The sequence below is a fragment of the Paramesorhizobium salinisoli genome (genome assembly GCF_003335045.1).
Classification (GTDB): Bacteria; Pseudomonadota; Alphaproteobacteria; order Rhizobiales; family Rhizobiaceae; genus Paramesorhizobium; species Paramesorhizobium salinisoli.
On sequence record NZ_QOZG01000001.1, the window covers coordinates 1 to 57,671 of the forward strand.

General features: G+C 59.4%; 51 protein-coding genes and 1 tRNA gene (1 of these 52 running past the window's edge). 22 read left to right on the plus strand and 30 right to left on the minus strand.

Annotated features, from left to right (window positions below):
• Positions 1-310: 310 nt before the first annotated feature.
• A complete protein-coding gene (locus DUT91_RS00005; protein WP_114438346.1) occupies positions 311-1,084 on the plus strand; it encodes a hypothetical protein in 774 nt (257 codons plus the stop codon).
• Between the two features lie 34 nt (positions 1,085-1,118).
• Here DUT91_RS00005 and DUT91_RS00010 read toward each other — a convergent pair whose 3' ends face one another.
• Together DUT91_RS00010 and DUT91_RS00015 are read right to left on the minus strand one after the other, a co-directional pair.
• Positions 1,119-1,739, minus strand: a complete 621-nt coding sequence (locus DUT91_RS00010) for a type VI secretion system-associated protein TagO (RefSeq protein WP_114438347.1) — start codon at positions 1,737-1,739, stop codon at positions 1,119-1,121.
• Positions 1,740-1,893: 154 nt separating this feature from the next.
• Positions 1,894-2,121, minus strand: a complete 228-nt coding sequence (locus DUT91_RS00015; RefSeq protein ID WP_114438348.1) for a helix-turn-helix domain-containing protein — start codon at positions 2,119-2,121, stop codon at positions 1,894-1,896.
• Between the two features lie 151 nt (positions 2,122-2,272).
• Here DUT91_RS00015 and DUT91_RS00020 point away from each other — a divergent pair, with 151 nt between their 5' ends.
• The 3 genes from DUT91_RS00020 to DUT91_RS00030 all read left to right on the plus strand — a co-directional run bounded on the left by DUT91_RS00020 (position 2,273) and on the right by DUT91_RS00030 (position 3,620).
• Entirely contained in the window at positions 2,273-2,560 is a 288-nt protein-coding gene (locus tag DUT91_RS00020) for a hypothetical protein (protein WP_114438349.1), read from the plus strand.
• A 142-nt stretch (positions 2,561-2,702) separates the two neighbouring features.
• Positions 2,703-2,999: an HNH endonuclease gene (locus DUT91_RS00025; protein WP_114438942.1), complete on the plus strand. Its 297-nt coding sequence runs from the start codon at positions 2,703-2,705 to the stop codon at positions 2,997-2,999.
• 267 nt (positions 3,000-3,266) lie between these two features.
• A complete protein-coding gene (locus tag DUT91_RS00030) occupies positions 3,267-3,620 on the plus strand; it encodes a hypothetical protein (RefSeq protein WP_114438350.1) in 354 nt (117 codons plus the stop codon).
• Positions 3,621-4,552: 932 nt separating this feature from the next.
• On the opposite strand, the gene DUT91_RS00040 is transcribed toward DUT91_RS00030, so the two are convergent.
• Together DUT91_RS00040 and DUT91_RS00045 are read right to left on the minus strand one after the other, a co-directional pair.
• A tRNA-Arg gene (locus DUT91_RS00040) sits at positions 4,553-4,629 on the minus strand.
• Between the two features lie 180 nt (positions 4,630-4,809).
• The gene (locus tag DUT91_RS00045) at positions 4,810-7,197 is read right to left on the minus strand and encodes an EAL domain-containing protein (RefSeq protein WP_114438352.1); all 2,388 of its coding nucleotides are present in this window, start codon (positions 7,195-7,197) and stop codon (positions 4,810-4,812) included.
• Positions 7,198-7,602: 405 nt separating this feature from the next.
• Between DUT91_RS00045 and DUT91_RS00050 the strand changes: the two genes are divergently transcribed.
• From DUT91_RS00050 to groL, 3 genes are all read left to right on the plus strand, one after another.
• On the plus strand, positions 7,603-7,827 hold the full coding sequence (locus DUT91_RS00050; RefSeq protein WP_114438943.1) for a hypothetical protein: 225 nt from the start codon (positions 7,603-7,605) through the stop codon (positions 7,825-7,827).
• Positions 7,828-8,070: 243 nt separating this feature from the next.
• The gene (gene groES, locus DUT91_RS00055; RefSeq protein WP_114438353.1) at positions 8,071-8,385 is read left to right on the plus strand and encodes a co-chaperone GroES; all 315 of its coding nucleotides are present in this window, start codon (positions 8,071-8,073) and stop codon (positions 8,383-8,385) included.
• An 84-nt stretch (positions 8,386-8,469) separates the two neighbouring features.
• On the plus strand, positions 8,470-10,098 hold the full coding sequence (gene groL, locus DUT91_RS00060; RefSeq protein WP_114438354.1) for a chaperonin GroEL: 1,629 nt from the start codon (positions 8,470-8,472) through the stop codon (positions 10,096-10,098).
• Positions 10,099-10,226: 128 nt separating this feature from the next.
• Here groL and DUT91_RS00065 read toward each other — a convergent pair whose 3' ends face one another.
• Positions 10,227-11,333, minus strand: coding sequence for a branched-chain amino acid ABC transporter substrate-binding protein (locus tag DUT91_RS00065; RefSeq protein WP_114438944.1), 1,107 nt, complete (start codon positions 11,331-11,333; stop codon positions 10,227-10,229).
• Between the two features lie 142 nt (positions 11,334-11,475).
• Positions 11,476-14,091: a cell cycle histidine kinase CckA gene (gene cckA / locus DUT91_RS00070; protein ID WP_114438355.1), complete on the minus strand. Its 2,616-nt coding sequence runs from the start codon at positions 14,089-14,091 to the stop codon at positions 11,476-11,478.
• A 344-nt stretch (positions 14,092-14,435) separates the two neighbouring features.
• On the opposite strand from cckA, the gene DUT91_RS00075 reads away from it, so the two are divergent.
• Complete coding sequence (locus tag DUT91_RS00075) at positions 14,436-15,710, plus strand: flagellar biosynthetic protein FliO (RefSeq protein WP_114438356.1); 1,275 nt, start codon at positions 14,436-14,438, stop codon at positions 15,708-15,710.
• Positions 15,711-15,872: 162 nt separating this feature from the next.
• Here the strand turns inward: DUT91_RS00075 and dksA are convergent, their stop codons facing one another.
• Positions 15,873-16,289, minus strand: coding sequence for an RNA polymerase-binding protein DksA (dksA, locus tag DUT91_RS00080; protein WP_114438357.1), 417 nt, complete (start codon positions 16,287-16,289; stop codon positions 15,873-15,875).
• 442 nt (positions 16,290-16,731) lie between these two features.
• Between dksA and DUT91_RS00085 the strand changes: the two genes are divergently transcribed.
• From DUT91_RS00085 to DUT91_RS00100, 4 genes are all read left to right on the plus strand, one after another.
• Complete coding sequence (locus DUT91_RS00085; RefSeq protein WP_114438358.1) at positions 16,732-17,238, plus strand: SixA phosphatase family protein; 507 nt, start codon at positions 16,732-16,734, stop codon at positions 17,236-17,238.
• 105 nt (positions 17,239-17,343) lie between these two features.
• Entirely contained in the window at positions 17,344-18,813 is a 1,470-nt protein-coding gene (locus DUT91_RS00090) for a YcjX family GTP-binding protein (protein ID WP_114438359.1), read from the plus strand.
• On the plus strand, positions 18,810-19,943 hold the full coding sequence (locus DUT91_RS00095) for a YcjF family protein (RefSeq protein ID WP_114438360.1): 1,134 nt from the start codon (positions 18,810-18,812) through the stop codon (positions 19,941-19,943). Before DUT91_RS00090 ends, DUT91_RS00095 begins: the two co-directional genes overlap by 4 nt.
• A gap of 86 nt (positions 19,944-20,029) precedes the next feature.
• Positions 20,030-20,563 carry a hypothetical protein gene (locus DUT91_RS00100; protein WP_114438361.1) on the plus strand — a complete coding sequence of 178 codons (534 nt, stop codon included), beginning with the start codon at positions 20,030-20,032 and terminating at the stop codon, positions 20,561-20,563.
• Between the two features lie 6 nt (positions 20,564-20,569).
• On the opposite strand, the gene folK is transcribed toward DUT91_RS00100, so the two are convergent.
• Both folK and DUT91_RS27350 read right to left on the minus strand, forming a co-directional pair.
• Complete coding sequence (gene folK / locus DUT91_RS00105) at positions 20,570-21,100, minus strand: 2-amino-4-hydroxy-6-hydroxymethyldihydropteridine diphosphokinase (protein ID WP_114438362.1); 531 nt, start codon at positions 21,098-21,100, stop codon at positions 20,570-20,572.
• Complete coding sequence (locus DUT91_RS27350; RefSeq protein WP_114438363.1) at positions 21,097-22,035, minus strand: dihydropteroate synthase; 939 nt, start codon at positions 22,033-22,035, stop codon at positions 21,097-21,099. Before DUT91_RS27350 ends, folK begins: the two co-directional genes overlap by 4 nt.
• Positions 22,036-22,256: 221 nt before the next feature.
• Here DUT91_RS27350 and DUT91_RS00115 point away from each other — a divergent pair, with 221 nt between their 5' ends.
• The gene (locus DUT91_RS00115) at positions 22,257-22,877 is read left to right on the plus strand and encodes a DUF922 domain-containing Zn-dependent protease (RefSeq protein ID WP_245419471.1); all 621 of its coding nucleotides are present in this window, start codon (positions 22,257-22,259) and stop codon (positions 22,875-22,877) included.
• Positions 22,878-22,896: 19 nt separating this feature from the next.
• Here DUT91_RS00115 and DUT91_RS00120 read toward each other — a convergent pair whose 3' ends face one another.
• The 3 genes from DUT91_RS00120 to DUT91_RS00130 form a co-directional block, all read right to left on the minus strand.
• Positions 22,897-23,922, minus strand: coding sequence for an NAD(P)/FAD-dependent oxidoreductase (locus tag DUT91_RS00120; RefSeq protein WP_114438364.1), 1,026 nt, complete (start codon positions 23,920-23,922; stop codon positions 22,897-22,899).
• Positions 23,923-24,067: 145 nt separating this feature from the next.
• Positions 24,068-24,391 carry a 2Fe-2S iron-sulfur cluster-binding protein gene (locus DUT91_RS00125; RefSeq protein WP_114438365.1) on the minus strand — a complete coding sequence of 108 codons (324 nt, stop codon included), beginning with the start codon at positions 24,389-24,391 and terminating at the stop codon, positions 24,068-24,070.
• A 198-nt stretch (positions 24,392-24,589) separates the two neighbouring features.
• On the minus strand, positions 24,590-24,991 hold the full coding sequence (locus DUT91_RS00130; protein WP_114438366.1) for an Hpt domain-containing protein: 402 nt from the start codon (positions 24,989-24,991) through the stop codon (positions 24,590-24,592).
• Between the two features lie 336 nt (positions 24,992-25,327).
• Between DUT91_RS00130 and DUT91_RS00135 the strand changes: the two genes are divergently transcribed.
• Positions 25,328-29,893 carry an apolipoprotein A-IV repeat region-like domain-containing protein gene (locus DUT91_RS00135; protein ID WP_114438367.1) on the plus strand — a complete coding sequence of 1,522 codons (4,566 nt, stop codon included), beginning with the start codon at positions 25,328-25,330 and terminating at the stop codon, positions 29,891-29,893.
• A 98-nt stretch (positions 29,894-29,991) separates the two neighbouring features.
• On the opposite strand, the gene DUT91_RS00140 is transcribed toward DUT91_RS00135, so the two are convergent.
• The 4 genes from DUT91_RS00140 to DUT91_RS00155 form a co-directional block, all read right to left on the minus strand.
• On the minus strand, positions 29,992-30,534 hold the full coding sequence (locus DUT91_RS00140; RefSeq protein ID WP_245419473.1) for an ABC-type transport auxiliary lipoprotein family protein: 543 nt from the start codon (positions 30,532-30,534) through the stop codon (positions 29,992-29,994).
• Between the two features lie 110 nt (positions 30,535-30,644).
• A complete protein-coding gene (locus tag DUT91_RS00145; RefSeq protein ID WP_114438369.1) occupies positions 30,645-31,640 on the minus strand; it encodes an MlaD family protein in 996 nt (331 codons plus the stop codon).
• Between the two features lie 24 nt (positions 31,641-31,664).
• Positions 31,665-32,513, minus strand: coding sequence for an ABC transporter ATP-binding protein (locus DUT91_RS00150; protein ID WP_114438370.1), 849 nt, complete (start codon positions 32,511-32,513; stop codon positions 31,665-31,667).
• Between the two features lie 8 nt (positions 32,514-32,521).
• Positions 32,522-33,697, minus strand: coding sequence for an ABC transporter permease (locus DUT91_RS00155; protein ID WP_114438371.1), 1,176 nt, complete (start codon positions 33,695-33,697; stop codon positions 32,522-32,524).
• A gap of 176 nt (positions 33,698-33,873) precedes the next feature.
• On the opposite strand from DUT91_RS00155, the gene dgcA reads away from it, so the two are divergent.
• Both dgcA and DUT91_RS00165 read left to right on the plus strand, forming a co-directional pair.
• A complete protein-coding gene (dgcA, locus tag DUT91_RS00160) occupies positions 33,874-34,857 on the plus strand; it encodes an N-acetyl-D-Glu racemase DgcA (protein WP_114438372.1) in 984 nt (327 codons plus the stop codon).
• A 126-nt stretch (positions 34,858-34,983) separates the two neighbouring features.
• The gene (locus DUT91_RS00165; protein ID WP_200834859.1) at positions 34,984-35,436 is read left to right on the plus strand and encodes a DoxX family protein; all 453 of its coding nucleotides are present in this window, start codon (positions 34,984-34,986) and stop codon (positions 35,434-35,436) included.
• 56 nt (positions 35,437-35,492) lie between these two features.
• Here the strand turns inward: DUT91_RS00165 and DUT91_RS00170 are convergent, their stop codons facing one another.
• Together DUT91_RS00170 and DUT91_RS00175 are read right to left on the minus strand one after the other, a co-directional pair.
• A complete protein-coding gene (locus tag DUT91_RS00170; protein ID WP_114438373.1) occupies positions 35,493-36,509 on the minus strand; it encodes a glycosyltransferase family 4 protein in 1,017 nt (338 codons plus the stop codon).
• A complete protein-coding gene (locus tag DUT91_RS00175; protein WP_114438374.1) occupies positions 36,509-37,360 on the minus strand; it encodes a UDP-2,3-diacylglucosamine diphosphatase in 852 nt (283 codons plus the stop codon). Before DUT91_RS00175 ends, DUT91_RS00170 begins: the two co-directional genes overlap by 1 nt.
• A 205-nt stretch (positions 37,361-37,565) precedes the next feature.
• Here DUT91_RS00175 and DUT91_RS00180 point away from each other — a divergent pair, with 205 nt between their 5' ends.
• From DUT91_RS00180 to DUT91_RS00190, 3 genes are all read left to right on the plus strand, one after another.
• Positions 37,566-38,345: an SDR family oxidoreductase gene (locus DUT91_RS00180; protein ID WP_114438375.1), complete on the plus strand. Its 780-nt coding sequence runs from the start codon at positions 37,566-37,568 to the stop codon at positions 38,343-38,345.
• A gap of 106 nt (positions 38,346-38,451) precedes the next feature.
• Positions 38,452-40,764 carry an NADP-dependent malic enzyme gene (locus tag DUT91_RS00185; RefSeq protein ID WP_114438376.1) on the plus strand — a complete coding sequence of 771 codons (2,313 nt, stop codon included), beginning with the start codon at positions 38,452-38,454 and terminating at the stop codon, positions 40,762-40,764.
• Between the two features lie 195 nt (positions 40,765-40,959).
• Positions 40,960-42,246, plus strand: a complete 1,287-nt coding sequence (locus DUT91_RS00190; protein WP_147272131.1) for a DUF2865 domain-containing protein — start codon at positions 40,960-40,962, stop codon at positions 42,244-42,246.
• Here the strand turns inward: DUT91_RS00190 and gltX are convergent.
• The 8 genes from gltX to rpiA all read right to left on the minus strand — a co-directional run bounded on the left by gltX (position 42,164) and on the right by rpiA (position 50,527).
• Positions 42,164-43,537: a glutamate--tRNA ligase gene (gene gltX / locus DUT91_RS00195; protein ID WP_114438378.1), complete on the minus strand. Its 1,374-nt coding sequence runs from the start codon at positions 43,535-43,537 to the stop codon at positions 42,164-42,166. The genes DUT91_RS00190 and gltX overlap by 83 nt on opposite strands.
• Positions 43,538-43,550: 13 nt before the next feature.
• Positions 43,551-45,230, minus strand: coding sequence for an NAD+ synthase (locus DUT91_RS00200; protein WP_425373734.1), 1,680 nt, complete (start codon positions 45,228-45,230; stop codon positions 43,551-43,553).
• A gap of 66 nt (positions 45,231-45,296) precedes the next feature.
• Positions 45,297-45,647 (minus strand): diacylglycerol kinase, encoded by a 351-nt coding sequence (locus tag DUT91_RS00205; protein ID WP_114438380.1) that lies wholly within the window; start codon positions 45,645-45,647, stop codon positions 45,297-45,299.
• A 70-nt stretch (positions 45,648-45,717) separates the two neighbouring features.
• On the minus strand, positions 45,718-46,107 hold the full coding sequence (locus tag DUT91_RS00210; protein WP_114438381.1) for a GFA family protein: 390 nt from the start codon (positions 46,105-46,107) through the stop codon (positions 45,718-45,720).
• Positions 46,108-46,193: 86 nt separating this feature from the next.
• Positions 46,194-47,573: a class II 3-deoxy-7-phosphoheptulonate synthase gene (locus DUT91_RS00215; protein ID WP_114438382.1), complete on the minus strand. Its 1,380-nt coding sequence runs from the start codon at positions 47,571-47,573 to the stop codon at positions 46,194-46,196.
• A gap of 189 nt (positions 47,574-47,762) precedes the next feature.
• Positions 47,763-49,151 carry a glutathione-disulfide reductase gene (gene gor / locus DUT91_RS00220; protein ID WP_114438383.1) on the minus strand — a complete coding sequence of 463 codons (1,389 nt, stop codon included), beginning with the start codon at positions 49,149-49,151 and terminating at the stop codon, positions 47,763-47,765.
• 115 nt (positions 49,152-49,266) lie between these two features.
• Complete coding sequence (locus tag DUT91_RS00225) at positions 49,267-49,806, minus strand: DUF2059 domain-containing protein (RefSeq protein WP_114438384.1); 540 nt, start codon at positions 49,804-49,806, stop codon at positions 49,267-49,269.
• Positions 49,807-49,813: 7 nt separating this feature from the next.
• Positions 49,814-50,527: a ribose-5-phosphate isomerase RpiA gene (gene rpiA, locus DUT91_RS00230; RefSeq protein ID WP_200834882.1), complete on the minus strand. Its 714-nt coding sequence runs from the start codon at positions 50,525-50,527 to the stop codon at positions 49,814-49,816.
• Positions 50,528-50,719: 192 nt separating this feature from the next.
• On the opposite strand from rpiA, the gene gph reads away from it, so the two are divergent.
• A complete protein-coding gene (gene gph / locus DUT91_RS00235; protein WP_425373726.1) occupies positions 50,720-51,403 on the plus strand; it encodes a phosphoglycolate phosphatase in 684 nt (227 codons plus the stop codon).
• A gap of 49 nt (positions 51,404-51,452) precedes the next feature.
• Complete coding sequence (locus tag DUT91_RS00240; protein WP_245419415.1) at positions 51,453-51,710, plus strand: hypothetical protein; 258 nt, start codon at positions 51,453-51,455, stop codon at positions 51,708-51,710.
• A gap of 82 nt (positions 51,711-51,792) precedes the next feature.
• Here DUT91_RS00240 and DUT91_RS00245 read toward each other — a convergent pair whose 3' ends face one another.
• The 4 genes from DUT91_RS00245 to DUT91_RS00260 form a co-directional block, all read right to left on the minus strand.
• Positions 51,793-52,068, minus strand: coding sequence for an HU family DNA-binding protein (locus DUT91_RS00245; protein ID WP_114438386.1), 276 nt, complete (start codon positions 52,066-52,068; stop codon positions 51,793-51,795).
• Between the two features lie 182 nt (positions 52,069-52,250).
• Entirely contained in the window at positions 52,251-54,680 is a 2,430-nt protein-coding gene (gene lon / locus DUT91_RS00250) for an endopeptidase La (RefSeq protein ID WP_114438949.1), read from the minus strand.
• A gap of 357 nt (positions 54,681-55,037) precedes the next feature.
• Positions 55,038-56,312 (minus strand): ATP-dependent Clp protease ATP-binding subunit ClpX, encoded by a 1,275-nt coding sequence (gene clpX, locus DUT91_RS00255; RefSeq protein WP_114438387.1) that lies wholly within the window; start codon positions 56,310-56,312, stop codon positions 55,038-55,040.
• 349 nt (positions 56,313-56,661) lie between these two features.
• Positions 56,662-57,291 (minus strand): ATP-dependent Clp protease proteolytic subunit, encoded by a 630-nt coding sequence (locus tag DUT91_RS00260; protein ID WP_114438388.1) that lies wholly within the window; start codon positions 57,289-57,291, stop codon positions 56,662-56,664.
• A gap of 283 nt (positions 57,292-57,574) precedes the next feature.
• On the opposite strand from DUT91_RS00260, the gene DUT91_RS00265 reads away from it, so the two are divergent.
• A protein-coding gene (locus tag DUT91_RS00265) for a chloride channel protein (protein WP_114438389.1) crosses the window boundary here: on the plus strand, positions 57,575-57,671 show its start. It continues 1,694 nt past the right edge of the window; 97 of the gene's 1,791 nt are visible here — the first part of the coding sequence; the start codon lies at positions 57,575-57,577; the stop codon falls past the right edge of the window.

Genomic DNA, 57,671 nt, shown 5'->3' on the forward strand with positions numbered 1-57,671 from the left:
TAGCCGACCATGATGGAATGCCTACATACACGGCATTGGCGCCGAGTATTAAAACGACCGCAGCTATTGCGCCGATAATAATCTTTTTCATTTTCTTTGCCCCCTGGCCCACGAATAATTGGAGCCAACGGCGACGGCAAGCTTATTCTATCGGCATCACGAGCGTCACCCCCGTTCCGTTGAAGAACTCTATCCCTGCGAATTCGAGGAGCATCAATGGGCACCCTTGCTGCGGGACGCTGGGTCATTTGACTATCCGGGCTTGCGATCAACTCCGTTAGCCGCCAGATTGAGAAAAAAGGCGACCTACATGCAGATATTCGATTTTATTAATAAAGACGAATTGAACGAGCTTCCAGAAGATGAGAGCACGGCTTTCTTGGAATTCGTTCGGATTGCTCGTCTAAGGCTCCAAACTCGACTTGGCGAGCTCGATCCGCAAGACGAACATGATTCCGATATCGCCCATGACGCCCGGCACGGCTTCGTCAACGTAGTTACCGCGACTGCGCGCCGACTACATATTGAACCCTTCGCCTCAATGGACGTGCCCAGAGTCAAGGACCTGACATACGAGGATTATCGCCAGTTTATTGCCGATGTAGATCACTATATGACGCAAATGCTTTTCGACGGCCGCGGGGCCAGCAGAAGGGAGACTGTCGGCCTGTCCGACGACGCAAAAACAAAAATTCGCTCCAAGTTATTTCACCTCCGCGAAGCTCTCGAAAACTCGGGGTATGATGAGAGGACCCGCGCCCGGCTACGCGTCCGGCTAGATGAGTTCGAGAAAGAATTGGAGAAGAATAGAATCAACATTGGCGCCGTAGCATGGGTCGCGTTAGAAATTCTCGTCGCGCCAGGCGCTTTAATGGGAACTTACGACGCATCCGTCAAACTGATCAATCAGATCATGCGTATCGTCGGCGAGGAGAAGATCAGCGAGGACGAGAGGCGACGATTGCCGCCCGTGGAAAGCCCGGCTGCGCTAATGCCACCTCGTACCGAAGAAAAAAAGAAGAATTTAGAAACAGACTTTGGCCGCGGTTTCAGTCGTGATCTTGACGGCGAGATTCCATTCTAACGCTTCTCCATCGCGATCGACGTAGTGGGCTGCATCACCATTTGCATGCCGCACGTAACGGTTTGATTGCCTCGTCCATTCCCCGCAAGTCAAACGTGGCAGTAATCGGAGACTCATTGTAAGGCGTCGCTCGCACCACCAGCTTCTTTCCCCCGATTAGCTTTTTCACGAACGGAATTGCCGTACCACCGCTCCAGAGACCCAGCGCGGAATGATCAGTGGATTCATCAAAACCGCGCTTTTCAGCTTTCCTCTCATCGACCCTGAACGTGATATCGCCATACCCTTGGATGTCGGCAAGGAAATGGTCGCCAAAGTTAAAGTATATAGTCGATTTGCTTTCCATGCAGCGAATCAGAAGGCGAGCGTTCTGCGGTGAGCGGCCATATTTGCCGGGGAAGGCATCATCCGATTCAAGCGAGATGAAATGGTCCACCGTATCAGTGATCTTGGAAGTCTCCGTACTGACTGCCCATTTACCGGTAGTTCGTGTAGGAGATTGAACGTCTATTGCAGTGCGGAAGACCCCATCATAACAGAGAAGACGCTTTCCCGCGTCCTCAATAGCTGCGCACTCCTTGCCGGAGTCCTGCGCAATCGCAGATTGAGCAAAAAAATAGACCGCAGCCGCAACAGCTGATCTGAACCTTTCCATCCTACGCCCCTCTAATTCCCCAAGTGGAATATGCAAATGAGCGTATCGGTTGTCCAGTATGAAATTACAGGTTGTCACCCTCTGAACCCGTAAGACTGCAGCGCCGCTTTACTTCTGATCGGCCGCACCAGACCAAAAGCAAATTTGTTTCTGGTCATTCCTTCCTCAGTCGGACGCCAGGCCCCTGCCCGTTTTCTTCGATGAATATCACGCCTGCCTGCTCGAGCGCGGCGCGGATGGCCGCAAGGTTGTTGGCGATTGGTGCACGCTTTCCAGATTCAAAATCGCGAAGCGTCGATGGTGATACGGCAGCCCTTTCGGCCAGCTCGGGCTGCGTTAAATCCAACAACGCGCGCGCTGCTCTGCACTGCCTCGGCAGCATGGCCTCTATCTCCTCTAGTGTGGGGCGCGGACGGTGAAGCCGCAGCTAACGTATGTCATATTTTTTTACCAACTTCAATTTTTAATATTGACACATGCCGAGATTGGTGTTTTTTAATGACATAAGATTTTTCATATGAGGAGCCAGCCACATGCTCAATCAACCGAACGACAACTCCACGAAAGCGAACATGTGGGAAAATTACGAGAACGATCCTCGGATGGCCTATTTGGAGTGGCTGTCCATGGAAGCCCGACTACTGCGTCGTGAGCTATTTCCAGAAGGTGACTGCGAGCGCGGATTTGTTCCATGCAACACGTTTTCGCAGGGCTTCCACCTCCCAGTTGATGGTGATTGGCGCGATGTGGCGCCACCATCAACGCGGGCCGAGCGCGTCCTGAAGGCGGCCGGAGTTGTGTTTCCAGAGGCAGCGGCATGAGACGGGATCAGATTGACGTCCTGAAAATGCTGCTTCGATTCACTCCTGGCGAGCGCAAAGTCATCATGACGATATGGACGCTCCCCGGTTGGCCCGGCGGTCAGCGGCTCATGCCGCCCCCATCAGGGGAGAGGACTGGGGCATGAGTAAGATCAAAAAAGAGCGCTTGGTCAATGAACTGCGGATCGTGCTCCGCGAGCGCCAAAAGGGTAAGTGCTGCTATTGCCGCCAGCCGATGACAGCCTATCCTCGGGGGCGAATGCCTCAAGGCGGGTATCGCCACGATGGAGAGACAATCGAGCACCTTCAGCGCAGACGTGACGGCGGCAAAACCACGCGAGACAACGTCGCGCTGGCTTGCTTTCAGTGCAACAGCGATCGCGGCGCGGTCGATTGGTTTACTTACGCTTCGTATCGTTCGGGGGAGTTGTTCGGATGAACTGCCGCTGGCACCCCCCGGCCCAACCCTTGACCGTTGAATTTGATTGACACTGGCATGCAGAATCCGTGATAGTGGGATCGTTCTTCGGAACATCCGCCTTCCTATTGGGAAGGCCTAAATCTCGCACTCGCAGCCTTCGGGCCAGCCCATCTGGCGAGACTTTTCAACGCAACGAATGCACCCTTGCGGGTGAAAATAATCGCTTGTCGTTTGGCAAGCTTGTTGAAACGTACGCCCCGCGTGGGCGGCGAGAGGAGAATTAATATGAGAAGAAAATCCATTTCGAATGAGACCAAGGTACTCATATTTCGTGCAATCCTGCATATGATGTGGAATGATCGTACCTCCTCGCAGGAGGCGACTGTTACTGCGGAGCAAGTTTGTAACGTTGCTGCCCAATGCGGCATCGATCCGCACCTTCTCGGATGGGCATGCGCCATTGAATTCCTCTGGGACGGCGAAGACAGCCGAGTGCTGATTGATGAGCTCGACTCTGCTCTCATTTCCTCATTTGGCGAAGATTATTCCTTCGAATTCCTCCACCACCTTACTGGGGAACGCCACCATATTGAGAAAAAGCTTGGGTATCGGCTCCACGATGGCAACGGTCCCCGGTAAGCGGAACCCAAGCGTCGACCGCTGCACGTTGCCCTTCCGTAAAAAACGGAAGGGCTTCTTGTTGAATATCTGTAGAATCGTAAAATGAGCGCCTAACGGCAACATCCGAGGACGAGTTTTGCGTTGAGAACATGGGGCAGGAATAGCAAAGTCGATCCTCAAGTGGATGCCACTGCAGCGCGCTCGGTTCTGAGGGACGCATATTTGGTGCGGCGTGATCTATGTGACGCCGTCGAGGAGCAGAACATTCAACGCGTGCGAATTGTCTGGGTTACATCCCTGACACTACTTCGCTCTGTGGGGCACGTTCTGGCGAAGGTCGATTCTAAACGCTCCAAATGGATTGGCGATGCGTCGGCTCACCAGTTCGCAGCCTTGAAAGTGGCTCGTTTCGAAAACGTTATCTACTGGGAGTTTATAGAGAATGAGCGGAATCTTGTATTGAAGGAATATGCATCATCGATAATCGATCGATGTGCTCAACAAGATCATGGGCGCAGAGCCGTCCTGAGAGATATTCTAATCGGGATCGACCTGTACACGCCTCAAGCTGCGTGTGATGCGGCCTTCTTGTGGTGGGAGAGGTATCTAGAGCGAGTTGAATCGCTTGCTGCTATGCTGCGGCGTGCGAACCTAACTGGTTGAAGCCTGCTCACGGCAGTGCTGATTGGTGAAATTTTGGGAGCGCAACGCAGGCTGCCGCGACAAGAAATAGCATTGCTATCGTCGCATTCCTGTCGGCACATATGGGGTAAGTTTCTTTGACGAAGGCTGTTTGAACATATGCGCGCGCGTGAACTCGCGTGTCAGCTCGCGACTTTATCAGCCATAATAGCCACTAAAGCACGCCACCCGGATTGGGAGTGATATTAGGAGCGAAAGATTTTCGACCTGATTTTTCGCAAGGAATTCAATGTCTTAAGCCAAATTAATGGCGCACCCGACAGGATTCGAACCTGTGACCTCTGCCTTCGGAGGGCAGCGCTCTATCCAGCTGAGCTACGGGTGCAGACATCGGGAAATCCCGGAGGCGCGTTGCGTTTCTAGCTGAAGCCTTCCGCCGCTTCAATGGCGAATTTGCCTTGATGGTGATGAAGCTGTGCAGATCGCCTGCCACACGGTTAAAAACGTGATATTTAACCATGCCGTCGCGGCTGTCTGAGCAGAGGTTCGACACCCGCCCCATCGTTCACGAAGCGGCGGCCTTCTTCTCGCGAAAATGCGTGCTGGCGCGGACGATATGGTCGAAATGCTCGATCGAAGCGGGCTGGCCGAGATGAAAGCCCTGCCCTGCCGTGCAATATTCCTCGCTGAGGAACTTCAACTCGTCGGAGGTTTCGATACCCTCGGCAAGAACCGGCAGGCCCAGCCCCCTGCCCAGGCCCAGAACAGCCCTGACGATGGCGGCGGCCTGCTTGTTCTTGTCCACCGATTTGATGAACGAGCGGTCGATCTTGATGACGTCGAACGGAAAAGCCCGGATATTCGATAATGAGGAATAGCCCGTACCGAAATCATCCATGGCAATGCGCACGCCGAGCGATTTCACCTGTCGCAATGTCCCCAATGCGCGGTCCATGTCCTTGATCAGCGCCGTCTCGGTGATCTCCAGTTCCAGCCTGTGCGCTTCGAGCCCTGTCTTGAGGAGTAGGTCGCGGACCTTCTGCGGGAAATCCTGGCTGTGCAACTGGACGGCCGAAACATTCACCGCCACCGTCAGGGGCTCTTCCCACGAGGCGGCCTCGCTGCAGGCCTCCAGCAGCGCCCAATCGCCAAGCTGTATGATCAGGCCACTTTCCTCCGCGATGGGGATGAAGACGCTGGGCGGCACATCGCCGCGACGCCGGCTATGCCAGCGCATCAGCGCCTCGAAACCGGTGATTTCGCCGCTATCGATCTGCATTTGCGGTTGGTAGACAAGGCTGAGCTCCCCATCCGAAATGGCTTGGCGCAACTCATGCTCGATCAAGCGGCGCTCTTTCGTCTCTTCACCCATTTTCGCTTCGAAGAAACGATAGGTGTTGCGGCCCTCGGCCTTGGAGCGGTAAAGCGCGGTGTCGGCATGGTTGAGCAATGTCTCGCGATCCGTACCATCGATCGGGTACATCGCAATGCCTATGCTGCTCGATACGATCGACCGCATGGGAGACTTCTCGTTTTCGGACCGGAGAACATCAAGAATTGTTTCCGCCAGTCGGCTGACGGCGGCGGTGCTCGAAACATGGGGCATGATGATGGCGAATTCGTCGCCGCCGAGGCGCGCCAGCATGTCGTCGCTGCTCAGCAGGCGGCTGATCGTCGCCGATACTTTCTGCAATATCGCGTCGCCGGCTGCATGCCCGAAAAGATCGTTCACCTCCTTGAACCGGTCGAGATCGAGACAAAGCAGGGCCACGCGTTTTTCACCCCTGATATCCGTGGCAGCGATCAGTTGGTCGAGTCTCGCCGCAAAGCTGCGTCGGTTGGGAAGTCCTGTCAGCATGTCGTGATGCGCGAGATAGCTGATATGGGCCTCCGCCTCCTTCCGGGCGCGCAGGTCGCGAATGGCAATCGTCCTGTGCCGCTTTCCGCCGAATTCGATAGTCTGGGCAATCAATTCCACGGGTATTAGTTCATCCCCTGCCCGCATATCCGCCTCCAGCACCTCGCTCTGGTCGCTTGCAAGCTTGGAACGAACATGGCCGTCGGGCAGCATCGAACTGATCGGAATTCCTACAAGCGATCGGTTGCTGAGACCTGACAGCGCAGAAAAGCTCTCATTCGCGGTGACGATGATATCTCCATCGCAGATAACGAGCCCTTCGACGGCCGCGTTCACCAGCTTGCGCATGCGGTCCATTTCCATGGCGGTCCGGCGGCGCCCCATGTCAAGGGCGAGCCCCGCCAGCGCCGAACCCAGGATGATGATGCTGGCAAGCGCGATAGCGACCGCAAGCCAGCTTGACGCAATCGCCGTCGCCGGAACCCCGACCGACTGATCAGGCATGATCGACGCCGCGCTCATGGCAACGAAATGATGGCTGCAGATGGCAAGGGTAAGGAGCGCCGCGCCGGCAAGCTTGCTCTTCATGCCGCCGCCGGTAATGAGCGTAGCGCGCATCGCGGCAGCACTCAGGATTGCACCCAGCACGATGGCGGCAAGGATGAACGCGGGATCCCAGGCAATCTGTCCTTCGATCTTGAAAGCCGCCATTCCGGTGAAATGCATGGCTGCAATGCCGCCGCCGACTATGGCTCCGCCAAGAAGATCGCCATAGGCGTGCCGGCTCGTCACCGCCACAAGTCCGCCGAGGCCGGTCGTTGCGACCGCGATCACCAGCGAAAGCACCGTGAGCGTGATGTCGTACCCCAGCGGCAGGTCCGGGGAAAACGCCAGCATTGCGATGAAATGGGTGGCCCATATGCCGAACCCGCAGGCAACTGCCGCGATCGACAGCCATAAGATCCTGGCGCTCGACCGGCGCGCATAGCGCAGCAGATTGACAGCGGAGAAGGAAGCAAGCCCGCAAACGGCTACAGCCAGAAAAACCAGCCTGAGATCATGCTCGTGGACGATACAGTTGTATATAGTCAGCACGCCGTCCTCCCAATCCCGCTTTTTTAAACCCCATTCTGAAAAGTGATACTATTTGGCATTCCCATAAATGGAAACCGATAAAAAGACCTCCTCTCCTGTAGAACACAGAAAACAAATACTTAATATTTCCCGAAAAATACCGACTTGCTTATACCAAAGGATGAATACCGCCGGTGATGCATCGGGCATCAAGCTCCCGATGCTCAGATATGAACAATTTATTTCAGACGTCCAGCCCGTGACAGCAGCCTACGGCACTCGAGGAATGGAGCACCCAGATCTCGTTGGCGGAACAAGCCGGCGCATGGACGTTGATCATTTCCTTCGTGCGCCTATCTGGTCGTGGGAAGGAGTTTGTCTGGGCCGGCTTCCGGGCCGATCTGGTGCATCGAGGAGGATGAGATCATGAGCATCACGCGAGAAGAGGTCATTTCCGTGCTCGGCCCCGTCGACGACGCCCTGATTACCGATATCGTCACGACAGGCGCCACGCTTGAGGAACTCATGCGCGCATGGGGATGGATCAACAATGACGAAGCCCTGGTAAAGGAAGGCATTTCGCCCCCTTCAGGACGCACGGCTGAGCTTGTCGAGCTGCTGTCGCAAGACGATGAGGAAGACGAGCTCTAGATATCGCCCTGCGATTTCCGGCAGTTTGACATGGTGGAAGAAAGCACCGAGGCCGGGATTTCGTGATCCTGGCGCGCGGTCGCGGACCCTCGAAATTTTTCTGCTAACGCCTCTTGAAACGGATTTTCACGGCAACCAGATTTGCCGAACGCGCGATGCCGTCTACCGGGTCGCGCGTCGCGTGTCGGGTGATTCAACCCGGCGCGTGGAGCTTTTCAACCTTGTTTGTCCAGGAGGAGAACAATGAAGTTCCGCCCATTGCATGATCGCATCGTTGTCCGCCGCGTCGAAGCCGAGGAAAAGACGGCAGGCGGCATCATCATTCCCGATACTGCCAAGGAAAAGCCGCAGGAAGGCGAAGTTCTCGCCGTCGGCCCCGGCGCACGCGACGACAGCGGGCAATTGCAGCCGCTCGACGTCCAGGTCGGCGACCGTATCCTCTTCGGCAAATGGTCCGGCACCGAGATCAAGCTCAATGGCGAGGATCTGCTGATCATGAAGGAAGCCGATGTGATGGGTATCGTGGAGTCCGATGCCGCACAGGCCAAAGCCGCCTGAAAACGGCTTACGAGAACTGCTGGAGAACTGGCCGGTCCGTGAAGTGACCTGCCGATGAATACTGCCTCATGAAGGAGTAGAAAAATGGCTGCCAAGGAAGTGAAATTCAATGCGGATGCACGCGAGCGGATGCTGCGCGGCGTCGATATTCTCGCCAATGCCGTCAAGGTGACGCTCGGGCCCAAGGGCCGCAATGTCGTCATCGAAAAGTCGTTCGGCGCCCCGCGCGTGACCAAGGACGGCGTGTCGGTTGCCAAGGAAATCGAACTCGAGGACAAGTTCGAGAACATGGGCGCCCAGATGCTGCGCGAAGTGGCGTCGAAAACCAATGACATCGCCGGCGACGGCACGACGACCGCCACCGTCCTCGCCCAGGCGATCGTGCGTGAAGGCGCGAAAGCCGTCGCCTCTGGCATGAACCCCATGGATTTGAAGCGCGGCATCGATGCCGCCGTCGAGGCTGTGGTGGGCGAACTGAAGAAGAACGCCCGCAAGATCTCCAACAATTCGGAAATCGCCCAGGTCGGTACGATATCCGCCAATGGTGACGCCGATATCGGGCGTTTTCTCGCCGAAGCCGTGGCCAAGGTCGGCAATGAAGGCGTGATCACCGTCGAGGAAGCCAAGACCGCCCAGACCGAACTGGAAGTCGTCGAAGGCATGCAGTTCGACCGCGGTTATCTCTCGCCCTATTTCGTCACCAACCAGGAAAAGATGCGCGTGGAATTCGAGGATCCCTATATCCTCATCCATGAGAAGAAGCTTTCCAATCTCCAGGCACTGCTCCCCGTGCTTGAAGCGGTGGTGCAGTCGGGCAAGCCGCTGCTGATCATTGCCGAGGATGTCGAAGGCGAAGCGCTCGCCACGCTCGTCGTCAACAAGCTGCGCGGCGGCCTCAAGGTCGCGGCCGTCAAGGCGCCTGGCTTCGGCGATCGCCGCAAGGCCATGCTTGAGGACATCGCTATCCTGACCGGCGGCACGGCGGTTTCGGAGGATCTGGGCATCAAGCTTGAAAACGTCACGCTGCAGATGCTCGGCCGCGCCAAGCGCGTCCTGGTCGAGAAGGAGAACACCACCATCGTTGATGGTGTCGGTTCGAAGGACGAGATCCAGGGCCGCGTCAGCCAGATCAAGGCGCAGATCGAGGAAACCACCTCCGACTATGACCGCGAGAAGCTTCAGGAACGCCTGGCGAAGCTCGCCGGCGGCGTTGCCGTCATCCGCATCGGCGGATCGACTGAAGTCGAGGTGAAAGAGAAGAAGGACCGCGTGGACGACGCCCTGCACGCGACCCGCGCAGCCGTCGAGGAAGGCATCCTGCCCGGCGGTGGCGTAGCCCTCCTGCGTACGACAAAGGCCCTGGACAATCTGTCAGTCGCCAATGACGACCAGCGTGTTGGCATCGAGATCGTTCGCCGCGCCATCGAGGCCCCTGCCCGCCAGATTGCCGAGAATGCCGGCGCCGAAGGCTCGATCATTGTCGGCAAGCTGCGCGAAAACCCGGATTTCTCCTTTGGTTGGAACGCACAGACCGGCGAATATGGCGACCTCTACAAGGCAGGCGTGATCGATCCGGCCAAGGTGGTGCGCACCGCGCTCCAGGATGCGGCCTCGGTCGCCGGCCTGCTCGTCACCACGGAGGCGATGATCGCCGAGAAGCCCAAGAAGGAAGCCGCTGCTCCGGCCATGCCCGCAGGCGGAATGGACTTCTAAACGCTTCCATCCGTAAGTCGAAAAAAAGCCGCCACTTCTAGGACCGAAGTGGCGGCTCTCATTTTTTCATTAAAAACAAACGTTTGAAGCAGATTCCGGATTCTGGCCGTCAGCCGCTCCAGAAAGGCTTACTCGACGGCGACGGACTTTCCGTCTTCCCACTTGTAGAGGACGAAGCTGGGCGAGCTGAGATCGCCACTCTTGCCATAGGTGAGCTTTCCGATCACGGTATCGACCGGATCGCCTGATTGCAGCGCGGTAGCGACAGCCTTGGCATCGTCAGCCGAACCCACCTTTTCGATGCCGGCCTTGAGCACCTGAACAGCGGCATAGGCATTGAGCGTGAATGCCTCAGCCGGAATATTCTTTGCCTGCAGAGCCTTGATCACGTCTGCAGCTGCGGGATTCTTGGTGGCGTCCGAAGCATTGGTGAAAATCGTTCCGGCAGCGGCATCGCCGCCGATCGCCCAATATTCCGTATTGGACAGGCCTTCGCCGCCAATGATCGTGGCGGTGACGTTCTGGTCCTTCAACTGACGGGCCAGGAGACCGCCTTCGGGATGGTAACCGCCGAAATAGATCACATCGACCTTCTGATCCTTGAGGCGGGTGACGAGCGCGCCGAAATCCTTTTCGCCGACACTGATCGACTCGTGGAGCACTTCGTTGACGCCGCCCTTGTTCAGCGAAGCCTTGAAAGCATCCGCAAGGCCTTTGCCATACGGGCCCTTGTCGTCGACGATGGCGATGCGCTTGTCTTTCAGATTTTTCAGGACGTAGTCTGCGGCGATTTCGGCCTGCTGGTCGTCGCGGCCGCAGGTGCGGAACACGTTCCAGAGGCCACGGTTCGTCAGCGCCGGCGCCGTAGCGGTCGGCGTCACCATCAGGATGCCATTCTCCTCAAAAATGTCAGATACCGGCATCGAGGTGCCCGACAAGACCGGACCGACCACGAAATGAACGCCCTCGCCGACCAGCTGATTGGCCGCCGAAACAGCCTGCTTCGGCTCACCTGCGTCATCGACGAGCTTGAGGACGATCTTCTCGCCATTAATGCCGCCGGCGTTGTTGATGGCTTCGACGGCGCTTTCCGTGCCGTTCTGGACCTGAATGCCATAGGCGGCCACAGGCCCCGTCACCGGCGCAATGAGGCCAATCGTGATATCGGCGTGGGCAAGCGGCACGAACATGATGCTCGCCGCGAATGCGACCCCAGAAAACAACGAAGAACGCATGATTTCCTCCTTCATGAGTAAGCCCCCCCGGGGCATTGACTTAAAATACAAGATACAAGCATGACTTGTATAGAGAACTTAATGCAGTTCTGCCGGTTGGTTGCAAGAGCCAAGCGCCAGGACCGCTGGCGCGACGCATCGTTCAATCATTCGATTCCAGCATTTCCTTTACCGCCGTTGCGAGCTGCTTCAGCGAGAACGGCTTGGGGAGAAAGCCGAACTTGGCGTCCTCCGGCAGGTTTTTGGCGAAGGCGTCCTCGGCATACCCCGAAACGAAGATGAACTTGATATCCGGGTGATCCTTGCGCAACTCGCGCAGAAGCGTCGGACCGTCCATCTCGGGCATGACGACGTCGGAAACGACGATATCGACCTTGCCTCCCAGGCTTTCGAGCACTTCCAGGGCCTCGACGCCGGATGATGCCTCATGCACCGTATAGCCACGCGATTGCAACGCCCTCACGCCGCCCATGCGCACCGCATCCTCGTCCTCGACGAGAAGCACGGTCGCGGAGCCCGAGAGATCCCGCGGCTTCTCGATCTTCTTTTCCCGCGCGGCGGCCTCTTTCCTGGCCTGCTCGCCAGGTGTGCCGTCCGCGGAGGCCACTTCGACATGCCGTGGCAGGAATATCTTGAAGGTGGTTCCCTTGCCCAGCTCAGAATCGCAATAGATGAAGCCGCCCGTCTGCTTGATGATGCCATAGACCATCGACAGGCCAAGTCCCGTACCCTTGCCCACTTCCTTGGTCGTGAAGAATGGCTCGAAAATCTTCTGGATCACATCGGGTGCAATGCCCGTGCCGCTGTCTTCGACCTCAACGAGTACGAAATCGGCGCTCGGAAGTTCGCGATAGCTGAAGGTCGCCGCTTCCGCCTGGTCCACATTGCGGGTGCGGATCGTGATCGTGCCGCCGCCCGGCATGGCATCGCGCGCATTGACGGCAAGATTGACCGCGACCTGCTCGAACTGCCCAAGATCGGCCCGCACCGGCCACAGGTCGCGGCCATGATCGATCTTCAACTGAATATCGTTGCCGACGAGACGGGCGAGCAGCATCCGCAGATCGGCCAATACATCGGTCAGATCGAGCACTTCCGGCCGCAACGTCTGCCGGCGCGAGAAGGCGAGAAGCTGACGCACCAGCGAAGCCGCGCGATTGGCATTCTGCTTGATGTTCATGATATCAAGGAAGGACGGATCGGATGCGCGGTGATTGCTGAGCAACAGATCGGACGACATGATGATCGCCGTCAGCACATTGTTGAAATCATGCGCTATGCCGCCGGCGAGCTGGCCCACGGCCTGCATTTTCTGGCTTTGCGCCATCTGGCCTTCGAGCGCCTTCTGCTCTGTCGTCTCGACGGCTGAAACGATCGCCGCCTCCTCGGCCGTCTCGCCGCCGACATCGGAGACGGGGCTTACATAGAAACGGATATGCCGCTGCTCGTCGCTGGGAAGCACGGTATCGATCGGCGATATCTCCGCCTGGCCGGTAAAGGCCGCCGCCAGCGCCTTGGAAAAGGCTTCGCGGTCGCGCTCGTGCACCACGGTTTCCAGCTTTATGCCGCTGTCCACGGCATCGCTGTCGACGGCGGTAGAGAATATGTCGAGAAAGCGCGCATTGGTCCTGAGGGTCTGCCCCTTGGCATCGACGGCGGCGATCGCCATCGGCGCGGAGTTGAAGAACCGCGTGAAACGGACTTCCGCGGCCCGCAGCGCCGCCGACGCGTCCTGCCCCTCGGCGCGGTTGAGCACGATGGTACGGCTCGTGCCGCGCTTTCCGTCGCGCTGCGCCTGCACCCGATGATAGAAGCGTACGGCAAGGCTCTGCCCGTTCAGCTTCGCCAGGTCGAGATCGATGACCGTGTTGCGGCTCGAGCCTGGATCTGCCTTGACAGAATTGATCAGCGCCATGCCATTGCCGGCCACGATATCGCTCAGCGTCAGCGAACCGGGAACGAACTTGGTAAGATCGACGCCAAGCCATTCCGCCAGCGTCGCATTGAGATAGATGATGCGCCCCGCCGGATCGGTTGAGAAGAACCCCGCCGGCGCATGATCCAGATGATCGATGGCCTCCTGCAAATCCTGGAAGAAGCGCTCCTGCTCGGCGCGCTCTTCCGAAATATCGGCGATCTGCCAAGCAAAAAGCGGCCCCTTGTGATCGGGCGTCGACGCGATCGGCCGCGCCTTGATGCGGTACCAGGCCGGCCCGACCTGCCTCGTCACTTCTGTTCCCGGTGCTACGGCTTGAACCAGCGGATGTGAAAGCCGGACCTCTTCCTGCGCCGGCACGCCGTCGCGTACGGCATTAGCCAGCCGATAGATCGCATCGGACGCCGCGGTCTCTCCGGACAATATGTTGTCCAGTGTTCGGACATCGGTCGCCTCGGTGGCGCCGGTCATTGCGGCATAGGCTTGGTTGGCATAGACGATCCGGCCCTTGGCATCGAGAATGACCGTGCCCTCGGGAAGCGAATCGATAAACGCATGCGCCAGATCGTCGCCCAGCACGCGCGGCGTGAACTGGATGAGGCCAATGGCTCCGCCGAACAGATAGAAGACGCCAACCATCGCGAGAACGCCAAGGAGGCCGAGCAGGAAAGCTTCGCCTAGCTGTTCGCGAAACACGAAATAGAGAAAGGCAGCGCCCGTCAGCACGATGCCGAGGACAAGAAGCCGGATTGCCGCCCCGGGCCCCTTTTTGCTCGAAACGATCGGCTTTGGATAAAGATCGGTCCTTGCCTCTTGAGACATATGCCTCAACCCCTTTTTCTATCGCAAAACCGGCACGAAACACCGTTGCTAAGCGTCGGATTATCCGCGTCGCCGATTGCTTGGATCACACATTCCCGCACGCGAAAACCCCACTAGAGCGATATGCAAACAAATTCCGGCCGTCGAGCCGCATTCTTGCACAATCGGCGGATTTTCTGTTGGCTGCGGGGCAATTTCAATCAAAGCAGGAATATTTCAACTGATAATTGTTTCCTTTAGCCGTCTTCGTCGGTTATGCCTAATGCTGAGGAATTGCGGATGCATAAGCATCCCTGCAAGACCATGGAATGGTGCAGACACAGCTGCATAAGGAGAAAAGCGGTATGAACGAATGGTTGACTGGAATTGTCGGCGAGAATGCCGCGCGTGTAGCGGGTTTCATTCTCCTGTTTCTGCTGATCCTTCTGGCGATCGTCGTCGTATTCGCGATCATTCGCCGTCTGACCGGGGGCACCTTCGTCTCCGGTGGACGCGGGCGTGCTCCACGCCTGTCGGTCATGGATGCCGCCGCCGTGGACAGCCGCCGGCGGCTCGTTCTGGTGCGCCGCGATAATGTCGAACATCTCATTTTGATCGGTGGCCCGACGGATCTCGTCGTCGAGCAGAACATCGTTCATACGGCGCGTGCGCAGAGCCGCCCGCAAGCCTCAAAAGCAGAGCCGGAGCCTGTCGCAAGCACGACCGCGCCTTCTCCAGCTCTTTCCAATCTCCAGGCCCGGGAACAGCAGGTGGCGGAAGTGCCCGAACCCGAGCCGTTCGTGGCCACCGAACCGGCTCCGCCAATAGCGCCGCCCATCAGCAGCCCAAATATCAGCAGCTCGAACACAAGACAGCCATCCGCCCCCGCTGCTTTTGCCTCCGACAGGACACAGGAGCAACCGCGTCCTGCCGCGCCGCCCTCCAGGCCGGCAACTCCACAACCCGTCCCAGCGCCCGCTGCGCCGAAGCCTGCGCCGCAATTCACCCAAAGGGAGCGTCCCGCACCTTCCTACCCTCCGCAGCCGCGCACCGTGCTGCCACCGCAGCCTCCGGCTCAGCCAATCACACATCCTCGCCATCCGGCCCACCCGGCCTATCCGCTCAGCCAGGTTGCCAAGGGCGTGATCTCCGCTACATCAGGCGCCGCCGGGGGCGCAGCCGCGGTATCCGGCGCTGCAGCAAGTCTCGATATCGCGCCGAGCCGGGATATCCCGCCAGCGCGTGAAGCCGAAAAGCCGGCGCCGACGCCATCACCTTCCGGCAGGGATATGCCGGATCGCTCGCCAAATGATTTCGATGAAAGCCCGGCTGCCCCAACCCCTCCGCCGCCGGCAAAAGAAGATATCTCCGCCAAACTCGACACGTTCAGCCTAGAGCTGCACGACGCCATTCTCGACGATTTTGCCATCGACGATGTCGACCCGGCCGGAAAGAAAGACAACTATCCCGCTGGAGGAAATATCCCCGACGCCGAGCTCGTCAGCGTCTTCGAGGACCAGTCCTCCAGCGATCTCAACATCTCGCCCACACAGGACGCATCGGACAAAGCCGAGACAAGCGACCTGGAAGACGAGATGGAAAAGTTGCTCGGCGAACTTTCCAAGTCGAACAGGAACTGATGGATTTCGCATCGTCCATCGATTCCGATAGCGATGTCCCCAATTATTCGATGAAAAAAAAGGCCGCAGAGGAAATCTCCTCTGCGGCCGATTAATAATGAACTGTCAAAACGCTATTTCAGGATATCTGCTGGCCGGCATACCCGGCTTCAGTTTTAAACTTCAGTCGTCGCGATAAACTTTCTCGCGTCGCTCATGCCGTTCCTGCGCCTCAATGGAGAGGGTCGCGATCGGGCGGGCATCCAGCCGCTTGAGGCTGATCGGCTCACCGGTTTCCTCGCAGAAACCGTATGTACCGTCATCGAGGCGTTGCAACGCGGCGTCGATCTTCGAGATCAGCTTGCGCTGACGATCACGAGCACGCAACTCGATAGCGCGGTCGGTTTCCGATGAGGCTCTGTCGGCAATATCGGGATGGTTGGCATTTTCCTGCTGCAAGGCTTCGAGCGTTTCCCGGGCCTCACGAAGGATGTCATTTCTCCAGGCAACTAACTTTGTGCGGAAGTAAGACTTCTGCCGTTCGTTCATGAACGGTTCGTCTTCCGTGGGCCTGTAGTCAAGGTCGATCAATTCACTCATATCTGAATCACCCCACATCTAGGAGACGCGAGGCCTATATATGTCCAGACGAAACGTCGCACAACAAGAAATGACCGGGCCGCACCACTTTTTAGTGCATTGATTTTGCTCAAAATTGCAGCAAATGCGAGTTTATAATTCCGGTTTCTTCGACAATATTGCCAGAGGAATGGACTGATTGATCCTCCGCAGCTGACTGTCATCGCGGTTTTTGCCGAAAATTGCCGGCAAAAAATTACCAGACCTCACAAGCAATGAGTGCATAAATTTTAATCAACACTCGTTTTTAGGCCTCTGTATCCTACAACTCACATTCAAACACAAATACGTGTCTTCTTTGTCTGCTGTTTATGCGGCCACACATGTGGCATCCCGCAGGCGTGCAAAACACCGTCTTTCGTGACAGAAACAGTTCATTGGAACACGAACAAGGAACAGGATTATGAGTCGCGTCTATCTTCTGCGTCATGCGAAAGCGGCTGGTGCGGCTCCCGGAATGAAGGATTTCGACCGGCCGCTGACCAGGGAAGGCGCGGAAGCCGCCAGGAAAATGGGCTCGGCCATGGCCGCTGCCGGGTTCATTCCCGATGTGGCGGTGTGCTCCACAGCCAAGCGCACCCGCGAAACGCTCGATAATCTCCGCCTCACCCTTACCACCTCATTTCCGGGGATGGATAGTGCCGCGCTCTATACAGCCGGCGCCAGCGGCTATCTCGAGGCAATCCACGCAGGTGGAGATGCGCGCTCCCTGCTGGTGATCGGGCATAATCCTTCCATGGAGGATCTGGCGCTGGCGCTCGCAGCCGAAGGTGATCCAGCCTCTGTGAAACGTCTCTCGCAGGGCTTTCCGACTGCAGGGCTCGCCGTCATCGATTTCGACGGTCCGCTCGCCTCGGCGGAGGCCGGCGCAGGAACCTTGCGCGCCTTCATTACGCCGGACGACCTCTGAACGCGCGCGATAATGCTTGCCGATATTTAACTGTTTTACCGGCTTTATTGCCATTCGAGTTGTTCGATCCTTATATCCGAACCCGCAAGCAATTCCGGCGAGGCCATCTTGGGAACACTGACCACCCTGACAGACGAGGCGAAGATCGCCTTCGATACGCTGGCCGACCGGACAAGCGGGCTCGTCTCCCCATCGCTGCGTCTCGGCGTCACCGGCCTTTCGCGCGCAGGCAAGACGGTTTTCATCACCGCGCTGGTGCACAACCTCATCCAGGGCGGCCGCTTGCCACTGTTCGAGGCGCAGAAGCAGGGCCGCATCGCCCGCGCCCTCCTGGAGCCACAGCCGGACGATGCCGTCCCGCGCTTCCAGTATGAGGAACATTTGAAGGCGCTTATAGACGAGCGCGAATGGCCGGAATCCACCCGCGCCGTCTCCGAGCTTCGCCTGACCATCGAATACGAATCCGCATCCTCCTGGAACCGGATATTCTCGGCCGGCCGGCTTTCGGTCGATATCGTCGATTATCCCGGCGAATGGCTGCTGGATCTGCCGCTTCTCGGCAAGACCTATGCGGATTTCTCGAGGGACTCCTTCGAACTTGCGCGCCTTCCCGCGCATGCCGAACCGGCCGCCGCCTGGCTTGCTGAAGCCAGCACCGTGCAGCCGGATGCGGAAGCCGACGAACTGACTGCACAGAGACTGGCCAAAAGCTTCACCGCCTATCTGCGCGCCGGAAAGGCCGACGAGAAGGCGCTTTCCACCCTGCCGCCCGGACGCTTCCTGATGCCAGGCGATCTCGACGGCTCCCCCGCGCTGACCTTCGCCCCCCTGCCCGACCTCAAGCCCGGAAGCCATAAGACCGGATCACTGGCCGCCATGATGGAGAGGCGCTACGAGGCCTACAAGACCCATGTGGTCAAGCCTTTCTTCCGAGAGCATATCGCCCGGCTCGACCGCCAGATCGTGCTCATCGACGCGATGCAGGCAATGAATGCCGGCCCGCCCGCCGTCGCCGATCTCGAACGCGCGCTCACCGAGATCCTCTCCTGTTTCCGCCCGGGCCGCACCAATTTCCTCACCGGCCTCGTACAAAGACGCATCGGCCGCATTCTCGTCGCCGCCACCAAGGCGGACCATCTGCATCATGAAAGCCATGACCGGCTGGAGGCGATCGTCCGCCGCCTGGTCGACCGGGCGATCAAGCGCGCGGGTTTTTCCGGCGCCAGCATCGACGTGCTGGCCATGGCTGCGGTCCGCGCCACCCGAGAGGCCACCGTGACGCAAGGGCGCGAAACCCTGCCGGTCATCATCGGCACGCCGTTAAAGGGCGAAATGATCGACGGCGAAATCTTCGACGGGAAGACGGAAACAGCCATATTTCCCGGTGACTTGCCGGCAAAACCGGAATCGATCTTTGAAGTATCCGCCACCTTGGCTGCTCAGGATGCTGCTATCCGTTTCGTACGCTTCCGCCCGCCGAAACTGGAAAGGACCGCCGAAGGCATTACATTGTCGCTGCCGCATATCCGGCTGGACCGCGCGCTTCAGTTCCTGATCGGAGACCGCCTCACATGACTGAGACACCGCCGCGTAGGCCCTCCGCCTTCCGTCTCGACAGCCCCAAGGTTTCCGTAGCCGGCGGGGAAAGCCGCGAAAACGCCGCATCCAGCCAAGGCGGCAAAAAACCCACAGCCACGCGCAAGCCGACTTCGATTCGCGATATGGCCGTCGTCACGCCGGCTCCAGTCGATGTCTTCGAGATGGAAGGCATGGATCCTTCCGAACTCGACGCGCTGACGCCGCCGCCCGCCCTGCCGCCCCGACGGCGCTTCTCCCTGGGCGCCATTTTCACGGGCGCCCTGGGCATTCTCGTTTCGCTGGCGGTCGGCATATGGACCGACGACCTGATCCGCGCGCTTTTCGATCGCGCCACATGGCTCGGCTGGGCAGCGCTTGGCGTCGCGGCGATAGCGCTTCTGGCGCTGGTCGTCATTGTCATCCGCGAGGGCCTGGCGCTCAGAAGGCTCGCCTCGGTGCAGTCGCTCCGCGAGGAGGCCGCCGATGCGGCCGCGCGTGACGACCGCCGCGCCGCGCGCGACGCCGTCTCGAAGCTCACCTCCATCGCCGCCGGCCTTCCCTCCACGGCACGTGGGCGCGAAATGCTTAACGCGCTCGAAGAAGACATCATCGATGGGCGCGACCTCATCCGGCTTGCCGAAACCGAAATCCTGCGCCCACTCGACCGCGAGGCGCGTGGTCTGATCCTCGCCGCCGCCAAGCGTGTTTCCATCGTGACCGCGGTAAGCCCACGCGCGCTGGTCGATATCGGCTATGTCATCTTCGAAGCGGCAAGGCTGATCCGCCGCCTGTCGGAACTTTATGGCAGCCGTCCCGGAACCCTGGGCTTCCTCAAGCTGTCGCGCCGCGTTATCGCCCATCTCGCTGTAACCGGCACCATCGCCGTTGGCGATAGCTTCATCCAGCAGATCATCGGCCACGGCCTGGCTTCCAGACTTTCGGCCAGGCTGGGCGAAGGGGTGATCAACGGCCTCATGACGGCGCGCATCGGCATTTCCGCCATGGATCTCGTCCGTCCCTTCCCTTTCAACGCGGAGAGACGGCCGGGGATCGGCGATTTCATCGGCGATCTCGCAAGGCTCAGCGGCCAGAAGGTTCCCCCGGGAGAAGCAGAGAAGAAGGATTGACAATCAGCGCGATGCAAACCAAGCATTAACCATTCGCGCCGATTATTGACGTTCAATCGCCCTGTGCAAACATCGAGTCCAGCCCTATGAAAAATTGCGTTGCCGCATGTCTCTTCCTGCTGCCTTTGGCAGGCGCAGCTATCCCGGCGCAGGCTGCCGATAAGGACGAGCGTTTCTTCCGCAACGTCGAGGGCCAGTGGACAGGTCCGGGCGAAATCGTGGCCGGAAAATACAAGGGCACGAAATTTACCTGCACGCTCGCCGGCACCACGCCGGCTGACGCGGTGGGCATGACGCTGGACGGCGCTTGCCGGGTCGGCGTATTTTCCCAGCCGATGAAGGCGACCGTCGTGCGCAAGGGAAAGACCTATAGTGGCGCGTTCAACGATGGCGCGGCCGGCAAGGGCCTGGATGTCACCTCCGGCACCGTCAGCGGCGACCGTGTCGTCTTCGCGCTCAACCGCAAGCAACTGACCGGCGCAATGCTCGCCCGCATCTCGGACGAGAACACCATGAATGTCACGGTCTCGGTACGCGTGGAAAAGGAACTCGTGCCGGTTATCGGCATGAGCCTCAGGCGCGTTGACGCTGCCGCTGTTGGCAGCATCGCCAGAAACTGAGCAATATCATTCCTGAAAATCTCTCCACCAGCCCGCGTCCTCGCGGGCTTTTTCTATCTCTGAGAGGTCGCACTGCTGGCGCCATTGCTCAACAGTGCGCCCGTTGACCATCAGCCCAGGCGCAATCTCAGCCAACGGCACCAGTACGAAGGCCCGTTCTGTCATCCTCGGATGCGGCAGCGTGAGCGCCGGGTCCTGCAATGTCTCCACGCCTTCGAACGCCAGCACATCGATATCGATCGTGCGCGGCCCCCAGCGTTCCGCTCGCAGCCTCTTCATCTGCTTTTCTATGTCAAGGCAGGCTTCGAGCAGCGCGACGGGTGCGAGCCCGGTTTCCACTTCCGCGCAGGCATTGTGGAACCAGGCCTGGTCGGTCTTGCCCCATGGCGGCGTGCGATAGACGGACGAGACGGCCACGACGCGGATATCGGCGCGCTGGTCAAGTGCGCAGAGCGCCCGGCCCATCGAAGCGACCGGATCGCCCATATTGCCGCCAAGACCGAGCCAGGCTTTGCGTATTTTTCCAGCCCCGCTCATTCTGCCGCGCCGGATTCCAAAATAGCGTCGGCGACGGCAAGCGCATCCCTGTTCATCGCCACATTATGCACCCGGAATATGTCGGCGCCGGCGAGCCGGAGGATGGCAGAGGTCGCGGCCGTACCCGCATCGCGATCCGCCGCATCCCGGCCGGTCATTGCCCCGATCAGGCGCTTGCGCGACGTGCCGACAAGAAGCGGAAATCCGAAGCGCTGCAACTCGGCAAACCGCGCCATCAGCATGACGTTTTCGTGGCTGTCCTTGGCAAAGCCGAAGCCCGGGTCGAGCACGATGCGGCTTTCCTCGACACGCGCCGCACGGGCGATCCCGAGCGAGCGGTCGAGGAACGCGAACTGGTCGGCGATCACATCAGGATCGCGCTCCCGCTCGCGTCCCGTATGCATGATGACAAGCCCCGCCCCCGTCTCCGCCGCCAGATCGGCAATCCCAGGTTCGTTGGCGATGCCAGGCTCGCCGTTTGCGATGCCAGGCTCGCCGTTTGCGATGCCAGGCTCGCCGTTTGCGATGCCAGGCTCGCCGTTTGCGATGCCAGGCTCGCGTTGCAATCCCCAGACATCATTGACGATATGCGCACCGGCAGCCACTGCAAGCCGCGCGGTCTGCTCGCGATAGGTATCCACGGAAATGATGCAGTCCGTGCTTTTCGCAAGCGCCCCGATCACTGGCAATATCCGTGCCTGCTCAGTCGCGGCATCGACAGGAACCGCGTCCGGCCGCGTCGACTCGCCGCCGACATCGATGATCGCAGCCCCCTGCTCCCGCATGGCATGGGCCGCAGCGAGCGCCCGCGGCAGATCGTCATGCAATCCTCCATCGGAAAAGGAATCAGGCGTGACATTCAGAATGCCCATGAGGATGGCCTTCTCGCCCAGGATCAGGCTGCGCCCATGGGCAAGCCGCCACTCTCTCCGCATTCCGCTCCAGCCTCCTCTTGATCGCCGACAATTCCGCCCAATGTTGTGACGACGAGATTTCGCCCCGTCAACCGGTCTCGGCGCGTGGATATTTATGACAATTATATTTGTCTTGACGATTCTGCGCCATGCTGGACCTATCCGCGATCAAAAATGTTATAATCAGACTGGAAGCTGCGCCGGACTGGAAGCTTCGAAGGAACCAGAGTGAAATGATTTCCATGCCCAAGGTTCTGGCCTCGATGGCCATGGCGGCCGCGTTCGCCTTTGCGGTGACCACGACAGCTTCAGCCGCCAAGATCCACCGCAGCTACAGCTATTACAACGTCAATGGAAAGACGGCGGACGAACTTGACAAATCGCTGTCGCGCGGCGGCTATCTGCTGAAAAGTACTGGCCAGCGCCATCCCGGCGCTGCGCAGATCCGCTTCGACGCCAAGGCGCGATACGGTTCCAACGGCAAGGCCTGCAGCGTCACCGGTGTCTACGTCAATGTCTATGCGAAGGTTTTCCTGCCGCGCTGGAAGCAGCGCAGGAAGGCGCAGCCGGAACTGGCTCTCGTCTGGGATACGCTTTCTCAGGATATCCGGCGTCACGAGGAAAGCCACCTCGTCATCGCGCGCACCCATGCAGGCGAAATAGAGCGCCGGATAAGAGCGCTGCCTTCACGCCCGGATTGCGCGCTCCTGCGTCAGGACATCAACAAGGTGACCCAGCAGGTGATGAAGAATCACGAGGCCGCGCAAAAACGTTTCGATTTCGTCGAAACGCTCAATTTCGAGAAGCGCTTCGAGCGCCTGCTGACCTACCGGCTGGAACGCGAACTCGCCAAGAAGAATTAACGCGCACTGGAAACCGGCGCTACTGGACGCCGAGCTTCTTTTGCAGGCTGGTTGAGGATGTCGTGTACTGGAACACGATGCGTTCGCCAGGATTGACGATGCGCTTGGCGGCCTGGGTCATGAGAGCCGCCTCGTGAAAGCCTGAAAGGATCAGCTTCAGCTTGCCCGGATACCAGTTGATATCGCCGATAGCAAAAATACCAGGCTCCGACGTCTCGAATTTCTCCGTGTCGACGGGAATGAGATTTTCATGAAGGTTCAACCCCCAGTCCGCTACGGGGCCAAGTTTCATCGTCAGTCCGAAGAACGGCAGCATGCGCGTTGCCGGAAGTTCCTTTTCACCGTCGCTACTCTTGAGCGTCACGCCCGCTAACGAGCCGTTTTCACCTTTCAGCCCGGTCACCTGCCCGAGTTCGAAGCGGATGCCGCCGCTGTCGACCAGTTCGAACATCTTCTTGACGCTGTCGGGCGCGGCGCGAAATTCGGCGCGCCGGTGTACCAATGTCAGGGTCCTGACAACGGGCTGAAGATTGAGCGCCCAATCGAGCGCGGAATCACCGCCGCCGACGATCATCACATCCTGGTCGCGGAAAGCTTCCATGCGGCGGACGGAGTAGAAGACGCTGGTGCCTTCATAGGCTTCGATGCCGGGCACCGGCGGACGCTTCGGCTGGAAGGAGCCGCCGCCGGCGGCGATCACCACCACCTTTGTCTCGAAGATTTCGCCCTCATCGGTCTCCACGCGGAAGCTGCCGTCAGCCTGGCGCTCGAGCTTGGTCACCATCCGATTGAGGTGGAACTGCGGTGAGAACGGCTTGATCTGCTCCATCAGCCTGTCGACCAGCGCCTGGCCCGAAATCTCGGGCCACGCCGGAATGTCATAGATCGGCTTTTCCGGATAAAGTTCCGCGCATTGCCCCCCCGGCCGGTCGAGAATATCGATCAGATGACATTTGAGATCGTAGAGCCCGAGTTCGAACACGGCAAAAAGCCCGACCGGGCCGGCCCCGATGATCACTACATCCGTGCGGATAATTTCACTCATCTCGTCATCCTGTCAGGAATGGAACGCTGGCTGACGCGCCTTTGATATTAGGACGCGCGGCTGTTGGCTGAGCCGCGTAACGCCTGAGGGAAGCAAGGTCAAATTTTTTATTGAATGGGAGGACGGACGGAGCCCGGCAGTGCGGTCAGCTTTGCCGCTCGGGAACATGCACGACGAGGCCGTCGAGTTCGTCCTTCACCTTGATCTGGCATGAAAGCCGTGAGGTCGGGCGCACATCATAGGCGAAGTCCAGCATGTCCTCTTCCATCGGCGCCGGATCCCCGACTGCCTCCGTCCATTCCTCGTCCACATAGACATGGCAGGTCGCGCAGGCGCAGGCGCCGCCGCATTCCGCGTCAATGCCGGGAACCGCATTGCGAATGGCGTTCTCCATTACCGTGGAGCCATTTTCCGCATCGACTTCGGTGCGGGTCGTACCATCGAAAGAGACAAAGGTGATTTTGGTCATGCTGTCATCCAAGCCATACCGAGACCCGCAGATACCGCCTCGTGCCCGCAAGTTCAACCGGTTGGCCGGCGCTCCAGGCCATCTGCGGCATTATGCAGCCAATGGAGCGCCGTCCTTCATAATATCGGGACTACAAAGATCGTGGGCTTGGGTGATGCCGGCCTCTGGCCCGGCTGTCCGGACAGGCCAGTCAGGACATCAGCGGCTGATAGCTGCGATGAATTCCTGAACGTCGATCAACGCATCGCGCAAGGCATTCACAACCTTGTCGCTCGTTGGGTCGGATTCGATCTTTTCAGCAAGCTCAGCCACGCGGAATGCTCCGATGGAACGGGCCGATCCTTTCAGCGAGTGGGCGAGAAGCCCCCGCTCCTTGCCCGTGACCTGGCCGATACGGCTGGCCACGCCGCCTGCCTGCCTTGAAAACAGCGCAAGCACCTCGGCCTCGAGGGCACGATCGCCCAGCGTCTGGCGGGCCAGATGAACGAGATCGATGGGACGGCTGCGCGAGGGGGTGCAAACCTCACCGCCCGGCTGGATGAAGGCTATGGCGGCTGCGGGTGTCGCGACTCGGTTGGTGTTCTGACGGGCTACCGCCATTTTGTTATTCTCCCTTGGACGCATTTAATATCTTCTGGTTTGGCCTCAAAAGTGGCATATTCGAGGCTACCGCCTGAGCCATCGGCATAGATTTCCACAATTTGGTTAAAACGGTGTAGTACTTAGTTAAAATGGCCCGAAACAAGGCTTTTTCTGAAGCACTGGACACCCCGGCGTTAACCCTGTGTTTAAACTTTTAAGCATTTGCGAATTCACCAGTTTCTTTCCGGTAAACGAGCCAGTACGATATGCCGACGTGATAGGAATGGGCGTAAATGTGTTCGGTGCAGCATCTGAATGCGCACATCAGTGAATGAGTACGAGGTAAGAACGGCGATGGCACCCAAAACCAAAGCGGAGAAAATCGACCTCGAAGTCGAGGCAGCGTTGGAACAGGCCCTGGACATCGATTTCGACGATGACATGGGCATCGATATGGATCTGGGCTCGGCCGCAGGCGATTTCTCGCTCGACGATCTGGAGGAACAGATCTCGCGGGCCGCGGAAGAACTTGCCAATGAGAAAAGAAACCCACCTGCACCTATTTCGTCCGTAAAGGCGCTTCCATCCGCCAAGGCAAAGCCCGCTGTCGTAGCTGCGCCGCCGCCGCCTCCCACGCCGCCCAGGGTTGCAGCCGTTTCGACGCCTGCCGAGGATCCGGCAGTGGCGTTCTCGGCAGCTCAGCCGCAATTCAATCATCAGCAGGCCCAAAATCAGCCGCTCCAGAACCAACCAAAAGCGGCTTCCCTGACACCCGCCAATGATGATTTGCGCCGTGACACGGCCTTTCTGCGTCGTGGTGGCCTGGCGCAACGCTCGTCTAACAGCATCTATTGGACCACCACCGCCATCAGCGCGATCTGGGCCGCCGGCGGCTTGGCGATCGGCCATTCGCTCAGCTCGTCTGGCCTGACATCGCCTCAGGCGTTCGGTAATTTTGTCACATCGCCAAGCGGCATCGCGGTCGCGACCGGCATTGCCGTCCCGATCCTGATGTTCTGGGGTTTCGCCCATATGCTGCGGCGTGCGCAGGAAATGCAGTTTGCAGCACGCACGATGACCGAAGCAGCCATGCGCCTCGCCGAACCCGAGGCTATCGCGGGCGAACGCGTGGCCTCCCTCGGCCAGGCGGTACGCCGCGAAGTCGCGGCGATGAGCGAAGGCATCGAGCGTACGCTTGCCCGCGCCGTAGAACTCGAAACCCTCGTCCAGACCGAGGTGAACGAGCTCGAACGCGCCTATACCGACAATGAAATCCGCATCCGCACGCTTGTCGGCGAACTGGGCCATGAGCGCGAGGCCGTCGTTACCCACGCCGAACGCGTTCGCTCTTCCATCTCAGGTGCGCATGAGCACCTGAAGGAGGAACTGACCACCGCCAGCAGCATCATTAGAGACAGCGTGCTGGGCGCATCGACACAACTGACTGAATCGCTCGCGCTTTCCGGCGACAATCTGGTCAACCGCATCAACGAAAGCGGCAATGTCATCACCAGCGCGATCGACACGCGCGCCGTAGACGTCTCGTCGCGCATCACGACCTCGGGCGAGGCATTCGCCAGTTTGCTGGATACCCGGATCGCCACGCTGACCGAGCAGTCGCAATTGGTGACGGCAAATCTGGAGGAAGCGCTCGACAAGCGCACCAGCGGCATTGCCTCCCTGCTCGGGAGCGCCACGCAATCGATGGTCAGCGAGTTCGACACGCGTCTCGCCAATCTGGACAACACGCTCTCCGAGCGCGGCCGCTCGCTCCTGAGCGAATTCGAGACACGCGCGCAATCGCTCGACAGCAGCACCGAAAAGCTGAATGCGGCTCTGGAAGCGCGCGCGCGCCAGATCAACGAAAACCTGATTTCGCGCACCCGTGAAATCGCCGAAACCTTTTCCGAGGGCCGCTCCTCGATCAGTGACGTCATCGACGAGACCAAGACCAAGATCAGCAGCGATCTCTCAGGCATCGCCGATTCGGTCACAGTGCTGCTCAATGAAAAGGCGGCATCCTTCGCGGGACAACTTGCGGAAGGCCGCGACGCCCTCGCTGCCTCGCTGGCCGGCGAGACAGATCGTGTCTCCGCTGTCATTCGCGACCATGCCGATACGCTTTCCGCCCGCACCGCCGATATCGAGAATGCCGTTGCCGCCAGCACGCTGGCGCTCGGCGGCGTCACCGACAGCCATGCCTCGCTGCTCGAAGAGCGCACCGCAGCCATCAAGGCCGCGATCGCCGAAAACAGCGCAATTCTCGACAGGACATTCGAGAAGCACGGCGCTACTCTCGACGAGAGGGTCACCGGCATCCGCGCGGCATTGGTCGAAAACAACACGATGCTGCAGAATGTCTTCGAAAACCACGTCAAGTCGATCGACGAGCGCACCCACGGCGTCCGCGATGTCCTCGGCGAAAGCCAGGCAGCGCTTGCCCGCGCGCTCGACGAGCGCACACGGGGTATCCGTGAACTCCTGAGCGGCAGCCAGGATGCGATTGCCCGCACGATTGATGAACGCACCAATGGTGTTCGTGACATTCTGGTCGATGGCCAGGATGCGCTTTCCCGGGCGCTTGAGGAGCGCACTGCCGCCATCCGCGCCGCACTTTCGGATAGTCGCGATACGCTGGACACCAGCTTCGAGGAACATACCCGTGCCATCTCGGAGCGCACGTCTGGCCTGAGCTCCGTCCTCGTGCAAAACCATGCCGCCCTCGCCCAAACGCTGGACGGGCACGAGCGCACCATCGAAGATCGCGCGGCCGAAATCCGCGCGGCACTGACGGAAACGACGGCTTCGCTCAGCGAGACGCTGCAAGATCACAGTGCGATCCTCGAACAGCGCACCGCCATGCTCCATCAGGCGGTCGGCGAAAGCAGCGCCGCGCTTGGACGGGCCTTCGAGGACCAGACCGGCATCATCGACGAACGCACCTCGACCATGCAGAAGGCACTCGCCGTCGGCGTTGACAATGTGCGCAAATCGCTCGAGCAGAGCGCATCGGTGGTTGCAGGCGCATTGCGCGAAAAAATCGGCGAGGCAGCCAATACGTTGTCGGCCGAGGCAGCGAAGGCCAGCGAAGCGCTTGACGGCTACGGCGAATCCTTCAGCGCGCGCCTCATCGAAAACCTTAGCGGAACGGAAGCCCGCCTCAACGAGCGTGCGGATGTCATTGCCATGAGCCTCGGCGAGATCGGATCGCGTGTCACGAGCGAACTAGGCTCTATTGAAGCGCGTATCGCCCATGTGACGGAAAATACCTCGGCGACGCTCGAAGAGCGCACCCGCGAGCTCAACGCCGTTCTGGCAGCGCGTTCGCAGGAGATCACGCGGATTCTTCATGATACCGCCGAACCCCTCGTCGAGCGTCTGGCCGATAGCGGCCGCGGTCTGGCAAGTCAGCTCGAGGAAGCCACCCACGCCGCAACCGACAGGCTACGCGCCGAGAATGCCGCCCTGGTCAACGCGCTTGCCAGCCGGACCGCGGAAACCATCTCCGCCATTCAGGAAGCCAAATCGGGCTTGTCGGACGGCGTCGGCGATCTCATCGACCGTCTGGCCGCCTCCAACGTCAAGCTTGGCGAGCTCATCGATGTCGCCACGCGCAATTTGGGCGATATCGACACACGCCTTTTCGACACCACGTCCTCCTTTGCCGAGCACACCAGCCGCGCGGCGGAGACATTTGCCTCCTCGACCCGGCTTATCGACGGCAATATCGGCACATTGAGCACGCTCTCTAATGAAACGCTGAAGCAAATCACCAATATTGCCGAGCGTTTCGAGGAACACAGCAAGGTGCTGGGCTCAGCCAACGACATGATCGGCTCGGCGCAGAACAATCTTGCCGCGACCCTCGAAGAGCGTCAGCAGGCGCTGCAGGACCTGGCCTCCGGCCTGGTTCAGCGGTCGGAAGGCATCGAGCAGGTCATGCGCTCCTTCGAGAAGCTGGTTTCGACCGCTTTCGAACGCGCTGAAGGCCGCACGCGGATGTCCGCAGAGCAGATGCGCGCCGCCATATCGGACGTGGTCGAGCAGGCATCGCAGAAATTCACCAGCGCCACGGATGAAATCCGTCGTACCGCGGCGGAAATCCGCACCGAACTCAACGAGACCCGCAGCGAACTGCAGCGTGGCGTGCTCGATATGCCCGCTGAAGCCAAGGAATCGACCAAGGCCATGCGCAAGGCCGTTTCGGAACAGATCAACGCGCTCAAGGAACTGGCGGAGATCGTCAACAAATCAGGCCGCCTGGTCGATGTCGGCGAAAGCCGTGCCGACCGGACCGTTCCCCGCCCCGCTTCCGGGCCGCGCCCGGCACCTGCCGCTCCCGTAGCTGCAGCCATGCCATCGCCATCGATGGCGGCCCCCGCACCGCGTGCCCCGGAGCGCGCCCTCCCGGTAGAAGAACCCGTTGGCAGGAGCCAGCCTGCACCGGCGCCAGCGGCCCCCGCGACGCGCAATGGCGGCGGCTGGGTCTCCGATCTTCTGGCCCGCGCCTCGCGTGAGGACGAGCAGGCGGAACAACTCCGTGCACAGCCGACCGCTGCGCCGCGCTCACCTGCCCATGTGGTCGAATCGCTCAATTCCCTGTCGGTCGATATCGCGCGCGCCATCGATCACGATGCATCGGTGGAGCTCTGGGACCGTTATCGCCGCGGCGAGCGCAACGTCTTCACCCGCCGCCTCTATACGCTCAAGGGCCAGCAGACCTTCGACGAGATCAAGCGCAAGTACCAGTCGGACAGCGAATTCCGCCGTGCGGTAGACCGCTACATGGACGATTTCCAGCGCCTGCTCGAAGACGTAGCCCGCAACGACCGCGACAACATGGTGACGCAGACCTACCTGACCTCGGATACCGGCAAGGTCTACACCATGCTCGCCCACGCCAGCGGCCGCCTGCGCTGATAGGCGGGACAGGCAGAAACGCAAAACGCGGCCCTCATGGGGCCGCGTTTTCGATTCGGGGTTGAACCAACAACTCAAGCGACGACGGGAAATCCCTGTCAGATCACCGAAAGCGTCCAGCTGACGATATCGCCGGTGACCTTGTCGAAGGCTGCGTTGAGCGCCTGGACATAAGCGGTATTGCCGGCTCCGCTCACCGGCACTGAAGCCTTGAACACGCGTGTCGAGCGGACTTCGCCATTCTTGTCGTTCAATATCTTGGTCGCGATCTCGACAACCGCCATTTGCGGGGAGGTGAACGCATCGACGCCGAAGGTACGGATGTCGGTGATGATCTGGTAGTTGATGGCGAGACCGTCTCCGGGCCGTCCGACGCCGCCCAGAAGGCCGGTATTGTCGAAAGCCTGCACCAGGCGCGACTGCACGAGCGTGGGCAGCCGGTCTCCCCATTGCGCGCCCTTCAGATATTCGATCTCGGCTGCGGAGGTATTGATGACGATGTTCTCGCCGTCGAATGCCTTCAGCGCTGCCGGAGCGGCGATCAGAATCTGGATGTTCTTGCGGCTCTTGCCGGATATCGGAGGATTGGAGGCAATCAGGTCGAACGTATCGAGCGGAACGGTGCCGCAGGATGCGACCATCGCAGCCAGCAGAACAGCGCCGGCAATCCGCCCGGATTTTCGAAATTTCTCCAAATGCAAGCCCGTCCCTATCGCGCGGAATTTACTCATCTCACGTGAACGCAACCGGATCAATGCCGTGTGCGTCCGTCATATTGCGGGACGGACCCCTGTCCACCGAAAATGAGCCTTTGCGGATTCTTTTCCAGGTCTGTGATCGCCCGCTCGATACGCTGGATCGAGCGGCGGCTGTCGGTGACGAGCGCCTGCACATCGCGCAGGCCAGTTCCCGAAAAACGCTGCAGATTGTCGGCGATCGGGCCGAGACGCGCATTCAGCGTGTCGGAGGTATTGCGGATGGACTCGAGTGTTTGCTTGGTTTGCGCCACGACGCCGTTCTTGTTGTCCTCGGAAAGCAGAGTATCGACCTTCTGCATGATTCCGTCGACGCGCACCGAAGCAGCATTGAGCCGGGCCATCGCCTCACGTGCGTTCTGGATGGTCGCCTGGACATCGCCGGCGTTTGCGGCGAGCTCGTCTATGACCTTGGAATTCTTGGCAAGGGCGTCTGTGAAAGTCTTGGTGTTCTCAACCGTAGCCGTCAGCGGCGCGCGCACATCCTGGATGAAGCCTTCGAGCGCCTCGAGCGCGCTGTTGGCCCGCGCGAAAATATCCTGCGCCGTGGCCAGAAGATTGTTGACGACCGAAGGATCGGCATTGATCAACGCAACCTGATTGTTCTTTTCCGCCTCCTCAAGCAGATTTGGCTCGTCGAGACTTCCACCTTTCAGCTCTACATAGGCCTGCCCCGTAAGACCCTGAAAGCCGAGTTCGGCCTTGGTGGAGCGGGTGACGGGCGTCGTGCGGTTCACTTCGGTCTGCGCTATGACCATGTTCGGATTGGTAGGATCGAGGTAAAGCCTGCGCACATCGCCAACCTTGATGCCGTTGAACAGCACCTGGCTGCCGATGGAAAGGCCTGTGACTGACCCGGGGATGCGTATTTCCAGCGTCACGGTATCCCGGCTTTCACCATAGCGGGCGATCCAGTAGACGAACCCGAAGGCCGCAAGGCTCACGAGCAGGGTGAAAATGCCCACCAGAACATAATTGGCTCTTGTTTCCATATCTTATCCAGTGGCTTCCATGTCTTATCCGGCCTGCCGAGGCCCGGGTTCGGCCCGGCGCCTGGTTGGCGCCGCCGGATCGATCTGGCGGGCGCGCTTACCACGAAAATAGGATTTGACCCAGGGATCATCAACCGTAAGCATATCCTCGATCGTTCCTTCAACCAGTACCCGCTTTTCCCCAAGCACCGCAATGCGGTCGCAAACGGCAAAGAGGCTGTCGAGATCATGTGTCACCATATAGACGGTCAACCCCATTGTATCGCGCAGATTGGCGATCAGGTCGTCGAATTCGGCAGCGCCGATCGGATCGAGGCCCGAGGTTGGCTCATCGAGAAAGACAACATCAGGATCCAGCGCCAACGCCCGGGCAAGGGCTGCACGCTTGATCATTCCGCCTGAAAGCTCGGAGGGGAACTTCTCGGCCGTATCGGGCGCAAGTCCCACGAGATCGATCTTCAGCCGCGCCAGTTCATCCATCAGCTTGGGCGACAGATCGAGATATTCACGCATCGGCACCTGGATGTTCTCCAGGACATTCAGCGATGAGAAAAGCGCGCCATGCTGGAACAGAACGCCCATGCGCATGTCGATTTCCATCTTTTCGATATCGCTTACATGATCGATATCATGGCCGAATATCCGTATTTCCCCTGATGTCTTGTGGTTGAGACCGAGGATCGTGCGCATGAGCACCGATTTACCCGAACCGGAAGGTCCGATGAAGCCCAATATCTCGCCCGGAAAAATGTCCAGGCAGAGCTTGTCGAGAACGACCGTCTTTCCAAACGAGACGGTGACATCGCGCACGGATATCACCGGCTCGGCGGAGCGGTCTATCTGGTCTGGTTCGGCTTGGACCGCGTGGTTCATCTGTCCCGCTAGAAATTGATGGCTGCGTAGAACATCGCGAACATGCCGTCCACGACAATGACCACGAAGATGGATTTGACGACTGACGCGGTAACACGGCGTCCGAGCGATTCAGCACTTCCCCCCACCTTCATGCCCTCGACCGAGGCCATGACGCCGATGATCATCGCCATGAAAGGCGCCTTGATCAGCCCGGCAAGGTAGGTTGAGATATCGATGGCGTCGCGCAGGCGTACCAGAAACGCGTCGGGCGAGATACCGGAATAGGTCCAGACCACGAATCCCGCCCCTGCCAACGCCGCAAGATCGGCAAGGATCGTCAGAAGCGGCAATACGATGACCAACGCCGAGAGGCGCGGAAAAACCAGGACGCCAACTGGGTTGAGGCCGATGACCGTCAGCGCGTCGGTTTCCTCGCGCATTTTCATCGATCCGATTTCGGCCGTGATCGCACTTCCAGAACGTCCCGCCACCATGATAGCGGTCAAAAGCACGCCGATCTCACGCAACACCAGGATGCCCACCAGATCGACGACGAATATCTCCGCCCCGAAATAGCGTAGCTGGAAAGCACCCTGCTGGGCGATAATCGCGCCGATGATCGTCGACATCAGCAGGATGACCGGAATGGCGCCGACGCCCATACGGTCGATCTGATTGGTGATGGCCGCGAAATTGATGCCGCTGCCCCTGCCGAGCTTCATCTGCGATCCACGGATGGTCGCGCCCAGTATATGCATCGACATCAGGAAATCGTCGCGCGCGGAATAGGTGAGCTTTCCCAGGGATTCCAGAATATCGATGAGGAAGAGCCCTCGCTTGGGGCGAGTCGCATGGCTGTTGCGGTCCACCGCTTCGCCGACCGTCGCCAGGAGCGGCCGCCATGCCTCGCGTGTGCCATGCAAGGTGACGCCGATATCGCGCCCCTTGAGGGAACGGCTGAGTCTCTCGATGAGCCAGGCGCCAGCCGTATCGAGCCCAGCGACATCCGTCAGATCGATCGAGGCGTTGGAGAAACCACCCAGGCTCTGGAGCTTGCGCATCTCGTCGTCAACCAGATGGACGCTGCGCGATGTCCAGCGCCCGCCAAGCGCGATCGTGGCGCCGACGTTATCAGTCGTCACCTCGATCCGGGGAGTCGAATTGGGGGCGGCACTTGAAGGGTCCGCAGCGTCGGTCAACATGTCTTATTCTTTATCGAGTCTTTCAGGTCCTGTCACTTGGCCGGCGACAAGCCGCTACTGTATAATTCATTAAATCAGAATCGATTTCGGGACGAAATTATGCAGCATTTCAAAATATTACAGCGTCGCGCGTTCGATTGGACGCGGCGCGGTAACAGGCTGACCCGGGCCGAACAATGCGCATAGATCTGCAAATCGAGCGTGATCGCTATCCCATCGCAGGCAAGTTTACGATCTCGCGTGGCTCCAAGACTGAAGCTGTGGTGCTTGTCTGCACGCTGAGAGATGGCAATCATGTAGGGTGCGGCGAGTGCGTGCCCTATGCCCGATATGGCGAGAGCATGGAAAGCGTGACCGCTGAAATCGAAGCCGCACGGGGTGCAATTGCCGAGGGAGCGACCCGGCAGGACATTCTCCGGCTGATGCGCGCTGGCGCCGCCCGCAACGCCGTGGATTGCGCATTGTGGGACCTCGAGGCGAAACGCATGGGCAAACGCGTGGCAGCAATGATTTCATCAAAGCCGCCTCATCCGTTGCGAACGGCGATCACCATCTCCATGGGTGATCCAGAAGCCATGGCCGAAGCCGCCCGCGCCCTCTCCGCCCACCCGGTCATCAAGGTGAAAATCGGTGGAGAAAACGATGCGGCCCGCATCCATGCAGTGGCCGACGCCGCTCCTTCAAGCCGAATCATCCTCGATGCCAACGAAGGCTGGACCGAGGAAAACTTTCGCAAGAACATGATGATCGCCGCCGAAGCGGGCATTGCGCTCATCGAGCAGCCGCTGCCCGCCGGACAAGATGATTTTCTGGCCACGACGCCGCGGCCGGTGCCTGTTTGCGCCGACGAAAGCGCCCATACCTCGCAAGGGCTGGAAGCGCTCGTAGGTCGCTATGACGCCGTCAACATAAAGCTGGACAAGACCGGAGGCCTCACCGAGGCGCTCACCATGCGCACGCGTGCCAGAGAACTCGGACTTGGCATAATGGTCGGCTGCATGGTCGGAACTTCGCTCGGCATGGCGCCTGCTGTGCTGCTGGCGCAGGATGCCGATTATGCCGATCTGGACGGACCGCTGCTCCTGGGCCGGGATCGCTCTCCCGGGCTGGTCTACGAGGGAACACTCGTCTATCCGCCCGAACCTGATCTCTGGGGCTGACAATCCCGTGTGATCAGGGGGGAGCCGCATCAAAACAATTTACTTGATCGTGTATATCATGTTTTTATCGGCAATATGTTTTGCTGACATGAGCAACATCGACCGCAAGTGTAGGGGGAAAGAACCTTGAGCGACATCACTTCCACAAACCGCAAGAAACTCGTCATCCCGGGATTGGGAGGCATTTATTCATCGCTGCATGAATTCGCCGAAACCCTGCTGCGGTTCATCGCGGGCGCGGCACTGGTAACCCATGGCTATGGCAAGATTCTCGATCCGTTCGGAGCATCCGGAATGGTGGAAGGCCTCGGCTTTTATCCAGGCAGCTTCTGGTCGCCACTGCTTTCCGTCACCGAGTTCTTTGGTGGCATCCTTCTCGCCATCGGCCTCCTGACCCGCCCGGCCGCCTTTGCCACGCTGATCGTCCTTCTGGTCACCGTGTGGTTTCATTGGAGCGTTCAGGGCCAGGGCTATCCCGGCGCGGAAAAATCGATTCTGTGGTCGGCGATCATGCTCTTCTTCGTCATCCGCGGCGCCAACAGCCAGTCGGTCGACGCAAAGATCGGCAAGCAATTCTGATCGCAAGCAAGCAGAAGAAGGACATGGCCCGCCATGTTCTTCTTTAGTCCACCCGCTCAGGCCACTTGAGGCAATGCGGCCGGCGCCAATATTTCTTCGAAAATGTCTGCGCAAGCCTCCCAGGTATAATCCTTCAGCACCTTGTCAGGATCGACCCGCCCCATCTCCAGGGCGCCGAGACAGGCTTGCTGCAGATCCTCCGAGAGAACGCCCGCCCCTGTCGTGCCGATGACATCGCGAGACCCCGGCACGGGAAAGGCCGCGACAGGCATGCCGCTGGCGATGGCTTCGAGCAACACAAGTCCAAACGTATCGGTCCGGCTGGGAAAAACGAAGACATCCGAGCCTGCGTAATAGCGTGCGAGCTCTGCCCCCTCTTTTTTGCCGGCGAATACCGCTTTCGGAAAGCGCGCCTTCAGTTCTTCGAGACTGGGGCCATCGCCCACCACGAGTTTCGTTCCCGGCAAGTCGAGCGACAGAAAAGCCGTCAGGTTCTTTTCCGGCGCAACACGCCCGACACAAAGAAAAATCGGATGCGGCAAGCCAAGATTCACGTCCGGCTGGGGCCGGAACAGGGCACGGTCGACCCCCCTCGTCCAAATCTTCAGCTTCGTGAAGCCGCGCGCCGCGAGTTCATCCTGAATCGATTGTGTCGGCACGAGGGTACACTCGCCCGCATTGTGGAACCGCCGCAGGAATCCATAGGTCAACGACAGCGGCACCGGGAACCGCTCGTAGAGATATTCGGGAAAGCGGGTGTGGAAACTGGTCGTGAAGCGCCAGCCGTTCTTGAGGCAGGCGCGCCGCGCCATGATGCCGAGTGGCCCTTCCGTGGCGATGTGGATATAAGCCGGCTGCAGCTTGGCAAGTGCCGCGCGTACGGCTGCGGGATGCGTCAGCGCCAGCCTGATCTCCGGATAGGTCGGACATGCCACCGACCGGTAGTCGGACGGCGACACGATCGTCACCGCATAACCCCGCTCGCTCATCAGGTCGCTTATATGGGTCAGCGTCCGAACGACGCCGTTGACTTGCGGATGCCAGGCGTCGGTGACGATGACGATACGCTTCATCAGGCGACATTTGCCGGCTTCGGCATGGCTTTGCGGGCCGCCGGACGATGATCCTGCAGGTCGATGACGGGCGCGAAGCCTGCGCTTTCACCGATCAGATGCGTCCACGAGATCAGTTCCATGGTACCGTCGAAATGCTCGGCCACCGCCGTGCAGCTTTCCACCCAGTCGCCGGTATTGATATATTCCACCCCGTCGATCATTTCGATCGTGGCATGATGGATATGGCCGCAAATGACCCCATCGACCCCGACGCGGCGTGCCTCCTCCGACACGACATCCTGGAACGCACCGATGAAATTGACCGCCTTTTTCACGCGGAACTTCGCCCACGCCGAAAACGACCAGTAGCGCAGGCCGAGCAGGCGGCGCACCCTGTTCATCACGGTGTTGAAGGCGATGGCCGCATCATAGGCCCAATCGCCGAGATAGGCGATGAAGCGTGCGTTGCGCACCACCACGTCAAACTGGTCGCCGTGGATAACCAGAAATTTGCGGCCATCGGCGGTCTCGTGTACCGTGCGGTTCATCACCTCGATGCCGCCGAAATGCGTCCCCTGAAAATCGCGGAGGAACTCGTCGTGATTGCCGGCGATATAGATGATGTTGGAGCCTTTGCGGCTCTTGCGCAGAAGCTTCTGCACCACATCATTATGTTCCTGTGGCCAGTGCCAGTTGCGCCGCAACCGCCACCCGTCCACGATGTCGCCCACAAGATAGATGGTATCGGCGTCGTGAAAGCGCAGGAAGTCCAGGAGGAATTCCGCCTTCGCACCTTTGGAGCCCAGATGGACGTCCGAAATGAAAAGCGTGCGGTATTTCTTTGCCTCGTCGCCTGCTTGTCTGCCCATCGCCAGGTTCCGTTCGTCTTGTGATGGCTCACGTTCGAGGCGACACAAACACGATTCATGTCACAAACGTGTGACGGTGCATTGGATGGTGGCCAAAGCCCACGACCGGGGTCACGTCGTCGCGGCAGAGCCATCGACCCCGTTTTGGTGATTTGCAAAGCGCGTTCTTTGGCCTATCAGAACACATAACAAGATGGAGTTAGCCATGGATCTGGGACTGAAAGGCCGCAAGGCGATCGTCTGTGCATCGAGCAGAGGGCTTGGCAAGGCCTGCGCATTGGCTTTGGCCGAAGCCGGATGCGATCTTGTCATCAATGGCCGCGACGAGAAGATACTTGCCGCCACCGCAGAGGAGCTTCGGCGCGCCACCGGCGTCACGATTACGCCGGTTCTGGCAGACGTCTCCACCCCGGACGGGCAAAAGCAACTGCTCGCCGCCTGCCCCGAGCCGGATATCCTGGTCAACAACAATGGCGGCCCTCCGCACCGCGATTTCCGCCAGCTCGACCGTCAGGCGATCCTCGACGGCGTGACGCAGAACATGATCACCCCGATCGAGCTGATCAAGGCGGTCATCGACGGGATGGTCTCGCGCCGTTTCGGACGCATCGTCAACATCACCTCGACTTCGGTCTATAAGCCCATAGCTGGTCTGGATCTCTCCTCCGGCGCGCGCGCTGGACTGACCTCGTTCCTGGCGGGCATCGCCCGCACCGTCGTCAGGGAGAATGTAACGATCAACAACATCCTGCCCGGCTCGTTCGACACCGACCGCCTGCGCAACGGCATTCGCTTCGGCGCGGAAAAGGCAGGGGTGGCGCCAGAGGACGAAGCAGCGCAACGCATGGCCGAAATTCCCGCCGGCCGCTTCGGAACGCCGGATGAATTCGGCAATGCCTGCGCTTTCCTCTGCTCCAGCCATGCCGGCTATATCACCGGCCAGAACCTTATCATCGACGGTGGAGCCTACAGGAGTGCTTTTTGACCGCATTCCCGCCAATATCAGGCGCCGTATTCTTCATCCTCGCATCCCGCTCGGCGCGCTCCAGCGCCGGTATTTTCCAGCCCGCTTCCCCGGAAAGTAATTGACCATGAGCAAGCCCCCCAAGCCCGTCCTCTCCGATTTCGATGAAGCGGCCCTGTTCTTCCACCGCTATCCCAAACCGGGAAAACTGGAGATCCAGGCGACGAAATCGCTGGGCAACCAGCGCGACCTGGCGCTTGCCTATTCTCCCGGCGTCGCCGCTCCCTGCCTTGCCATCTTTGATGACCCGTCGCTCGTCGCCGAATATACCGCACGCGGCAACCTCGTCGCCGTCGTATCAAACGGCACCGCCGTTCTCGGCCTCGGCAATATCGGCCCCCTCGCCTCCAAGCCAGTGATGGAAGGCAAGGCGGTTCTGTTCAAGAAATTCGCTGATATCGATGTCTTCGATATCGAAATCGATGCAAATGAGATCGACCGTATCGTCGAGGTGGTGGCTGCCCTGGAGCCGACCTTCGGCGGCATCAATCTCGAGGATATCAAGGCGCCGGAATGCTTTGAGGTGGAGGAGCAACTGCGCGCCCGGATGAAAATCCCGGTGTTCCATGACGACCAGCACGGTACGGCCATCATCGTGGCGGCGGCGATCCTTAATGGGCTGGAACTCGCCGGAAAGGACATCGCCTCAGCCAAGATCGTCGCCTCAGGCGCGGGCGCGGCGGCGCTCGCTTGTCTCAACCTTTTGGTGACGCTGGGCGCGAAGCGCGAGAACATCTGGGTCTGCGACCTGGAAGGCGTGGTCTATGAGGGCCGCACGGTGCTCATGGATCGGTGGAAAGCCGTCTACGCGCAGAAGACCGATGCCCGCGTGCTGGCCGATGTCATCACAGGTGCCGATGTTTTCCTCGGGCTTTCCGCCGCCGGCGTGCTGAAGCCGGAACTTCTGAAGCAGATGGCCCCGCAACCGCTGATTATGGCGCTGGCCAACCCGACGCCTGAGATCATGCCGGAAGCCGCCCGGCTTGCCCGCGCCGATGCGATGATCTGCACCGGGCGCTCGGATTTCCCCAACCAGGTCAACAACGTCCTCTGTTTCCCCTATATCTTCCGTGGCGCGCTCGATGTCGGCGCGACGGCGATCAACGAGGAAATGAAGATGGCTGCGGTCAAGGCGATTGCCGCACTTGCCCGCGAGGAGCCATCCGATGTCGCCGCGCGCGCTTATTCCGGCGAAACGCCGACCTTCGGCCCCGATTATCTCATCCCCTCGCCCTTCGACCAGCGCCTGATCCTGCGCATTGCGCCTGCTGTCGCGAGAGCCGCGATGGAAACAGGCGTCGCCACCCGTCCGATCGAGGACATGGAAGCCTATCTCGACAAGCTCAACCGCTTCGTCTTCCGTTCAGGCCTCATCATGAAGCCCGTCTTCACTGCCGCCCGCGTCGCGGAGAAGAAGCGCGTCATCTATGCCGACGGCGAGGACGAGCGCGTCCTGCGCGCCGCGCAAGTCGTTATCGAGGAAGGCATCGCCATCCCGACGCTGATCGGGCGTCCGCAGGTGGTCGAAACCCGCCTCAAGCGTTATGGCCTCAGGATCCGTATCGGCATCGATTTCGAGCTCATCAATCCCGAGGACGACCCCCGCTATCGCGATTATGTCGATCTGTTCCTGAAATATACCGGCCGCCAGGGCGTGACGCCGGAGACCGCACGCACCATCGTGCGCACCAATGCGACCGCCATCGCCGCACTTGCGGTGATGCGCGACGAGGCGGACGCCATGATCTGTGGGCTGGAAGGCCGTTTCGAGCGTCATTTGCGGCTGGTTGGTCAGATCATCGGCAAGGCGAAGGGCCTGCGTGATTTCTCCGCTCTGAGCCTGCTCATCTCGCAGCGCGGCACCCTGTTCCTGACGGACACCTACGTGACCGTCGATCCTGATGCGGAGGACATCGCCGAAATGACGATCCTCGCCGCCAATGAAATCCGCCGTTTCGGCATTGAACCGAAGGCCGCGCTCCTTTCTCACTCGAACTTCGGTTCCAAGGATTCCGAAAGCGCGGAAAAGATGCGGCGCGCCACCGCGATCCTCAGCGAACGCCATCCCGGTCTCGAAGTCGATGGTGAGATGCATGGCGATGCGGCGCTGTCGCAGGCCTTGCGCGAACGCGCCTTCCCGGCTTCACGGCTGACGGGCGAGGCCAATCTCCTGGTCTTCCCGAACCTCGACGCCGCCAATATCACGCTCAATGTGGTCAAGAGCGTCACCGAAGCACTGCATGTCGGACCGATATTGCTGGGTGCGGCAAGACCCGCCCACATCCTGACACCGTCGGTTACCTCGCGTGGTATCGTCAACATGACAGCGCTTGCCGTGGTTGAAGCATCTCAGCGGATCGACACAGAAAAACAACTATAAAGCAACTATATTTGATTATTACTTCACAGGAGAATGATTGTTAGTGACAGCTTAAGATATTGAAGTTAGCTTCCGTTCAGGAGCTTGCGGATTCGGGGCATAATCTGGGGAAAATGACGTCAAAAGCCTCGATAGTTCGGAGAACTACGGATTCATGTGCCGGGTTTTACCGAAAGATCAGGGCTGACGACATTGATGAGCAGATTTTTTCTAACGATCACTATAGCAAGCATCGCTATCAGCATGTTTGCCGTCTCGACAGGAGATGGCAACGCCGCCTCCCCCGTCTGCAGCAAATTGCAGCGGCAACTGGCCTCCCTGTCCGGTCGAAGCCGGGGGGGCGCCAACAGCCCGGCTGTCCGCCAGTTGCAAAGCCAACTGACGCATGCCCGCATTGGCGCAAGACAAGCCGGCTGTACCGGCGGGTTGTTCTCGCGACCTTCTAATTCCCCTCAATGCCTCAGCATCAACGCCTCCATCAATAAGTTGACGGCCAGCATTGCGCAGGCGAAGCAGGGCGGTGGCGGAGGAGCAGACCGCCAGCGTGTATTGGCGGCGTTGTCCGCCAATGATTGCAGCGCACCGCAGAAGCGATCAGTCGGGCTTTTCACCCGCCTCTTCAACAACGAGAGGCGACAACAAACAGAGGAGCCTGAGACCACAGTCTCTCCCATGGTGAGGCGAACGAGAGCCGCTATCCAGCCTAAGCGCGAAAAGGAGCGCACGCGCGCTGTGGTACGAGAACGGGAGCGCGAACGCGAACGTGAGCCCGTCAAACGACGCGTCGAAAACGTTTCGGCAACCAATGAAGGCGCGGCGCCGGTCAGAAACTATTCCGTCAAGAGCGGCTTTCGCACGCTATGCGTCCGCACATGCGACGGCTATTACTTTCCGATATCCTTTTCCACCGAACGCCGGTTCTTCCCGCGCGACCGCAATGCGTGTTCGGCGATGTGCCCCGGCACCGATGTCGCGTTGTATTATCATGATGTGAAGAACGAGGAATCCGAGGACATGGTGTCCGCTGACACCAACATGCCCTATGCAACGCTGCCGACTGCCTTCGACTATCGCACAGCAACGACATCGCCCCCCGGATGCACTTGTCAGGCTGCGCGCCAGAGCTTGCCAGTCGAAGGAAGCGCGTTCACCGCACAAAATCAACCCAGCGCGCCGAGCGGTGCAATCGACAAGAACTTTACGATGCTTGGCCATGGCGGCGATGAACAGGCGGAGTCGGACAAGACGTCCTCCTTTATCGGCGTTCCGCGCATGCGCCCAGACCCGGCAGCCGACCCTGAAACAATGCTCAACACCGAAGGTGGCCTCAACAGGGACGACTTGCAGAGACTGACGGAAAAAGATGCCTCCGTCCTGACCAGTTCGACGGGAACAAGGATCAGGGTCGTCGGCCCAACGTTCCTTCCCGACCGAAAAGAGGCAAAAGGTCTGCGAGCTCCGGGCCAGAAGAAAGACCGGTAAGCGCAAGGCGCAAGGGCATGAACAAAGTCTTGCCCTTGCGCCCGCTGGCTTCCTTGACCGCATCGGTCCATATCTTCCATGTCTGCCGGTCCCACGGCTCCGGCGGCAGGAAGTCGAAAGCCTGACGCACGAAGGCTATGTCTTCCTCCGACAGATCCGGGGTGGAGTGCACCCCCTCATTGACAATCTTCCACCAAAGCGACGCGTCGCTGACGCGGCCGAGATTGCCGCGTACGGCTATCCAGAACGCCTCCGCACTCTCACCCTCTATGCCTAACGCCGCCAGTCGTCCGCGCACCGCCTCGAAGTCAAGCGTATGGACCAGCGCGCGGTTGAGGGTATCCAACTCGGCCGGATCGAACTTCGCCGATGATTTGGAGGTCGCCGCCGGATCGAAATGCTCAGCCAGCACCTGCATGTCGGCCGCGGCGATGACGTTTTCCGAGCTGCCGATCAGCACCGCCAGCGAAGCGACCGCCATCGGCTCATAACCTGCCTCCCGCAAGGAGCCGACCGAAAGCGAGCCACTGCGCTTCGACAGTCCCTCGCCCGAGATGGTGGTCAGGAGATTATGATGCCCGAACTCCGGCGGCTCGGCGCCGAGCGCCTGGAAAAGCGCGATCTGCGCACCGGTATTGGTGACATGATCGTCGCCGCGGATGATATGGCTGATGCCCATGTCGATATCGTCGGCGACCGAGGGCAGCGTGTAGAGATAGGTTCCGTCCTCGCGCACCAGCACAGGGTCCGACATTGACGCCAGATCGACTGTCTGCGGCCCGCGCACCAGATCGTCCCAATGAACCTCCGTGCGCACAGGCGAGAACGGATCGTCCTTGAAATTCGGCAGCAGGAAGCGCCAATGGGCTTTACGTCCCTCAGCCTCGAACGCCGTGCGCTCCGCATCCGTCTGCTTCAGAGCCTCGCGGCCATAGATCGGCGGCAGCCGGCGTGTGAGACGCAGCTTGCGCCGGCGCTCCAGCTCTTCCGTCGTTTCGTAGCAAGGATAGAGCAGCCCCGCGCTTTTCAGCTTTTCCACCGCCGCGTCATAGACGGCGAAACGCTTCGACTGATGCTCCACCCGGTCAGGCTTGACACCAAGCCAATCGAGGTCCGTGGCGATCGCCTCGGCATATTCGCTCTTCGAGCGCTCGACATCCGTGTCGTCGAAGCGGAGTACGAAACGCCCGCCGTTCTTCAGCGCAAACAGCCAGTTGAACAAAGCTGTTCGCGTGTTGCCGATATGGATATAGCCCGTCGGAGACGGGGCGAAACGGACGGTGACGGTCATCGATGTACCTGAATTATGACCGGTCTCTGAACCGGTTGGTGATGGGATAGCGGCGGTCGCGGCCGAAATTCTTCCTGGTGATCTTCACGCCCGGCGCCGATTGCCTGCGCTTGTATTCGGCGATGTAGAGCAGATGCTCGATGCGGTGCACCGTGTCACGGTCGTGACCGCGCGCCACGATGTCCTCGACGCCCATCTCGTTTTCCACAAGGCATTCCAGAATGTCGTCAAGCACGGGATAAGGCGGCAGCGAATCCTGATCCGTCTGGTTCTCGCGCAACTCCGCCGAAGGCGCCTTGTCTATGATGTTTTGCGGAATGACCACACCCGAGGAACCGAGCGCAGTTGGCGGCACATGGCCGTTGCGCCAGGCGGAAAGCGCATAGACCTGCATCTTGTAGAGATCCTTGATCGGATTGAAACCGCCATTCATATCGCCATAGAGCGTGGCGTAGCCGACCGACATTTCGGACTTGTTGCCCGTCGTTACCACCATCGAACCGAACTTGTTGGAGATGGCCATCAGGATCGTTCCGCGCGTGCGGCTCTGCAAATTCTCTTCGGTAATGCCTTCCTTGGTGCCGTCGAACATCGGCGCCAGCGCATTCATGAAGCCGTCCACAGGCTCGAAGATCGGCACGATATCATAGCGGCAGCCGAGCGCGCGCGCGCAATCCTCGGCGTCTTTCAGCGAATCCTTCGACGTATAGCGATAAGGCATCATCACTGCGCGAAGCCGCTCTTCGCCGAGCGCATCGACGGCCAGCGCCGCGCACAGGGCCGAATCGATGCCACCGGACAGGCCGAGGACCACATTCTTGAAACCGTTTTTGTTGACGTAGTCGCGCAGGCCTAGCATGCACGCACGGTAATCAGCCTCTTCCTTTTCCGGGATTTTCGACATCGGGCCGCCGACGCAGGCCCAGCCATCGCCGCTTCGCTTCCAAGTGATGACCGCCAGTTGCTCCTCGAACTGCGACATCTGGAAGGCAAGCGATTTGTCTGCATTGATGGCGAAGGAAGCACCATCGAAAACAAGCTCGTCCTGGCCGCCGAGCTGGTTGGCGTAAAGCAGCGGCAGCCCGGTTTCGATCACTTGCCTGATCGCCACCTGATGACGCACGTCCAGCTTGTCACGATAATAGGGCGAGCCATTGGGCACGAGCAGGATTTCCGCCCCGCTCTCGCTAAGCGTCTCGCAAACGCCGAAATCGCCCCAGATATCCTCACAGATCGGAATGCCGAGTCGCACACCGCGGAAATTGACCGGACCCAGCATTGGTCCCGCCACGAAGACCCGCTTCTCGTCGAATTCGCCATAATTCGGCAGATCGACCTTATAGCGCTCGGCAATCACGTCTCCGCCATCAAGCACCATCACCGAATTATGCAAACCGGTGTCACGCTTCAGCGGCGTGCCGATGATCACGCCAGGTCCCCCATCGATTGTATCGACGGCGAGTTCACGCACCGCTTTCTCGCAGGCATCGGTGAAGGCCGGCTTCAGCACCAGATCTTCCGGCGGGTAGCCCGAGATGAAAAGTTCGGTGAAGAGGACGATATCCGCCCCCTGGCGCGCAGCATCGGCGCGCGCCTCGCGGGCCTTGGCGAGATTGGCCTCGATATCGCCCAGCATCGGATTGAGCTGGGCCACGGCAATACGCAAAATATCGGGAACGACAGGCTTTTTCATCATGGGAAAGCTTTAGCGCGAGGGCATCAAGGTTGCAATCTGGTCTGGCGATCGGACGCCTGACATTCAACCCCAAAAGGCCTGGAATAATGCATAACCCCAGACTGTAGCAGCAAGAATGATCGAGATCAGTACGGCGAGCGAGCCGCAATCCTTGGCTATCTGGATATCCTTCTGGAACTCGCGCGAGACGGCATTGCAAGCCGCCTCGATGCCGGTATTGAGCACTTCGATCATGATGAGGAACAGGATGGCGCCGGTCAGTAGTAGAAACATCAGTGCGCTTTCCGCGATGTAAAGCGCCACGGGAATGGAAAGGGCGAAAAGCGCCAGTTCCTGCTGTACAGCCTTCTCGTGGCGCGCCAGCCAGCGCAGCGCCCGCATCGAATTGATGAATGCCAGCAAGATGCGTTGCATATCGATTCCCCGTCGCGCTTCAGGGAAAGCTTTAGAACAAGATCAATTTGGATAGAAGCCCCGATCGAGCCTACGGATACTGCGGCAATCCGTCGTCGATGTCGTAATAATCGCCCTTGTCCGCAGTGAAAATATGCCGCTCGCCATGAAGCCCGGTTGGCCGGTCGAACGCCCCCGCCATAACGGAGACATAATCGCGATCGTTGTGTTTCCAGAATAATACGGAGCCACAAATCCGGCAAAAACCGCGGCGCGCCGTCTCGCTGGATTGGTACCAGGTGATATTTTCGGCGCCGTCTACGCGAATGGAATCGTCGGCCACATTGGTCGCGGCATAGTGATGCCCTGATTGCTTGCGACATTGCGTGCAGTGGCAATAGATGATGCCACGCAGTGGCCCACGCGTTTCAAGGTGCACTGCTCCGCACAGGCATGATCCGGTATGATGATCTTCAGGCAATTCCCCACCCCGTCCTCGAAATGCAGCAGGGCGGGAGTGTAAACTCCCGCCCTGCTCTGGCAATCAACAAATTCTGAATGCAGGCTTCAGCCGTTCACAACCTTCTTCTGCGGCTGGGCGTCGCGTTCCTTCTTCAGGAGCTCGGCGACAAGGAACGCCAGTTCCAGCGCCTGGTCCGCGTTGAGGCGCGGATCGCAATGGGTGTGATAGCGATCCGACAGATCCTCCGCCGAGATGGCGCGCGCGCCGCCGGTGCATTCGGTGACGTTCTTGCCCGTCATCTCGATATGGATACCGCCGGGATAGCTGCCCTCGCCGCGATGAACCGCGAAGAAGGTTTCCACCTCTTTCAGGATGCGGTCGAAAGGCCGCGTCTTGTAGCCATTGGCGGTGATCGTGTTGCCATGCATCGGATCGCAGGACCATACAACCTTACGCCCTTCCTTCTGGACGGCGCGGATGAGCTTGGGCAGATGATCGGATACCTTGTCGTAGCCGAAGCGCGCAATCAGCGTGAGGCGGCCCGGCTCGTTTTCCGGGTTGAGCACATCGATCAGCTTGAGAAGATTATCCGGCTCCAGCGAGGGACCGCATTTCAGGCCGAGCGGGTTCTTGATGCCCCGGCAATATTCCACATGCGCATGGTCCGCCTGGCGCGTGCGGTCGCCGATCCAGATCATGTGGCCGGACGTGCCGTACCAGTCTCCGGACGTGGAATCGACGCGCGTCAGCGCTTCCTCATAGCCGAGAAGCAAAGCTTCATGACTGGTATAGAAATCCGTCTCGCGCAGCCGGGCATGGCTCTCCGACGTGATGCCGATGGAGCGCATGAAATCCATCGTCTCGGAAATGCGTCGGGCCAGGGCCTCGTAGCGCTCGCCCTGCGGGCTGTTGGCCACAAAACCAAGCATCCACTGATGCACGTTTTCCAGATTGGCATAGCCGCCCTGCGCGAAGGCGCGCAAAAGGTTGAGCGTCGCCGCCGACTGGCGATAGGCCATGTCCAGGCGGTTCGGATCAGGAATGCGCGATGCCGGATCGAAATCGATGCCGTTGATGATATCGCCGCGATAGGCAGGCAGTTCGACGCCGTCCTTGATCTCGGTGTCTGACGAGCGCGGCTTGGCGAACTGTCCGGCGATGCGCCCGACCTTGACCACCGGCTGCGACGCGCCGAATGTCAGAACGACCGCCATCTGCAGGAACACGCGGAAGAAGTCGCGAATATTGTCGGCGCCATGCTCGGCGAAGCTTTCGGCGCAATCACCGCCCTGGAGCAAGAACGAACGGCCTTCGGCGACTTCACCCAGTTGACGGGTGAGATTGCGCGCCTCACCTGCAAAAACGAGCGGCGGATAAGAACGAAGACGAGACTCCACATCGGCCAGAACCTGTGCGTCCGGATAGGACGGCACCTGCTTGATCGGCTTGCCTCTCCAGGATTGCGGTGTCCAGTTCTTCGTCATTGCAGCACCTGCTTGCTACTATCCGCGCCTTATTTGCGGAATACTAAAATTGCCCGCGCGCAGGATGGCGCGCAGGATGCGCTCATATAAAGCAAAGCTGGTCAATATACTAGGCGCGAATCGTCCCGATAGCTCCAGCTTTTTGTCGGCAAGGCTTATCGATTCGAACCTGTATTCCGGATTGCGCTCCTAGACCCGCTCGCCATTCACGATGCGATAGGTCGGCTGGTACATCGTCACGAGTTCCTCGGCTGCTGTCGGATGCACCGCCATGGTGCGGTCGAAATCGTCCTTCGTCGCTCCGGCCTTGAGTGCGATGCCCAGAAGCTGCGCCATTTCGCCAGCATCGGGCCCGAGAATATGCGCGCCCAGCACCCGGCGAGTCTGCCCATCGACCACCAGCTTCGTCAGCATCTTCTCCTGCCGCCCGGAAAGCGTGTTCTTCATCGGCCGGAAATGCGCGCGGTAGATCTCCACCTCGGGATATTTCTCGGCCGCTTCTTCCTCCGAAAGGCCTATCGTGCCGATCTCCGGCTGCGAGAATACGGCGGTGGCGATGAGCTGATGATCCGGCTTGGTCGGATTGTTCTTGAATGCGGTTTGGAGGAAGCACATCGCTTCGTGGATCGCGACCGGCGTCAGTTGCACCCGGTTGGTCACGTCGCCCACCGCCCATATGTGGGGAACATTGGTGCGCGAGAATTCATCGACGTGCACGGCGCCCAGAATGTCGGTCTCCACGCCGGCCTTTTCCAGGCCGAGACCTTCCGTGTTGGGAATGCGTCCGAGCGCCAGCATCGCCTGGTCGACGAGCAGGATCTCTCCGCCTGAGAGCATGACGTCGAGCCTTCCATCGGTGCGCTGTGAGACGCGCTCGAACACTTCGCTGCACAATACCCGGATGCCCTTGGCCTCCATCGCCTCATGCAGGAGCCGGCGCAGATCACCATCAAAGCGCTGCAATATCTCAAGGCCGCGATAGACCAGGGTGGTCTCTACGCCGAGCCCGTGGAAGATATTGGCGAACTCGACCGCGATATAGCCGCCGCCGGCGATGACGATCGACTTGGGCAGTTCGGCGAGATGGAATGCCTCGTTGGAGTTGATGCAGAGCTCATGCCCCGGCAGCGCCGCATGCGGATTGGGCCGCGCGCCTGTCGCGATCAGGATCTGCTCCGCAGTCACTCTTTTACGCGATGAAACGATCTCGATCGTATGCTCGTCCACCAGCACGGCACGGCTGTCGAAAATCTCGACCTTCGAATTATCGAGCCCTTTGCGGTAAAGCCCCTCCAGCCTGTCGATTTCGCGGTCCTTGTTGGCGATCAGCGTCTGCCAGTCGAAGGATGTTTCTCCAACACTCCAGCCATAGCCGGCCGCGTCTTCGAAATGCTCGCTGAATTGTGAGGCATAGACGAACAGCTTCTTCGGCACGCAACCGCGGATGACGCAAGTGCCACCCATCCGGTACTCCTCGGCGAGCCCGACGCGTTTTCCCATGGCGCCGGCCAGCCGCCCGGCCCGCACACCGCCGGACCCGCCGCCGATGACAAAGAGATCATAATCGTAAGAAACCATAGAAAACCCCGGATGATCGATGACCTAAGTGTTGAAGGCCTCACATACAGACTGCAACACGAATTAAAAAGCCCGGCCTTAAGCCGGGCTTTCAATGTCGCGTGAGCGAGCACTGTTATTGCTGCGGCTGAGCGGGCTGGGCCGGTTGAGCCGCGCCATCCTGCTGGGCGATAGCCTCGCCCACCGACTGGGCCAGGTCGCGCGCTATGCCGTTCTGCCAGATATTGGCCGCCTTCAGCACTTCGCGGGTCACGATCGGTCCCTCGGAGATCAGCTTCTTGCCCGCGGGCGAATCGTAAAAAGCCGAGATCGCCTTCAATTCCTCTTCCGAGAAGGATTTGGCATAGGCCCGCGCGGCTTCCGTCTCCAGATCAGCGCGGCGCGCGGCAAGCGCCAGCGCCTTCTCGTCGACGGTCTGGGTGATCACAGCCTCCAGGTTCGGATCCTTCTGGATCAACTCCGCCTTGAGCGCCTGTGCGGCGCGGGGCAGAATCGCGTCGAACTGCTCTGTAGCATCAATGGCCGCAATCGCCTGACGCGCAGCGGCCAGATGGGATTCGGAAATTTCCTGCGCCTGGGCTGCATGAATGCCTGCAATAACTGCGAGCGCTGCAAATGGTGCAATCAAACGGCGAAAGCCAGTTGCCTGGGTCATATGATCGTTACTCCGTTGTCTCTGGATTGGTCATTGTCCGGATACCGCCCGCGCCGGCGATAATCGCTGCACTGGCCAGCCCCAGGAAAAGTCCATGCTCCACGACGCCTGGAATGGCGTGCAAAGCGTTGGATAAAGCTCTTGTATCGGGAATGCGGCCAAAAGATGCATCCAAAATATAATGCCCCCCATCGGTAATGAAGGGCTTCCCGTCCTCCTTTAACCGCAACGCGACGGGTCCCGCAAGACCGAGATCGGCCGCCGCCCTGGCGATGGCGACCTTTGTCGCGCCGAGGCCGAAAGGATTGACCTCGATAGGCAGCGCAAACTGCCCGAGCGTCTCGACAACTTTCGTCGCGTCAGCGATCACGATCATCTTTTCGGCTGCGGCAGCCACGATCTTTTCGCGCAGCAGCGCACCGCCCCCGCCCTTGATCAACGAGAGCGCGCCGTCCACCTCGTCAGTCCCGTCGATGGCGAGATCAAGCTCCGGCACCTCGTCCAGCGTGGTCAGGGGAACGCCCAGTTCCCGGCACAAACGGGCGGTGCGTTCGGATGTCGCCACGCCAATGATGTTCAGGCCATTGGCCACCTTGTCGGCCAGAAGCCGCACGAACTCTTCCGCCGTCGAACCGGAGCCGATCCCGAGCCGCATGCCGTCACGCACATAGGTCAACGCTTCGGCCGCCGCGGCGATCTTCAGCTTGAGCGCATCCATCAACTCTCCCCCAAGTCCCATTCAAAATCTGCTTTTATGCCGATTACGGCCATTGGAAGCTGCATCTATCATGCGAATGGAAATGCACAAAGCCTGTTTTGCGGCTTATTAAGCTGCGTACCCAAGCTATAACTTGAGCAACGGACGATGTTCCGCTAGGAATTGAATTCGATCCTCCTCATCCGGATTTCATCAATGACAAAGCCCATTGTCGTGTTCGACCTAGACGGAACGCTGGTCGATACAGCTCCAGATCTGCTGGACAGCCTCAACCACTGTCTGGCCCACGCAGGCATGGCGAAAGTCGACCCGGTGGCGTTGCGCCGTTTCGTCGGCCATGGGGCGCGGGTAATGATCGAACGCGCCTTCGAAGCGCAGAAAAATCTCCTGTCGCCCGAACAACTCGACTGGCTGGTCGGGCTCTTTCTGGAGCATTACAGCGCGAACATGCCCGGCCGCTCGCAGCTTTTCCTCGGCGCTCACGAGGCGATGCACCGCTTGACGGCTGCCGGCTATACGCTTGCCGTCTGCACCAACAAGTTCGAAGCGCTTTCCGTGAAACTCCTGACCGAACTTGGCCAGGCGGACCGTTTTGCCGCGATTTGCGGCGGCGATACGTTCAGCTTCCGCAAACCCGACCCGCGACACCTCATCGAAACGATCGGGCGCGCCGGTGGCGACCCGGACCGCGCTGTGATGGTTGGCGACAGCCGCACGGATATCGATACGGCCAAGGCAGCCGGCATCCCTGTCGTGGCGGTGGATTTCGGCTACACGGACCAGCCGGTCCAGACATTCGATCCGAGCCGGGTCATTTCGCATTTCGACGAACTGACCCCCGACATGGTCCAGGACCTGATCATGGCGACGGCGATTTAAAGATCATCACCGGCTGGAAAATCCATCGGAAAGCTTTTAAGCTGGCGCAATGCGCAACCGATTTTTTCAGATACTTTGCCTCGCAACCACAGCAGGCGCGATCAGCGCCAATATGTCGCTTGCCGAGGAAAACAAGACCCTGCCGGGCGTGAAAGCGCCCAAGCCGATCGTAACCGCCCCGCCTCCCGAACCCGATCAGATGACGGATCCGTCAAGCCCGAAGACGTTTAGGATCGGCAACACCGATGTGACGATCTCCGGCGCCATCACGGTCGATGTTGGCACATTCAAGTCGTCGAGACGGTGAGACTGCGTTTACTGAAAAGCACAATTAAAAAGCCCGGCATCGCTGCCGGGCTTTTTTTAATTCTGCAATGATCAACAGACAATCAGCCGTTGACCGCATCCTTCAGGCCTTTACCGGCCGAGAACTTCGGCACGTTGCGGGCCGGGATGGCGACTTCCTTGCCGGTCGACGGATTGCGGCCCGTCGAAGCGGCACGGTGCGAAACTGAGAAAACGCCGAAGCCCGGAAGACGGACATCGCCGCCTGCTTTCAGGGATCCGGTAACCAATTCAATGACGGCATCGACGGCCGAAGCGGCGTCGGTCTTCGTCAGACCGGCCTTTTCCGCAACCGCGGCGACCAATTCGTTCTTGTTCATAGGGGCATTTCCTTTCTCTCATTTGCCGGGAACTTGCGACTCGGCCGGCACGCGCGGAGTTTATTCGAATCAGTCGGCAAACCAAGCCACGCAAGTCAAAAAAGCCCGGAAAACCGGGGTTAAACACAGAAATGCCGGGCAAAATGCCCGGCATTATGTTCATTTAAGGCCGAAACTCGGTGTCAATGCGCTACTGAGGCAGCAGCATCGTCGTCCACCGCGCCCGCAACGGGCGTGACAGGCGTTGTCGGCTCGGTCCATTCGATAGGCTCAGGCATCCGCACCAGCGCGTGCCTGAGAACCTCTCCCGCACGCGACACCGGGATGATTTCAAGATTGTTCTTCACATTGTCCGGGATCTCCGCCAGGTCCTTGGCGTTCTCTTCCGGGATCAGAACTGTCTTGATGCCGCCGCGCAATGCAGCCAGAAGCTTCTCCTTCAACCCGCCGATCGGCAGCACCCTGCCCCTCAACGTGATCTCGCCGGTCATCGCCACATCCTTGCGGACAGGAATGCCGGTGAGGATCGAGACGATGGCCGTCACCATGGCGACACCAGCCGATGGTCCGTCCTTCGGCGTAGCGCCTTCAGGGACGTGGACGTGGATGTCGCGTTTGTCGAACACCGGCGGCTCGATGCCGAAATCGACGGCCCGCGAGCGGACATAGGACGCCGCCGCCGAAATCGATTCCTTCATCACGTCGCGCAGATTGCCCGTCACCGTCATGCGGCCCTTGCCGGGCATCATGACGCCTTCGATGGTCAGCAATTCGCCGCCCACTTCCGTCCAGGCAAGTCCGGTAACGACGCCCAGTTGATCCTCGCCCTCGATCTGGCCGAAGCGGAACTTCTGCACGCCCAGATAATCGGCAAGGTTGGCTTCTGTGACCTTCACCGCCTTCTTCTTGGTTTTCAGGATTTCGGTGACCGCCTTGCGCGCCAGCTTCATCAGCTCGCGCTCGAGGTTACGCACGCCAGCTTCCCGTGTATAATAGCGGATGATGTCGCGCAGCGCTCCCTCGCTGACGGAGAACTCCTTGGGCTGAAGCGCATGGTCGCGGATCGCCTTCGGCAGAAGATGCCGCTTGGAAATCTCGAGCTTCTCGTCCTCGGTATAGCCGGCGATACGGATGATCTCCATGCGGTCCATCAGGGGCGCAGGGATGTTCAGCGTGTTCGCCGTCGTCACGAACATCACGCTCGAAAGATCGTATTCGACCTCCAGATAGTGGTCCATGAACGTCGAGTTCTGCTCGGGATCGAGAACCTCCAACAAGGCCGAAGACGGATCGCCGCGGAAATCCTGGCCCATCTTGTCGATCTCGTCGAGAAGGAACAGCGGGTTGGACTTCTTCGCCTTCTTCATCGACTGGATGACCTTGCCGGGCATCGAGCCGATATAGGTGCGGCGGTGACCACGGATCTCCGCCTCGTCGCGCACGCCGCCAAGAGACATGCGGACATATTCACGCCCCGTCGCCTTGGCGATCGAGCGGGCAAGCGAGGTCTTGCCGACGCCGGGAGGTCCGACGAGGCAGAGGATCGGCCCCTTGATCTTGGTTGAGCGCGCCTGTACCGCGAGATATTCGACGATGCGCTCCTTCACCTTGTCGAGACCGTAATGCTCGGTATCGAGCACCTCCTCGGCAAAGTTCAGATCCTGCTTGACCTTCGACTTCTTGCCCCACGGGATGGACAGGAGCCAGTCGAGATAGTTGCGAACCACCGTGGCTTCCGCCGACATCGGGCTCATGTTGCGCAGCTTCTTCAGCTCCGCATTCGCCTTTTCGCGCGCTTCCTTCGAAAGCTTGGTCTTGTTGATGCGCTCTTCCAGCTCGGCCGCCTCGTCGCGGCCGTCCTCGCCGTCGCCGAGCTCCTTCTGGATCGCCTTCATCTGCTCATTGAGATAATATTCGCGCTGCGTCTTCTCCATCTGCCGCTTGACGCGGCTGCGGATGCGCTTTTCCACCTGAAGCACGGAAATCTCGGCTTCCATGAAGGAAAGCGCCTTTTCCAGCCGCTCCCGCACGGAAAGGATCGAAAGCATCTCCTGCTTTTCAGGTATCTTTATCGCCAGATGCGAGGCAACCGTATCGGCGAGCTTTGAATAATCCTCGATCTGGCTTGCGGCGCCCACGACCTCCGGGGAGATCTTCTTGTTGAGCTTCACATAATTCTCGAAGTCGGCGACCACCGAGCGGGCAAGCGCCTCGATCTCGACTGGATCCTCTTCCGGCTCTTCGAAAGCGGAAGCATGAGCTTCGTGATAATCCTCGCGATCGGTGAAACTCGTAATCTTCGCGCGCGCGATACCCTCGACCAGCACCTTGACGGTACCATCGGGGAGCTTAAGGAGCTGCAGCACATTGGCAATCGTACCGATATCAAAGATGGCATCGGCTGCCGGATCATCGTCGGCTGCGTTCTTCTGCGTCGCAAGCAGGATCTGCTTGTCCACGCCCATGACTTCCTCGAGTGCGCGAATCGATTTTTCCCGTCCCACGAACAGCGGAACGATCATATGGGGGAAGACCACGATGTCGCGCAACGGAAGGACGGCATAAAGCCCGTCATTACCGCCCGCAGGTGTCTTCTTTTCTATACCCGTCATCATCAGTCCTTTCTCAGGCCGTTTGGCCGATTGCCATGTTTGTGCTCCCATGAACAGTCATCGGCAAGTCACAAACACGCATCAGTATCCGTTATCTGGCGACCCGGACGTTTCGATTCAAGCGTTGGAACAGAATCGTGAGGTCATCCTGCGCCGCCGCGGAACCAAGTGCAATCTCCGCCTGAATATCAGCCTTCTGCGGCCATTTATATACGCCTCATTCTGGGGCGGCTTGTAGAATTGACGGCGAAAGGCAGGATTTCCAGACTTTTCCCCTCATCCTTTGCAAATTCCGCCCTTTCATGAAAAAGGGCCGCGTTGCGCAGCCCCCTCTCAATTTCCGGTTCTGGAAAGGCCTTACGCCGAGGCGTTGCCCTTTTCCTCCTGCCGCTCGGCATAGATATAAAGCGGCCGGGCATTGCCGTCCACCACATCGCCCGAGATCACCACTTCCTGCACGCCGTCGAGCGTCGGCAGGTCGAACATGGTGTCGAGAAGGATCTTTTCCATAATGGAGCGCAGGCCACGCGCGCCGGTCTTGCGTTCCACCGCCTTGTTGGCGATGGCGCGCAGCGCGTCCTCGTGGAACGACAGCTCGATATTCTCCATCTCGAAGAGACGCTGATACTGCTTGACCAGCGCGTTCTTCGGTTCCGAGAGAATCTGCACCAGCGCATCGACATCCAGATCTTCAAGCGTCGCGATCACAGGCAAGCGCCCGACAAACTCCGGGATGAGCCCGAACTTCAGCAGGTCCTCCGGCTCCAGTTCGCGGAAGATCGCGCCGATGCGGCGATCGTCCGCCGCCTTGACGTTGGCACCGAAGCCGATCGAGGTCTTTTCGCCGCGTGCCGAGATGATCTTGTCGAGCCCGGCAAACGCGCCGCCACAGATAAACAGGATGTTGGTCGTGTCCACCTGCAGGAATTCCTGCTGCGGATGCTTGCGTCCACCCTGCGGCGGAACGGAAGCGACCGTGCCTTCCATGATCTTCAGCAGCGCCTGCTGGACACCCTCGCCCGACACGTCGCGGGTAATCGACGGATTGTCCGACTTGCGGCTGATCTTGTCGACCTCGTCGATATAGACGATGCCGCGCTGCGCCCGCTCGACATTGTAATCCGCCGACTGCAGCAGCTTCAGGATGATGTTCTCGACATCCTCGCCAACATACCCCGCTTCCGTCAGCGTCGTCGCATCGGCCATCGTGAATGGCACGTCGATGATGCGGGCGAGCGTCTGGGCGAGATAGGTCTTGCCGCAACCCGTCGGCCCGACGAGCAGGATATTCGACTTCGCCAGCTCGACTTCATTATTCTTCGACTGGTGCGCCAGCCGCTTGTAATGGTTGTGCACGGCGACGGAGAGAACCCGTTTCGCATGGTTCTGCCCGATGACGTAATCATCGAGCACGGCCATGATCTCCTGCGGAGTGGGCACGCCTTCGCGCGACTTCACCATCGAGGATTTGTTTTCCTCGCGGATGATGTCCATGCAGAGCTCGACACACTCGTCACAGATGAAGACGGTCGGGCCAGCAATCAGCTTGCGGACCTCGTGCTGGCTTTTTCCGCAAAACGAGCAATAGAGCGTATTCTTGGAATCGCCACCATTGTTGCTGACTTTGCTCATTGCAGTTTCCTTTCCCTACCGGCCGTATCGCCCTTCGACGATACCGCCGCAAATCTCATTGTTCCTAACCGACGTTCCCGACCGAAAAACGACGAATTGCCGGAACAACCCTTTAGAAGCCACCTTTTCAGAACCACCGTCACGAAACAAACATAAAACCAGCAACGCGGCAATGAATTCAGTGCATTCCTCCAAGTTAGGCCTGTTAAAGCCAATAATCGCTTAACGTAGCGACTGCTGCGTCATCCACAAGCCCGAAGCCGGGCTGTTTTGTGACATAAAGGTCGCACCCCCGATGCAGAACTGCGCATCGGGGAGCTCAATCGCCAGCTAGCTAACCCGGAACTGTCTATTTTGATCCGCCTTCGATCACTTCACGCGATTCGATCACCGCATCGATCAAGCCGAAATCCTTCGATTCTTCAGCTGTCATGAAATGGTCGCGGTCCAGTGTGCGCTCAATCGTGTCATAATCACGACCGGTATGCTTGACATAGATCTCGTTGAGGCGGCGCTTCAGCTTGATGATATCCTGCGCATGACGTTCGATATCCGAGGCCTGGCCCTGGAACCCGCCGGAAGGCTGATGCAGCATGATGCGCGCATTCGGCAGCGCATAACGCATGCCGGTTGCGCCCGCCGTCAGGAGAAGCGAGCCCATCGACGCCGCCTGCCCCATGCAGAGCGTGGAGACGGGCGGGCGGATGAACTGCATCGTGTCATAGATCGACATGCCTGAGGTCACCACGCCACCGGGCGAGTTGATGTACATGCTGATCTCCTTCTTCGGATTTTCCGATTCGAGAAACAGAAGCTGCGCGCAAACCAGCGACGCCATGCCGTCCTCGACCGGACCCGTAATGAAGATGATGCGTTCTTTAAGCAGACGGGAAAAAATGTCATAGGCCCGCTCGCCGCGATTGGTCTGCTCGACGACCATCGGCACGAGGTTCATGGCTGTTTCGATGTGATCTCTCATTTGGGCCCCTAAATCTGGAGATTGTATTTTGAATATCATGGGCCGCCATGCACCGGCCCATACGCTGGATTCGTCCTCGTTCCATACATAAGGTGAGGCAACCCCCTTCCGCAAGATGGAGAAACCATCACCACCGATGTTACCGCAGCCAGCTGGACAATGCGGATCCGGTGAATACGCCGTCTATCGCGCGCGTTAATCAGTTAAGACCTGAGGCCGACAGGTTGCTGTTGCCGTGAACGACGCTAGACTGTCATGGCATCCGAATTGCCAAGGACCGCTCGTGCCCTTCGAAACATCGAAAATCATCAATACGGGCAAGCTTCGCCTTCGAACGCTCGCCATCCTGCGCATTCTCAACGCGCGCGGCGTCGCGATCG

Coding starts and splice junctions, on each gene's coding strand:
- DUT91_RS00005 (WP_114438346.1), top strand. CDS start 311: ATGCAGATATTCGATTTTATTAATAAAGACGAATTGAACGAGCTTCCA.
- DUT91_RS00010 (WP_114438347.1), bottom strand. CDS start 1,739: ATGGAAAGGTTCAGATCAGCTGTTGCGGCTGCGGTCTATTTTTTTGCT.
- DUT91_RS00015 (WP_114438348.1), bottom strand. CDS start 2,121: ATGCTGCCGAGGCAGTGCAGAGCAGCGCGCGCGTTGTTGGATTTAACG.
- DUT91_RS00020 (WP_114438349.1), top strand. CDS start 2,273: ATGCTCAATCAACCGAACGACAACTCCACGAAAGCGAACATGTGGGAA.
- DUT91_RS00025 (WP_114438942.1), top strand. CDS start 2,703: ATGAGTAAGATCAAAAAAGAGCGCTTGGTCAATGAACTGCGGATCGTG.
- DUT91_RS00030 (WP_114438350.1), top strand. CDS start 3,267: ATGAGAAGAAAATCCATTTCGAATGAGACCAAGGTACTCATATTTCGT.
- DUT91_RS00050 (WP_114438943.1), top strand. CDS start 7,603: ATGAGCATCACGCGAGAAGAGGTCATTTCCGTGCTCGGCCCCGTCGAC.
- groES (WP_114438353.1), top strand. CDS start 8,071: ATGAAGTTCCGCCCATTGCATGATCGCATCGTTGTCCGCCGCGTCGAA.
- groL (WP_114438354.1), top strand. CDS start 8,470: ATGGCTGCCAAGGAAGTGAAATTCAATGCGGATGCACGCGAGCGGATG.
- DUT91_RS00065 (WP_114438944.1), bottom strand. CDS start 11,333: ATGCGTTCTTCGTTGTTTTCTGGGGTCGCATTCGCGGCGAGCATCATG.
- cckA (WP_114438355.1), bottom strand. CDS start 14,091: ATGTCTCAAGAGGCAAGGACCGATCTTTATCCAAAGCCGATCGTTTCG.
- DUT91_RS00075 (WP_114438356.1), top strand. CDS start 14,436: ATGAACGAATGGTTGACTGGAATTGTCGGCGAGAATGCCGCGCGTGTA.
- dksA (WP_114438357.1), bottom strand. CDS start 16,289: ATGAGTGAATTGATCGACCTTGACTACAGGCCCACGGAAGACGAACCG.
- DUT91_RS00085 (WP_114438358.1), top strand. CDS start 16,732: ATGAGTCGCGTCTATCTTCTGCGTCATGCGAAAGCGGCTGGTGCGGCT.
- DUT91_RS00095 (WP_114438360.1), top strand. CDS start 18,810: ATGACTGAGACACCGCCGCGTAGGCCCTCCGCCTTCCGTCTCGACAGC.
- DUT91_RS00100 (WP_114438361.1), top strand. CDS start 20,030: ATGAAAAATTGCGTTGCCGCATGTCTCTTCCTGCTGCCTTTGGCAGGC.
- folK (WP_114438362.1), bottom strand. CDS start 21,100: ATGAGCGGGGCTGGAAAAATACGCAAAGCCTGGCTCGGTCTTGGCGGC.
- DUT91_RS27350 (WP_114438363.1), bottom strand. CDS start 22,035: ATGCGGAGAGAGTGGCGGCTTGCCCATGGGCGCAGCCTGATCCTGGGC.
- DUT91_RS00115 (WP_245419471.1), top strand. CDS start 22,257: ATGCCCAAGGTTCTGGCCTCGATGGCCATGGCGGCCGCGTTCGCCTTT.
- DUT91_RS00120 (WP_114438364.1), bottom strand. CDS start 23,922: ATGAGTGAAATTATCCGCACGGATGTAGTGATCATCGGGGCCGGCCCG.
- DUT91_RS00125 (WP_114438365.1), bottom strand. CDS start 24,391: ATGACCAAAATCACCTTTGTCTCTTTCGATGGTACGACCCGCACCGAA.
- DUT91_RS00130 (WP_114438366.1), bottom strand. CDS start 24,991: ATGGCGGTAGCCCGTCAGAACACCAACCGAGTCGCGACACCCGCAGCC.
- DUT91_RS00135 (WP_114438367.1), top strand. CDS start 25,328: ATGGCACCCAAAACCAAAGCGGAGAAAATCGACCTCGAAGTCGAGGCA.
- DUT91_RS00140 (WP_245419473.1), bottom strand. CDS start 30,534: ATGGTCGCATCCTGCGGCACCGTTCCGCTCGATACGTTCGACCTGATT.
- DUT91_RS00145 (WP_114438369.1), bottom strand. CDS start 31,640: ATGGAAACAAGAGCCAATTATGTTCTGGTGGGCATTTTCACCCTGCTC.
- DUT91_RS00150 (WP_114438370.1), bottom strand. CDS start 32,513: ATGAACCACGCGGTCCAAGCCGAACCAGACCAGATAGACCGCTCCGCC.
- DUT91_RS00155 (WP_114438371.1), bottom strand. CDS start 33,697: ATGTTGACCGACGCTGCGGACCCTTCAAGTGCCGCCCCCAATTCGACT.
- dgcA (WP_114438372.1), top strand. CDS start 33,874: ATGCGCATAGATCTGCAAATCGAGCGTGATCGCTATCCCATCGCAGGC.
- DUT91_RS00170 (WP_114438373.1), bottom strand. CDS start 36,509: ATGAAGCGTATCGTCATCGTCACCGACGCCTGGCATCCGCAAGTCAAC.
- DUT91_RS00175 (WP_114438374.1), bottom strand. CDS start 37,360: ATGGGCAGACAAGCAGGCGACGAGGCAAAGAAATACCGCACGCTTTTC.
- DUT91_RS00180 (WP_114438375.1), top strand. CDS start 37,566: ATGGATCTGGGACTGAAAGGCCGCAAGGCGATCGTCTGTGCATCGAGC.
- DUT91_RS00185 (WP_114438376.1), top strand. CDS start 38,452: ATGAGCAAGCCCCCCAAGCCCGTCCTCTCCGATTTCGATGAAGCGGCC.
- DUT91_RS00190 (WP_147272131.1), top strand. CDS start 40,960: ATGAGCAGATTTTTTCTAACGATCACTATAGCAAGCATCGCTATCAGC.
- gltX (WP_114438378.1), bottom strand. CDS start 43,537: ATGACCGTCACCGTCCGTTTCGCCCCGTCTCCGACGGGCTATATCCAT.
- DUT91_RS00200 (WP_425373734.1), bottom strand. CDS start 45,230: ATGAAAAAGCCTGTCGTTCCCGATATTTTGCGTATTGCCGTGGCCCAG.
- DUT91_RS00205 (WP_114438380.1), bottom strand. CDS start 45,647: ATGCAACGCATCTTGCTGGCATTCATCAATTCGATGCGGGCGCTGCGC.
- DUT91_RS00215 (WP_114438382.1), bottom strand. CDS start 47,573: ATGACGAAGAACTGGACACCGCAATCCTGGAGAGGCAAGCCGATCAAG.
- gor (WP_114438383.1), bottom strand. CDS start 49,151: ATGGTTTCTTACGATTATGATCTCTTTGTCATCGGCGGCGGGTCCGGC.
- DUT91_RS00225 (WP_114438384.1), bottom strand. CDS start 49,806: ATGACCCAGGCAACTGGCTTTCGCCGTTTGATTGCACCATTTGCAGCG.
- gph (WP_425373726.1), top strand. CDS start 50,720: ATGACAAAGCCCATTGTCGTGTTCGACCTAGACGGAACGCTGGTCGAT.
- DUT91_RS00240 (WP_245419415.1), top strand. CDS start 51,453: ATGCGCAACCGATTTTTTCAGATACTTTGCCTCGCAACCACAGCAGGC.
- DUT91_RS00245 (WP_114438386.1), bottom strand. CDS start 52,068: ATGAACAAGAACGAATTGGTCGCCGCGGTTGCGGAAAAGGCCGGTCTG.
- lon (WP_114438949.1), bottom strand. CDS start 54,680: ATGACGGGTATAGAAAAGAAGACACCTGCGGGCGGTAATGACGGGCTT.
- clpX (WP_114438387.1), bottom strand. CDS start 56,312: ATGAGCAAAGTCAGCAACAATGGTGGCGATTCCAAGAATACGCTCTAT.
- DUT91_RS00260 (WP_114438388.1), bottom strand. CDS start 57,291: ATGAGAGATCACATCGAAACAGCCATGAACCTCGTGCCGATGGTCGTC.